66 protein-coding genes (2 of these 66 running past the window's edge) are annotated in these 53,299 nt (G+C 47.9%); 35 read left to right on the forward strand and 31 right to left on the reverse strand.

What is annotated here, in order from left to right; genetic code table 11:
* Both WHS43_04960 and WHS43_04965 read right to left on the reverse strand, forming a co-directional pair.
* On the reverse strand, positions 1–31 hold the 5' portion of the coding sequence (locus WHS43_04960; GenBank protein ID MEJ5338985.1) for a nucleotidyltransferase substrate binding protein. Its footprint begins 338 nt before the window's first position; only the first 31 of its 369 coding nucleotides appear in the window; it begins with the start codon at positions 29–31; its stop codon lies beyond the left edge, outside the window.
* On the reverse strand, positions 15–332 hold the full coding sequence (locus WHS43_04965; GenBank protein ID MEJ5338986.1) for a nucleotidyltransferase domain-containing protein: 318 nt from the start codon (positions 330–332) through the stop codon (positions 15–17). The genes WHS43_04960 and WHS43_04965 overlap by 17 nt, the downstream gene beginning before the upstream one ends.
* 17 nt (positions 333–349) lie before the next feature.
* On the opposite strand from WHS43_04965, the gene WHS43_04970 reads away from it, so the two are divergent.
* From WHS43_04970 to WHS43_05030, 13 genes are all read left to right on the forward strand, one after another.
* Positions 350–1,321 (forward strand): thiamine pyrophosphate-dependent enzyme, encoded by a 972-nt coding sequence (locus WHS43_04970; protein MEJ5338987.1) that lies wholly within the window; start codon positions 350–352, stop codon positions 1,319–1,321.
* Positions 1,308–2,285 (forward strand): alpha-ketoacid dehydrogenase subunit beta, encoded by a 978-nt coding sequence (locus tag WHS43_04975; protein ID MEJ5338988.1) that lies wholly within the window; start codon positions 1,308–1,310, stop codon positions 2,283–2,285. Before WHS43_04970 ends, WHS43_04975 begins: the two co-directional genes overlap by 14 nt.
* Complete coding sequence (locus WHS43_04980) at positions 2,275–3,549, forward strand: dihydrolipoamide acetyltransferase family protein (GenBank protein ID MEJ5338989.1); 1,275 nt, start codon at positions 2,275–2,277, stop codon at positions 3,547–3,549. The genes WHS43_04975 and WHS43_04980 overlap by 11 nt, the downstream gene beginning before the upstream one ends.
* Positions 3,542–4,774 (forward strand): NAD(P)/FAD-dependent oxidoreductase, encoded by a 1,233-nt coding sequence (locus tag WHS43_04985; protein MEJ5338990.1) that lies wholly within the window; start codon positions 3,542–3,544, stop codon positions 4,772–4,774. Before WHS43_04980 ends, WHS43_04985 begins: the two co-directional genes overlap by 8 nt.
* 66 nt (positions 4,775–4,840) lie before the next feature.
* Entirely contained in the window at positions 4,841–4,984 is a 144-nt protein-coding gene (locus WHS43_04990) for a hypothetical protein (protein ID MEJ5338991.1), read from the forward strand.
* Between the two features lie 61 nt (positions 4,985–5,045).
* A complete protein-coding gene (locus tag WHS43_04995) occupies positions 5,046–5,648 on the forward strand; it encodes an FAD-dependent oxidoreductase (GenBank protein MEJ5338992.1) in 603 nt (200 codons plus the stop codon).
* The gene (locus WHS43_05000) at positions 5,645–6,496 is read left to right on the forward strand and encodes a flippase-like domain-containing protein (GenBank protein ID MEJ5338993.1); all 852 of its coding nucleotides are present in this window, start codon (positions 5,645–5,647) and stop codon (positions 6,494–6,496) included. The genes WHS43_04995 and WHS43_05000 overlap by 4 nt, the downstream gene beginning before the upstream one ends.
* A gap of 23 nt (positions 6,497–6,519) precedes the next feature.
* The gene (locus tag WHS43_05005; GenBank protein ID MEJ5338994.1) at positions 6,520–7,077 is read left to right on the forward strand and encodes a Fe-S-containing hydro-lyase; all 558 of its coding nucleotides are present in this window, start codon (positions 6,520–6,522) and stop codon (positions 7,075–7,077) included.
* On the forward strand, positions 7,077–7,508 hold the full coding sequence (locus tag WHS43_05010) for a phosphatidylglycerophosphatase A (GenBank protein MEJ5338995.1): 432 nt from the start codon (positions 7,077–7,079) through the stop codon (positions 7,506–7,508). Before WHS43_05005 ends, WHS43_05010 begins: the two co-directional genes overlap by 1 nt.
* A 13-nt stretch (positions 7,509–7,521) precedes the next feature.
* A complete protein-coding gene (locus WHS43_05015; GenBank protein MEJ5338996.1) occupies positions 7,522–8,382 on the forward strand; it encodes a permease in 861 nt (286 codons plus the stop codon).
* Positions 8,383–8,407: 25 nt separating this feature from the next.
* Entirely contained in the window at positions 8,408–8,761 is a 354-nt protein-coding gene (locus WHS43_05020) for a roadblock/LC7 domain-containing protein (protein ID MEJ5338997.1), read from the forward strand.
* 6 nt (positions 8,762–8,767) lie between these two features.
* The gene (locus WHS43_05025) at positions 8,768–9,460 is read left to right on the forward strand and encodes a DUF4388 domain-containing protein (protein MEJ5338998.1); all 693 of its coding nucleotides are present in this window, start codon (positions 8,768–8,770) and stop codon (positions 9,458–9,460) included.
* Positions 9,460–10,008 (forward strand): ATP/GTP-binding protein, encoded by a 549-nt coding sequence (locus WHS43_05030; protein MEJ5338999.1) that lies wholly within the window; start codon positions 9,460–9,462, stop codon positions 10,006–10,008. The genes WHS43_05025 and WHS43_05030 overlap by 1 nt, the downstream gene beginning before the upstream one ends.
* Here the strand turns inward: WHS43_05030 and argC are convergent.
* Genes argC through WHS43_05050 form a run of 4 tightly spaced genes read right to left on the reverse strand, consistent with a single transcriptional unit; the run spans position 10,005 to position 12,357 of the window.
* Positions 10,005–11,027, reverse strand: coding sequence for an N-acetyl-gamma-glutamyl-phosphate reductase (gene argC / locus WHS43_05035; protein MEJ5339000.1), 1,023 nt, complete (start codon positions 11,025–11,027; stop codon positions 10,005–10,007). The genes WHS43_05030 and argC overlap by 4 nt on opposite strands.
* On the reverse strand, positions 11,012–11,452 hold the full coding sequence (gene rpsI / locus WHS43_05040) for a 30S ribosomal protein S9 (GenBank protein ID MEJ5339001.1): 441 nt from the start codon (positions 11,450–11,452) through the stop codon (positions 11,012–11,014). The genes argC and rpsI overlap by 16 nt, the downstream gene beginning before the upstream one ends.
* Positions 11,449–11,883, reverse strand: a complete 435-nt coding sequence (gene rplM / locus WHS43_05045; GenBank protein MEJ5339002.1) for a 50S ribosomal protein L13 — start codon at positions 11,881–11,883, stop codon at positions 11,449–11,451. The genes rpsI and rplM overlap by 4 nt, the downstream gene beginning before the upstream one ends.
* Positions 11,884–11,931: 48 nt before the next feature.
* The gene (locus tag WHS43_05050) at positions 11,932–12,357 is read right to left on the reverse strand and encodes a DUF1122 family protein (GenBank protein ID MEJ5339003.1); all 426 of its coding nucleotides are present in this window, start codon (positions 12,355–12,357) and stop codon (positions 11,932–11,934) included.
* Between the two features lie 19 nt (positions 12,358–12,376).
* Here WHS43_05050 and WHS43_05055 point away from each other — a divergent pair, with 19 nt between their 5' ends.
* The 5 genes from WHS43_05055 to WHS43_05075 are packed head-to-tail and all read left to right on the forward strand — an operon-like array spanning position 12,377 to position 14,602.
* Entirely contained in the window at positions 12,377–12,742 is a 366-nt protein-coding gene (locus WHS43_05055; GenBank protein MEJ5339004.1) for a TraR/DksA C4-type zinc finger protein, read from the forward strand.
* On the forward strand, positions 12,735–13,946 hold the full coding sequence (locus WHS43_05060; GenBank protein ID MEJ5339005.1) for an aminotransferase class I/II-fold pyridoxal phosphate-dependent enzyme: 1,212 nt from the start codon (positions 12,735–12,737) through the stop codon (positions 13,944–13,946). Before WHS43_05055 ends, WHS43_05060 begins: the two co-directional genes overlap by 8 nt.
* Positions 13,947–13,993: 47 nt before the next feature.
* On the forward strand, positions 13,994–14,278 hold the full coding sequence (locus tag WHS43_05065; GenBank protein MEJ5339006.1) for a nucleotidyltransferase domain-containing protein: 285 nt from the start codon (positions 13,994–13,996) through the stop codon (positions 14,276–14,278).
* Between the two features lie 4 nt (positions 14,279–14,282).
* Positions 14,283–14,420, forward strand: a complete 138-nt coding sequence (locus WHS43_05070) for a nucleotidyltransferase substrate binding protein (GenBank protein ID MEJ5339007.1) — start codon at positions 14,283–14,285, stop codon at positions 14,418–14,420.
* The gene (locus WHS43_05075) at positions 14,408–14,602 is read left to right on the forward strand and encodes a nucleotidyltransferase substrate binding protein (GenBank protein MEJ5339008.1); all 195 of its coding nucleotides are present in this window, start codon (positions 14,408–14,410) and stop codon (positions 14,600–14,602) included. The genes WHS43_05070 and WHS43_05075 overlap by 13 nt, the downstream gene beginning before the upstream one ends.
* On the opposite strand, the gene WHS43_05080 is transcribed toward WHS43_05075, so the two are convergent.
* The 9 genes from WHS43_05080 to mtnA are packed head-to-tail and all read right to left on the reverse strand — an operon-like array spanning position 14,599 to position 21,640.
* On the reverse strand, positions 14,599–15,240 hold the full coding sequence (locus WHS43_05080) for a phosphoribosyltransferase family protein (protein MEJ5339009.1): 642 nt from the start codon (positions 15,238–15,240) through the stop codon (positions 14,599–14,601). The two genes, WHS43_05075 and WHS43_05080, sit on opposite strands and share 4 nt — an antisense overlap.
* Positions 15,237–15,914, reverse strand: coding sequence for a DNA repair protein RadC (radC, locus tag WHS43_05085; protein MEJ5339010.1), 678 nt, complete (start codon positions 15,912–15,914; stop codon positions 15,237–15,239). The genes WHS43_05080 and radC overlap by 4 nt, the downstream gene beginning before the upstream one ends.
* Positions 15,898–17,130: a hemolysin family protein gene (locus WHS43_05090; protein MEJ5339011.1), complete on the reverse strand. Its 1,233-nt coding sequence runs from the start codon at positions 17,128–17,130 to the stop codon at positions 15,898–15,900. The genes radC and WHS43_05090 overlap by 17 nt, the downstream gene beginning before the upstream one ends.
* Positions 17,118–17,933, reverse strand: a complete 816-nt coding sequence (gene prmC / locus WHS43_05095; GenBank protein MEJ5339012.1) for a peptide chain release factor N(5)-glutamine methyltransferase — start codon at positions 17,931–17,933, stop codon at positions 17,118–17,120. Before prmC ends, WHS43_05090 begins: the two co-directional genes overlap by 13 nt.
* Complete coding sequence (secG, locus tag WHS43_05100; GenBank protein ID MEJ5339013.1) at positions 17,842–18,177, reverse strand: preprotein translocase subunit SecG; 336 nt, start codon at positions 18,175–18,177, stop codon at positions 17,842–17,844. The genes prmC and secG overlap by 92 nt, the downstream gene beginning before the upstream one ends.
* A gap of 8 nt (positions 18,178–18,185) precedes the next feature.
* The gene (locus WHS43_05105) at positions 18,186–18,845 is read right to left on the reverse strand and encodes an ABC transporter ATP-binding protein (GenBank protein MEJ5339014.1); all 660 of its coding nucleotides are present in this window, start codon (positions 18,843–18,845) and stop codon (positions 18,186–18,188) included.
* Complete coding sequence (locus WHS43_05110; protein MEJ5339015.1) at positions 18,838–20,004, reverse strand: ABC transporter permease; 1,167 nt, start codon at positions 20,002–20,004, stop codon at positions 18,838–18,840. Before WHS43_05110 ends, WHS43_05105 begins: the two co-directional genes overlap by 8 nt.
* A complete protein-coding gene (locus WHS43_05115) occupies positions 20,001–20,693 on the reverse strand; it encodes a hypothetical protein (GenBank protein ID MEJ5339016.1) in 693 nt (230 codons plus the stop codon). Before WHS43_05115 ends, WHS43_05110 begins: the two co-directional genes overlap by 4 nt.
* The gene (gene mtnA / locus WHS43_05120; GenBank protein MEJ5339017.1) at positions 20,690–21,640 is read right to left on the reverse strand and encodes an S-methyl-5-thioribose-1-phosphate isomerase; all 951 of its coding nucleotides are present in this window, start codon (positions 21,638–21,640) and stop codon (positions 20,690–20,692) included. The genes WHS43_05115 and mtnA overlap by 4 nt, the downstream gene beginning before the upstream one ends.
* A gap of 67 nt (positions 21,641–21,707) precedes the next feature.
* Here mtnA and WHS43_05125 point away from each other — a divergent pair, with 67 nt between their 5' ends.
* Positions 21,708–23,003, forward strand: a complete 1,296-nt coding sequence (locus WHS43_05125; GenBank protein MEJ5339018.1) for a hypothetical protein — start codon at positions 21,708–21,710, stop codon at positions 23,001–23,003.
* Here WHS43_05125 and secD read toward each other — a convergent pair.
* From secD to WHS43_05140, 3 genes are read right to left on the reverse strand one after another with little or no spacing between them, the layout of a single operon-like run.
* Entirely contained in the window at positions 23,000–24,493 is a 1,494-nt protein-coding gene (gene secD / locus WHS43_05130; GenBank protein ID MEJ5339019.1) for a protein translocase subunit SecD, read from the reverse strand. The genes WHS43_05125 and secD overlap by 4 nt on opposite strands.
* 16 nt (positions 24,494–24,509) lie before the next feature.
* Positions 24,510–25,556, reverse strand: a complete 1,047-nt coding sequence (locus WHS43_05135; GenBank protein ID MEJ5339020.1) for a glycosyltransferase N-terminal domain-containing protein — start codon at positions 25,554–25,556, stop codon at positions 24,510–24,512.
* Entirely contained in the window at positions 25,537–26,637 is a 1,101-nt protein-coding gene (locus WHS43_05140) for an inositol-3-phosphate synthase (GenBank protein MEJ5339021.1), read from the reverse strand. Before WHS43_05140 ends, WHS43_05135 begins: the two co-directional genes overlap by 20 nt.
* Before the next feature lie 36 nt (positions 26,638–26,673).
* On the opposite strand from WHS43_05140, the gene WHS43_05145 reads away from it, so the two are divergent.
* Genes WHS43_05145 through gcvPA form a run of 3 tightly spaced genes read left to right on the forward strand, consistent with a single transcriptional unit; the run spans position 26,674 to position 29,012 of the window.
* A complete protein-coding gene (locus WHS43_05145) occupies positions 26,674–27,156 on the forward strand; it encodes a hypothetical protein (protein MEJ5339022.1) in 483 nt (160 codons plus the stop codon).
* Positions 27,157–27,167: 11 nt separating this feature from the next.
* A complete protein-coding gene (gcvH, locus tag WHS43_05150; GenBank protein MEJ5339023.1) occupies positions 27,168–27,695 on the forward strand; it encodes a glycine cleavage system protein GcvH in 528 nt (175 codons plus the stop codon).
* Positions 27,696–29,012: an aminomethyl-transferring glycine dehydrogenase subunit GcvPA gene (gene gcvPA, locus WHS43_05155; GenBank protein ID MEJ5339024.1), complete on the forward strand. Its 1,317-nt coding sequence runs from the start codon at positions 27,696–27,698 to the stop codon at positions 29,010–29,012.
* On the opposite strand, the gene WHS43_05160 is transcribed toward gcvPA, so the two are convergent.
* From WHS43_05160 to WHS43_05195, 8 genes are all read right to left on the reverse strand, one after another.
* Complete coding sequence (locus WHS43_05160; protein MEJ5339025.1) at positions 29,009–30,079, reverse strand: EAL domain-containing protein; 1,071 nt, start codon at positions 30,077–30,079, stop codon at positions 29,009–29,011. The genes gcvPA and WHS43_05160 overlap by 4 nt on opposite strands.
* A 97-nt stretch (positions 30,080–30,176) precedes the next feature.
* Positions 30,177–31,001, reverse strand: coding sequence for a DUF2860 family protein (locus WHS43_05165; protein MEJ5339026.1), 825 nt, complete (start codon positions 30,999–31,001; stop codon positions 30,177–30,179).
* A gap of 3 nt (positions 31,002–31,004) precedes the next feature.
* On the reverse strand, positions 31,005–32,591 hold the full coding sequence (locus tag WHS43_05170; GenBank protein ID MEJ5339027.1) for a DHA2 family efflux MFS transporter permease subunit: 1,587 nt from the start codon (positions 32,589–32,591) through the stop codon (positions 31,005–31,007).
* The gene (locus WHS43_05175) at positions 32,588–33,706 is read right to left on the reverse strand and encodes an HlyD family efflux transporter periplasmic adaptor subunit (protein ID MEJ5339028.1); all 1,119 of its coding nucleotides are present in this window, start codon (positions 33,704–33,706) and stop codon (positions 32,588–32,590) included. Before WHS43_05175 ends, WHS43_05170 begins: the two co-directional genes overlap by 4 nt.
* Positions 33,703–34,962 carry a TolC family protein gene (locus WHS43_05180; GenBank protein ID MEJ5339029.1) on the reverse strand — a complete coding sequence of 420 codons (1,260 nt, stop codon included), beginning with the start codon at positions 34,960–34,962 and terminating at the stop codon, positions 33,703–33,705. The genes WHS43_05175 and WHS43_05180 overlap by 4 nt, the downstream gene beginning before the upstream one ends.
* The gene (locus WHS43_05185; GenBank protein MEJ5339030.1) at positions 34,962–35,537 is read right to left on the reverse strand and encodes a TetR/AcrR family transcriptional regulator; all 576 of its coding nucleotides are present in this window, start codon (positions 35,535–35,537) and stop codon (positions 34,962–34,964) included. Before WHS43_05185 ends, WHS43_05180 begins: the two co-directional genes overlap by 1 nt.
* Complete coding sequence (locus tag WHS43_05190) at positions 35,534–36,751, reverse strand: TolC family protein (protein ID MEJ5339031.1); 1,218 nt, start codon at positions 36,749–36,751, stop codon at positions 35,534–35,536. Before WHS43_05190 ends, WHS43_05185 begins: the two co-directional genes overlap by 4 nt.
* Positions 36,748–37,812 carry an efflux RND transporter periplasmic adaptor subunit gene (locus WHS43_05195; GenBank protein ID MEJ5339032.1) on the reverse strand — a complete coding sequence of 355 codons (1,065 nt, stop codon included), beginning with the start codon at positions 37,810–37,812 and terminating at the stop codon, positions 36,748–36,750. Before WHS43_05195 ends, WHS43_05190 begins: the two co-directional genes overlap by 4 nt.
* A gap of 73 nt (positions 37,813–37,885) precedes the next feature.
* Here WHS43_05195 and WHS43_05200 point away from each other — a divergent pair, with 73 nt between their 5' ends.
* The 7 genes from WHS43_05200 to WHS43_05230 all read left to right on the forward strand — a co-directional run bounded on the left by WHS43_05200 (position 37,886) and on the right by WHS43_05230 (position 43,999).
* Positions 37,886–38,095, forward strand: a complete 210-nt coding sequence (locus WHS43_05200; GenBank protein MEJ5339033.1) for a type II toxin-antitoxin system HicB family antitoxin — start codon at positions 37,886–37,888, stop codon at positions 38,093–38,095.
* Positions 38,096–38,331: 236 nt separating this feature from the next.
* Positions 38,332–41,361: an efflux RND transporter permease subunit gene (locus WHS43_05205; GenBank protein MEJ5339034.1), complete on the forward strand. Its 3,030-nt coding sequence runs from the start codon at positions 38,332–38,334 to the stop codon at positions 41,359–41,361.
* Between the two features lie 18 nt (positions 41,362–41,379).
* Entirely contained in the window at positions 41,380–41,676 is a 297-nt protein-coding gene (locus tag WHS43_05210; GenBank protein ID MEJ5339035.1) for a GYD domain-containing protein, read from the forward strand.
* A gap of 3 nt (positions 41,677–41,679) precedes the next feature.
* Positions 41,680–42,027: a hypothetical protein gene (locus WHS43_05215; protein MEJ5339036.1), complete on the forward strand. Its 348-nt coding sequence runs from the start codon at positions 41,680–41,682 to the stop codon at positions 42,025–42,027.
* On the forward strand, positions 41,990–42,871 hold the full coding sequence (metF, locus tag WHS43_05220) for a methylenetetrahydrofolate reductase [NAD(P)H] (protein MEJ5339037.1): 882 nt from the start codon (positions 41,990–41,992) through the stop codon (positions 42,869–42,871). Before WHS43_05215 ends, metF begins: the two co-directional genes overlap by 38 nt.
* On the forward strand, positions 42,868–43,077 hold the full coding sequence (locus tag WHS43_05225; GenBank protein MEJ5339038.1) for a MoaD/ThiS family protein: 210 nt from the start codon (positions 42,868–42,870) through the stop codon (positions 43,075–43,077). Before metF ends, WHS43_05225 begins: the two co-directional genes overlap by 4 nt.
* Positions 43,078–43,081: 4 nt before the next feature.
* Entirely contained in the window at positions 43,082–43,999 is a 918-nt protein-coding gene (locus WHS43_05230; GenBank protein MEJ5339039.1) for a TIGR00269 family protein, read from the forward strand.
* Here the strand turns inward: WHS43_05230 and WHS43_05235 are convergent.
* From WHS43_05235 to ilvE, 4 genes are read right to left on the reverse strand one after another with little or no spacing between them, the layout of a single operon-like run.
* On the reverse strand, positions 43,962–44,423 hold the full coding sequence (locus tag WHS43_05235; GenBank protein ID MEJ5339040.1) for a GNAT family N-acetyltransferase: 462 nt from the start codon (positions 44,421–44,423) through the stop codon (positions 43,962–43,964). The genes WHS43_05230 and WHS43_05235 overlap by 38 nt on opposite strands.
* A complete protein-coding gene (gene lolA, locus WHS43_05240; protein ID MEJ5339041.1) occupies positions 44,420–45,028 on the reverse strand; it encodes an outer membrane lipoprotein chaperone LolA in 609 nt (202 codons plus the stop codon). The genes WHS43_05235 and lolA overlap by 4 nt, the downstream gene beginning before the upstream one ends.
* Complete coding sequence (locus WHS43_05245; GenBank protein MEJ5339042.1) at positions 45,025–46,110, reverse strand: M28 family peptidase; 1,086 nt, start codon at positions 46,108–46,110, stop codon at positions 45,025–45,027. Before WHS43_05245 ends, lolA begins: the two co-directional genes overlap by 4 nt.
* On the reverse strand, positions 46,100–47,017 hold the full coding sequence (ilvE, locus tag WHS43_05250; protein ID MEJ5339043.1) for a branched-chain-amino-acid transaminase: 918 nt from the start codon (positions 47,015–47,017) through the stop codon (positions 46,100–46,102). Before ilvE ends, WHS43_05245 begins: the two co-directional genes overlap by 11 nt.
* Before the next feature lie 76 nt (positions 47,018–47,093).
* Here ilvE and panD point away from each other — a divergent pair, with 76 nt between their 5' ends.
* From panD to WHS43_05280, 6 genes are read left to right on the forward strand one after another with little or no spacing between them, the layout of a single operon-like run.
* The gene (panD, locus tag WHS43_05255; protein ID MEJ5339044.1) at positions 47,094–47,492 is read left to right on the forward strand and encodes an aspartate 1-decarboxylase; all 399 of its coding nucleotides are present in this window, start codon (positions 47,094–47,096) and stop codon (positions 47,490–47,492) included.
* Entirely contained in the window at positions 47,482–48,084 is a 603-nt protein-coding gene (locus WHS43_05260) for a hypothetical protein (GenBank protein MEJ5339045.1), read from the forward strand. Before panD ends, WHS43_05260 begins: the two co-directional genes overlap by 11 nt.
* Positions 48,081–48,974 carry a tRNA lysidine(34) synthetase TilS gene (gene tilS, locus WHS43_05265; GenBank protein ID MEJ5339046.1) on the forward strand — a complete coding sequence of 298 codons (894 nt, stop codon included), beginning with the start codon at positions 48,081–48,083 and terminating at the stop codon, positions 48,972–48,974. Before WHS43_05260 ends, tilS begins: the two co-directional genes overlap by 4 nt.
* A gap of 34 nt (positions 48,975–49,008) precedes the next feature.
* Positions 49,009–50,889, forward strand: a complete 1,881-nt coding sequence (gene ftsH / locus WHS43_05270) for an ATP-dependent zinc metalloprotease FtsH (GenBank protein MEJ5339047.1) — start codon at positions 49,009–49,011, stop codon at positions 50,887–50,889.
* Between the two features lie 22 nt (positions 50,890–50,911).
* Positions 50,912–52,201, forward strand: a complete 1,290-nt coding sequence (gene leuC / locus WHS43_05275; GenBank protein ID MEJ5339048.1) for a 3-isopropylmalate dehydratase large subunit — start codon at positions 50,912–50,914, stop codon at positions 52,199–52,201.
* Positions 52,182–52,640 (forward strand): Mut7-C RNAse domain-containing protein, encoded by a 459-nt coding sequence (locus tag WHS43_05280; GenBank protein MEJ5339049.1) that lies wholly within the window; start codon positions 52,182–52,184, stop codon positions 52,638–52,640. The genes leuC and WHS43_05280 overlap by 20 nt, the downstream gene beginning before the upstream one ends.
* Here WHS43_05280 and hemG read toward each other — a convergent pair.
* A protein-coding gene (gene hemG / locus WHS43_05285) for a protoporphyrinogen oxidase (protein ID MEJ5339050.1) crosses the window boundary here: on the reverse strand, positions 52,587–53,299 show its 3' portion. It continues 637 nt past the right edge of the window; 713 of the gene's 1,350 nt are visible here — the last part of the coding sequence; the start codon falls outside the window, past its right edge; it ends in the stop codon at positions 52,587–52,589. The two genes, WHS43_05280 and hemG, sit on opposite strands and share 54 nt — an antisense overlap.

Genomic DNA, 53,299 nt, shown 5'->3' on the forward strand with positions numbered 1-53,299 from the left:
CTTTTCTGAACTGCTCAAGTCTCTGGCTCATGAATTACCTCTATGTGTTTCAGAGCTTCTTTTCTGAAATCCTGTGAGACTGTGTTAAAATCCACAAGGTCTATCCTGTATAGCGTTGGCAGGTTTTCTATTTCTTCCTGTATATTTGACCATTTTAATGGGTCAATGGGCGGACCCTCTATGCCCACATCCACATCGGAGCCCCTACCACCTTTTCCCTGTACCCTTGAGCCAAAGAAGAAAACCCTGTATCTGGAAAGGTCAAGATGTTTTGAAAGAGCTCTCAGCAGTTCCTCCCTTAGCTTTTCTACGGAATATTCTTCCAGCTTCATCTCTTATAATTTTACCCATGAGCCAGACTCTGGCAGAGAAGTTCTATTACCTTATGAAGTTGGGGAGGGAATTTGAGATAAGGTGCAAGGAAGAATACCTCAAGGGTAACATCTCAGGTTTTCTGCATCTTGCCATAGGCGAAGAGGCGGTGCATGTGGGGGCTGTGGTGGGCTTTGGAAAGGGAGACCTCTTCTGTCCCTACAGGGAGCATGTGCTGGCTCTGGCAAGGGGCGTAGACCCAAGGCTCATAATGGCGGAGCTCTTTGGAAAGGCAACGGGCGTTTCAAAGGGTAAGGGAGGGTCCATGCACCTTTACGAGCCGAAGCTGGACTTTTATGGTGGAAATGCCATAGTGGCAGCGCACCTTCCCCATGCGGTGGGTGCAGCCTATGCCAGAAAGCTCATGGGAGAAAAGGCAGGAGTTCTATGTATCTTCGGGGACGGTGCCACCAACAACGGCACCTTCTTTGAGTCAATAAACATGGCCTCACTCTGGGAAGTGCCCGTTCTTTTCCTGTGTGAGAACAACTACTACGCTATAGGAACTCATGTAAGCAGGTCTTCGGCTCTGAAGGACCTTTACCTTAAGGCAAGGGACTACATGCCCACGGAGGTGGTGGACGGCATGGATGTGTTTGCGGTCTATGAGGCGGTTGTAAGGGCAAAGGGATACATAGAAGAATACGGAAAGCCTTACTTTATTGAAGCACACACTTACCGCTTTGAAGGGCACTCCATGGCAGACAAGGGGGACTACAGGTCTCCAAGAGAGCTGGAGATGTTCAGGAAGAAAGACCCCATAGACCTTCTTGTTAAAAGGTCTCTCAGAGAGGGCTGGCTCACAGAAGAGCAATTAAGGCTCATAGACCAGAAGGTGGAAGCGGTGGTGGAAGAGTCTGTGGAGTTTGCCCTGAACTCTCCAGAGCCTTCCGAAGAGGAGCTCTACACGGACCTTTACTGCGGGGTGTGTTCCGATGTTATACCGTGATGCCCTGAACCTTGCCCTTGACCATGCCATGGAACACGATGGGAGGGTTGTTGTCCTCGGGGAGGATGTGGGCTTCTATGGTGGAAACTACAAGGTGACTGACGGTCTTTATGTGAAATACGGAGAGAAGAGGGTTATAGATACACCAATAGCAGAAAACTCCATAGTGGGAACAGCCATAGGGATGGCTCTTATGGGACTTCGTCCGGTGGCGGAGATAATGACCGTAAACTTTTCCATGCTCGCTATGGAGCAGTTTGTGAACCAGATGGCAAAACTTCGCTACATGAGCGGGGGCAAGCTCTTTCTTCCACTTGTGGTGCGCATGCCTCAGGGGGTGGCAAAACAGCTCGCTGCACAGCATTCTCAGAGCCTTGAACACTTCTTCGCCAGCGTGCCCGGTCTTTATGTCTTCTGTGCTTCAGACTCCGTAAGTGCCTACCATGGGCTTCTTCATGCCATAAGGCTTGATGACCCTGTTATCTTCCTTGAGCATACCCTCCTTTATGGCATGGACTTTCCTTTTGATTACGTGCAGGGCTTTGACCCCTTCAGGGCAAGGGTTCTGAGAGAGGGAAGTCATATAACGGTCGTGTCTTATCTCAAGATGCTACACGATGTTCTCAAAGCCTGTGAATGGCTTCAGGAAAGGGACGGCATATCCTGTGAAGTTATAGACCTTACCTCTCTCAGACCCATAGATTTTGAGACCATATACCAGTCTGTAAAAAAGACACACAGGCTTGTGGTGGTATACGAGGCACCAAAGACGCTGGGACTTGGGACAGAGGTTTCTGCAAGAGTCTGCGAGGAACTCTTCTACCTTCTTGACGCACCGCCTCTCAGGATTGCAGGAGAGGAAGTTCCCATACCCTACAACAGGAAACTGGAGCTAATGGCAATACCCACACCAGAAAAGATATACTCACAGATACTGAGCTGGAGCAGAAGCCATGGATTATGAAATTCTCATGCCTCAGTTTTCAGACACCATGGAAAAGGGCAAGATAGTCCGATGGTTGAAGAAGGAGGGGGATTATGTGGAAAAGGGTGAGGTGATAGCAGAGATAGAGGCTGAAAAGGCGGTTATGGAACTTCAGAGCTTTAAAAAGGGATTCATAAAGAGGATACTTGCAGGAGAAGGGGAAGAGGTTCATGTGGGAAAGTCCATAGCCATAATGGAGCTTGGGGAAAAGGTTGAAGTGTTAAAGAGACCGACCCCTGTGGAAGAGAAGCCCAGAGTTGAAGAGAGAAGGACAATCCCGGAAAAGAAGGAAGAGAAGGCGCCCCCTCCCCCACCTCCAAAAAAGGAGGAAAGGGTTGAACTACCTCCCGGTTTTGCTTCACCCTACGCAAGACTTCTTGCAAAGGAAAAGGGAGTGGAGCTACATGAGCTTCAGAGGGAGGGCAGACTGCCATCTCCAGCCCATGCAAGAGATGTGGAGGAATTTGAAAGGGAAAGATACTTTACTCCAAAGGCCCTTGAGCTTTTAAAAGAATACGACCTCAGCACCGACGAGCTTCTTAGAGAGTTTCCCGAAAGAAAGATTGACGAAGACCTTCTGCTTGCCTATGTGGAAAGGAAAGGAATTCCAAGAAAGGTTTCTATATCTTCCGTCCAGAAGAGCCTCATATCCAACCTCTCAAAGAGCTTTCTGTTTCCCCACTATCACATATACGAGGTTTTTGACCTGTCTGCCATTCCATGGGATAAGGAGATAACCCTGACCCACTGGCTCATAAAAATCGTGGGCGATGCCATGCAGTTTTTTGACAGGCTCAGGGCTGTATTCAGGGAAGACCACTATCTTGTATACCCTGGCTCTCATGTGGGTGTTGCCATGGCTGTGGGGGATGAACTCTACAACCCTGTGGTAAAGGAGGTGAACAGAAAGAGCCTCAGAGACATAGCTCAGGAGGTAAGAGAGCTCAGAAAAAAGGCAGAAGAGGGAAGGCTGAGTCTTGAAGAAATGAAGGGAGCAACCCTTACCATATCAAACCTTGGCATGTTTGGCGTAAGAGCCTTTGATGCGGTCATTCCCTTCGGTCAGGTATGCATTATGGCTGTGGGCATGCAGGAAAGCGACGGCAAAGCCCACATAACTTTCACTTTTGACCACAGGGTGGTCAACGGCTTTCATGCAGCACTTTTTGTAAAACACCTGAAGGAGAAGGTCCTTGACAGAAATTACGTAAAGATGCTAAAGAAGGGGGTGCAGAGTGTTTGACTATGATGTGGTGGTGCTCGGGGGTGGACTTGCCTATGTGGGGGCGGAGCTTTTGAGGAGCGCAGGTATGAAGGTGGCAGTGGTGGAAAAGGACCCCGCCCATCTTGGTGGCGTTTGTCTTCATGAAGGATGTATACCCACAAAGCTTTACCTCTTTGAAGCAAGAAAACTTTCTGACCTCAAAAACTCACCCCTTATTTCGGCAAAGGAGCTGTGCCTCAATCTGAAAACCCTCAAAGAGAAAAAGCAAAAGCTCACGAAAACACTTAGAGACCAGATTGAAAAGCTCCTGAAGGGCGTGGACTTCATATATGGATACGGAGAGCTTGTAGAGCCAAATGTGATAGAGGTGGAGGGGAGGAGAATCAGCGGGAAAAACATAATCATAAACACGGGCAAATCCTATCCTCAAAAGCCCAGCGGTGATGAGCTTCTGGAGCTTGAAGAGCTTCCACAGAGCATAAGGCTGGCAGGCGATGACCCACTGCTTCTTGAGTTTGCCTGCATGTATGCCCTCATGGGTGTATCCCTTGAGGCCTACTTTGATGAGAAAAGTCTTGATTTCATACACCCTTCCATAAAGAGCAGGCTTCTGAAGATGCTGAAAGACCTCCACATAGCCCTCAAGCCCCTTTCTGAAGCAGCCCATGAGGGCACATACTGGCTTATGAAGAGGGTGCCAAACTCAGAATGTATAAAGGTTGACCTTCCAAGGGATGAGAGAGGGCATGTGCTCGTGGACAGAAACTACGAAACTACACTGAAAGACCACTATGCGGTTGGAGACATAAACGGTATTGCTGAGCTTGCCCATGCCAGCCGGCTCCAGTCAATTTCAGTGGCACTCAGGCTCACAAAAGGTAAGGGCTTTTACACACCTCCTTACAAAATCCCCTATGTTCTCTACACGCAACCCCTGTCATACGCAAAGGTTGGCTTTACAAGAAGAGAGCTTGAGGAGAAAAATTTAGAATTTACAGAAAAGAGCGTAAGCCTCAGAGCCTTTGCAGTGGGTAGCATATACCATACGGAAGAAGGAATGGCATTCCTCTACTTTGACAGAAAGGGTTTTTTCCTCGGAGGGGAGGTTTTTTCAAGGGATGCAGGCGAGCTTGCGTCTGTGCTTACAGTAAGCCTCTTTTCCGAGCTTAACCTTGATATGCTCTCAAGGCTCTGCCTCCCTCATCCCACGCTTGGAGAGACTCCTTTTCTCAGGCTTTTATGATTTAAGGCATAACTGCTTCGTGAAAGGGACATAGAATAAAAGCATCAAGAGTAAGGAGGTGCTACCATGTGCTGTTTCAGCAAGGAAGAGCTTGAGAAAATAAGGGCTATGGCAGAGGAAAAAAAGAAGATAAAAGAGGCTCTCAAAAGCGTAAAACCCTCAGACTTTGAGAAGAAGGAAGAAAAGAGAGAAGCGCTTGCAAGCAAGTGAAGAGAGCTTCAAGGAGTATTCTGGGAGGGAGTAGCCGCTTTTATTGTATAATAGTGTTCTTATGAATTATGATGTTATCATAGTGGGTGGAGGAGCCAGTGGACTTGCCTGTGCTCTGACCCTTGCATCTGCAAGGGGACGGGGCTGGCAGTGGGCAGAGGGCAGAAGATATCTTCTCTTTGACACAGAGGGCTCAGACCTCAGAAAGGCTTTCCTCAAGAATGTGCCCGGTATAGACCACATTGCAGGCACAGAGCTGTTAAAGAAGATAAGAAGGCAGATAGAAGAATGGGGCGGCGTGGATTTTATTCAGGAAGAAGTGATAAGAGTTGAAAGAAGGGGGGAAGCCTTTGAGGTTGAGAGCAGGTCTGGCAGGACCTTTCTTTCAGGCTATGTGGTGCTCGCTGGAGGTTTTCATTCCTTCAGCATAAAAGGTCTGGAAATAGAGCTCCTTGAAAACCCAAAGTCTCCCAAGCCAGGCAGAGTGATGATAAAACATAAGGACTATGAGGTTGATAGAAACCTCTTCGTTGCCGGGACTCTTGCAGGCCTCTCTTCTCACTTCACTTCCTGTGCAGGCTCAGGTGTGGAGGTTGCCGTTGAAATACTTTCAAGGTTTGCGGGCAAGAGGATAGTAATACACGACGTGCCAGAGGTGACTTGAAAAAATTCATCCCTTTTGCCCTTACCCTTCTTTTCCTTTCTCTCCTTTTTTACTTTGTCCCAGCTGGGGAGATTCTCTCAAGCCTGAAAAATGTGGATTTTATGAGCCTTCTGCTTGCCTTTTTTTTATACAGTCTGAGCCAGCTGGTGAGGTCCCTACGGTGGAGACTCCTTTTGAAAAACCTGAACCTTTACCAGAGCTTTCTCATTAACTCTGCCAACATACTTTTTAACAACCTTCTGCCTGCAAGGACGGGTGAACTGAGCTGGTTTTACTATGCAAGAAGGCTCGGTGTAGGTCTGGGTGCTTCCCTCTGGTCTTTCCTTGTGGGAAGGCTCTATGACCTCATAAGTCTTCTCTTTCTCTTTTTTCTCAGTCTGTCCCCAGCCCTCGGCTATGCCATAATTCCCTCTGTCCTTCTCCTTCTGCTCGGACTGACCCTCTACAGGTTCTATTTTTTCCTGCCTTCTACTGGAAAGCTGGGAGAACTGAAGGAATTTATGAAAAAAGAAGCAACTCTTAGACTTTCTCTGCTTTTACTCCTTCTGTCCTCCTTATCTCACAGTCTGAAGTTTGCAAGCCTTCTTGTGCTTCTGCCTGTGGAGAACACAGACCTTTACAGAAGCTTTCTTGCCTTCCTGGGTGGAGAGCTCAGTTCTGTGCTTCCAGTTCATAGCTTTATGGGCTTTGGCACCTATGAGCTCGCCTTTGGTCTTCCCCTCAAGTTTCTGGGAGAGAGCCTCAAAGAATGGCTGAAGCTGGGCTTCATATTCCACAGCTTTCTTCTCCTGTCTTCTTTCATCTGGGGAGTTCCATCTGCCCTGCTACTCAGCAGGCACAGGACTTAGAAAAACTGCCTTATAATCTTCTTATGGAAAAAAAGGTCCAGACGCCACTGACCGATGAAGTCATTGAAGAACTAAGGGCAGGGGATAAGGTTTTAATCACGGGCTACATCTACACTGCAAGGGATGCAGCTCATAAAAGGATGGTGGAAGCCCTTCAGAAGGGTGAACCTCTACCCATTGATGTAAGAGGTCAGGTTATATACTATGTGGGTCCAACGCCTCCCAGGCCCGGGCAAGTTATAGGCTCTGCAGGTCCCACCACCTCCATAAGGATGGACAGGTATGTGGAGGACCTTCTCAAGCTGGGTCTTAAGGGTATGATAGGTAAAGGCTACAGGTCTCCTCAGGTAAGGGAGCTTCTGAAAAAATACAGGGCAGTTTACTTTGCTGCAGTAGGCGGTGTGGCTGTTCTCCTGTCAAAGTGTATAAAGTCCTCTGAGGTGGTCGCTTACGAAGACCTTGGCACAGAAGCGATTAGGAGACTCTACGTGGAAGATTTTCCCGTCATAGTTGCCAATGATATATACGGGGGGGATGTGTTTGAGGAGGGAAGAAAGAGGTTTGCGAGGATAGACCTCTAATGTGGCAGGAACTAATCGCCACGGGCTTTTATATTGGAAGGTTCAGATACGCACCGGGAACAGTTGGGACCTTCTTGGGTATACCTCTTGTTTATTTACTTGTTTACAAATGGTGGCTCACGCTGATTTTTGGTGTCCTGCTTTACTGGGTTGCTGTCTGGTCTGCCAGTTATATGGTGGAGCTAACAAGAGAAAAGGACCCTGAGGAGGTGGTTATTGATGAGGTTGTTGGGTATTTTCTCTCTTTTCTCCTTGTGGAACCAACACTGAAGGCTATCATGGTGGGCTTTATTACTTTCAGAATTCTGGACATAGTAAAACCCTATCCCATAAAGTTCTTTGAAAGACTGCCTGGTGGTCATGGTGTGGTGGCAGACGACGCAGTTGCAGGGCTTATGAACGCAGTCATACTCTATTTTCTTTTCAGCTAAGATATTTTTCAGCATGGAAATTTTCAGAAACTTTTTCCTTTCCTTATGGGACTACACACTGGACATACTCCCCTTCTTTCTCCTTGCAGTTCTTATTACATCTCTGCTTCAGGGTTTTACGAGCCTCAGCTGGCTAAAAACCTTCCTCAGGAAAAGAAGAACTGCGCCCATATACACTGGTATTCTTGCTGGGCTCTTGCCTCTATGTTCCTGTTCCATGCTTCCAGTGGCAAACCTTATAAGCAGCATGTCCAGAGGCTATGCACCAGTGCTCTCCTTTCTTGTGGTAGCACCAGTTGTATCCCCAGTAACCCTGCTCCTTACTTACGGTTACTTTGGTCTTCCCATGACTATGCTGAGACTTTTTGGCACTCTTTTCTTTGCCCTTCTCTTTGCCTACATATCTGACTTCTTTTTCAAAAAACCCAGTGGATTGCCCCTAACTATAGGAAGTGCAAGGGACACAGGCTGGAAATCCTTTGGCACGTACTTTAAGGATAACTTTCTTGGAATAGGCAGGTATCTCTTGCTGGGTATAGTGATTGCCTCCCTGATTAAGACCCTTATCCCCCCTGGTCTTATAAAGCCGATAGCCGGCAGTTTTCTATCTTACCCTCTCCTTTCTTTTGTATCCATACCAATTTATGTATGCTCCGGTGAGGAGGTGCCCATAGCAAAGGCTCTGGGAGATATAGGCTTCAGCTGGGGTGGTGCACTTACCTTTATGCTGGGAGGAACTGGCATATGCGTGCCTACTATACTGGCAACGCTTAAGTTCCTGCCAAAGGGCCTGGTCCTCGCATATGTGTTTTTCTGGCTCTTTTTCTCTGTAACCATGGGGATTCTTTACGATATATTCTTCTGGAAAGTTTAGTATAATTCTTAGAGAGGAGGGAAAAATGGACAGGTATACACAGGTTTTGCAGGAACTCATAAGAAACACAGGTCTTGAGGGTGCATCCCTCGTATCTGCAGATGGATTGCCAATAGCCTCAGTGCTCAAGCCAGGCATGGAGGAGGACCGCATAGCGGCCATGAGCGCAGCCATACTCTCACTGGGTGAACGTGTCTCAGAAGAGCTTGCAAAGGGTAACCTGGAACAGATAACTATCAAGGGGCATGATGGTTATGTCATACTCACTGGAGTGGGAAGGGATGCGGTGATGGTGGTTCTTGCGGATAACAATGCCAAGCTGGGGCTACTGCTTATGGAGATAAGGAAGTCCCAGGATAAGCTAAAGGGGATGATATAAAGGCTTATGGCTCTCACGGGTGACCTGAAAACCTTTAACTTTGTGGACATACTCCAGATAATAGCCAAGGACAGGAAGAGCGGGATTCTCCTTGTGGAGTGGAAGGATATAACGGTTGCCTATTACGTGAAGGATGGGGAGATAATCTTTGCCCGTCCTGTGGACAGGGTCTTCAGAGTTTATGCGGAGAGGGACTTTGACCTTCTGATAGAAAAGCTGCGCATATCAAAGGAGAACCTTTTTAGAACTGTGCAGAGGTTTCTACTTGAGAGACTTGACATGAAAGAGGGTGTGTTTTCCTTTACGCCAGGATTTGTGAAGTATAACTCCAACTATTCGGTTGTCTATCCAGTTGAAAACATAATCATGATGGCATCCCGCTACCTTACACCGGAGGAGGTTGAAAGAAAAATATCTGATGAAATGCTTCTTTTTGAACCCGCTGAGGGTTCCGAGGAAAAGCTAAAGAGGGTAGAGCTCACTCCAGAAGAGCAAAAGGTCCTTCCTCTCGTGAACGGCGAGAGAACTGTGTATGACATAAGGAAAGAGTCAGGTCTTGAAAACCTTACTGTGGACAGGGCTCTGTATGGCTTCCTTGCCCTTGGGGTAATAAAGAGAAAGAAGAAAGAGAGGAAACAGAAGCCTTCAATAGCCCTTGACCTTCTCATGAAGATAATAGAAAGGATAAGGGAGCTGTGATGAAGACCATAAAGAAGATAAAAATAGTGGTGGCTGGTCCCTTTGCGGCGGGCAAAACGCAGTTTATAAACACTGTGAGTGAGATTAAAACGGTTAAAACTGAAAGAAGAACTCAGGCAGTTGGCGAAAGGAGCGTGAAGGAATACACCACCGTAGCCATGGACTTTGGAAAGATACGCATAGATGATGAGCATGAGCTGTATCTCTTTGGCACGCCCGGTCAGTCAAGGTTTGACTTCATGTGGGAGATACTGGGTGAAGGTGCACTTGGAATAATAATACTGGTAGACAGCACAGACCCCTCCACCTTTCATGAGGCAAGGAGGATAATAAATTTCTTCCACTCTCGCTTTCCTGTTCCCATGGTGGTGGGTGCAAACAAGCAGGACCTGCCCAACGCTTGGTCTTCAGAAGACGTATCCACCGCCCTTGACATAGGTGAGGATGAGGGCATACCTGTGTTGCCCCTCTCTGCCATTGATAAGGAAAGCGTTAAAAGTGTGTTGCTTACACTGCTTGAAATAATAAAGGAAGAAATCTCCAGTTAAGGGAACTGCGCAGATCTTTTCAATGCCAGGCTTTCTTCAAAACCCATCATAAGGTTAAAGTTCTGCACCGCCTGTGAAGATGCCCCCTTCCCCAGGTTGTCTATGATACTTATAACTTCAAGTATGGATGTTTCTCTGTGATAGTAAAGGTATAAAAAGCAGAAATTACTTCCAGCAGCGTGCTTCATGTGCGGTGGCTCTTCTGTGAGAAATAGGAATGGCTCCCCTCTGTAAGTTTCCACATAAAGACCCCTGAAGTCCATCTCTCCGCATCTTGTATAGACTTTTGCCAGCATCCCCCGCACTGTGGGGACAACCTGTGGTGTAAACCTTACCTTCAAAACTTTTCCATAAACCCTATGAATAACTTCCTCCATTTCTGGTGTATGCCTGTGCCTGTCCACTGAGTAGGCGAAGGCGTTTCCTTCCATCTCAGGATAATGGAACTTCTGGCTCGTCTTTCTGCCTGCACCGGAAACTCCAGAGAGAGCATCCACGATTAAAAAGTCCATTTCAATACCTTCTTTAAGCAGAGGATAGACAGCCAGCAGTGTAGCAGTAGGATAGCAGCCTGGGTTTGCCACCAGCTGAGCTCCCCTTATATCTTCTCTGAAAATCTCCGGAAGTCCATAAACTGCTCGCTGTAGCAAATCTTTATGTGTGTGCTCAAAACCGTAGTATTCGGGGTATTTAGATGCATCCCTTATTCTGTAAGCGCCAGAGAGGTCTATTACCTTCTTACCCCTTTTCAGGAGCTCTGGCACAAGCTCCAGCGATGCTTCGTGTGGAAGGCAGAGAAAGGCAACGTCAAAGTCCTCATCAGGCTCTTCAGTAAGCTTTAAAGAGCCAACAGGGGCTGGCAGGAAGGAGGGAAAAACTTCAAAAAGCCTCTTGCCGGCATAGGATTGAGAAGTGAGAGAAGCCACCTTTACATAAGGATGCTCTAAAAGTATCCTGAGAAGCTCAGCCCCCGTGTATCCGGTGGCACCGTAGATACATACTCTTATCTCTTGCTCCATCTGTAGGCTTTTCTTGCCTTCATGAGTCCATATTTCTTTCTTTCCTTTTCCCTTGCATCCCTCTTCAGGAGTCCAGCTTTCTTGAGGCTACCTCTCAGGTCTGGGTTGTATTTGAGAAGAGCCTTTGCAACACCATACATTATGGCTTCCGCCTGCCCGCTTATGCCACCGCCGCTTACAGTGGCATATATGCCAAACCTTCCATCCAGACCTGTGAGCTTTATGGGATAGAAAACCTTATGATAGAGGGTTTCCCTCTGAAGATAGTCTTTCAGATTATACTCCTTTCCGCTTTCCTTGACTTTTACTATCTGTCTGTCTGTCCCTCTTATGAGCCATACCCTTGCCACACTTTCCTTTCTTCTTCCAGTGCCATAAAAGGCATTATCAAAGCCTATCTTAAAATCCTTCAGCTTCAGACTCATGCTTCAACCTCCAGAGTTCTGGGTTGCTGAGCAGTGTGCGGATGTTCGTTTCCTGTGTACACTTTTAGCCTCTTGAGCATTCTGTGCCCCAGTCTGTTTTTTGGAAGCATTCTCCTGACGGCAAGCCTTATAACCTCTTCGGGCTTGTGCTGGAGCATCCAGGAAAGACTTCTCTCCTTGAGACCACCGGGGTAGTTGCTGTGAAACTGATACTTTTTCTGCTCAGGTTTTTTGCCGGTGGCAATGATCTTGTCCGCATTCAGAACTATGACAAAGTCACCGCAATCCACGTCCGGCTGGTAGTAGGGCTTGTGCTTTCCCATAAGCACCCTTGCTATCTGAGAGGCAAGCCTGCCCAGAACCTTTCCCTGGGCGTCTACGACCCACCAGTTCCTTACCACATCCTCTTTTCTAACATGGTAGGTTTTCATCCTTCTTCTCCTTTAAGAACTTCTAAGAATTATACATTATAACACAGGTTATCTTTCCGCCTGCAACTTATACCCACCCTCCATCCATCCTTCCGGATAATACCAGTCCCTGAAGTATCTGTAGCCGAGGGCTTTCAGCTTTGAACCAAGCCTTGTATACTGCGGCTCCTTTCCCGCCTTTAGCTCCTGCATGGTCTGATGGTCCTCATAGTATTCCACAAAAACCCTTCTGAAGTATTTAGCCAGTATATGGTAGAGTTCCTCCTCAGAGGAGGAGCCAAAGAACTCCGGGCTAATGTGGAAAAGCTCCACCCACTCTTTCCAGTAGGGCTTTCTGCCATAAAAGGCTTTTATGAAAAGTATTCTCCTGCCATCTTTTCCAAGGGTTATGTTCTCTTCTTCCGCAAACCTTCCCCTTTCAACCCTGATAAGACTGAAGTGTTTCCCAAGTTCCTCTTTGAAAGCCTCCTTCATGACTTATAATTATAGGATTATGCACCATCTAACTCCAAAACAGATAGCGGAGCTAAAGGAAGAACTTCTGAGGATGAGGGAGAGGATAATAAAATATGCGGAGGAGCAGATAAAAGACCCTTCAAACGTTTCCTTTGAGGGTGGTGATGAGATTGACAGGGCAAACATAGAAACAGGCAGATACATAAGCCTGCAGAGGATAAAGACAAGAGAGTTAAAGCTTCTGCGTAAGATAGATTATGCCCTTATGAAGCTGGAGCAGGGCACATACGGCATATGTGAAAGCTGTGGAGCCCTGATACCCTTTGAAAGGCTGAGGGCAAGACCTGTCACCACCATGTGCATAAACTGTAAGGAACTTGAAGAGGAAGGAGAGCATGAGTGAGAGCTGGATGTTTCCGAGAGTGAGCAGGCTTCCAAAGTATGTCTTTGCTATGGTAAACGAGCTAAAATACAGGCTCAGGCGTGAGGGGGAAGACATAGTGGACCTGGGTATGGGAAACCCTGACCTTCCACCGTCGGAGCATATAGTGGAAAAGCTCTGTGAAGTGGCACGCAGAGATAACGTTCATGGCTACTCTGCTTCAAAGGGTATTCCCAGGCTCAGAAAAGCCATATGCGACTTTTACAGAAGAAGATACGGGGTGGAGCTTGACCCTGAGAGGGAAGCCATACTCACCATAGGTGCCAAGGAAGGATATTCTCACCTTATGCTTGCCATGCTTGAGCCCGGTGACACAGTGCTTGTATCCAACCCCACCTATCCCATACACTACTATGCTCCCATAATAGCCGGCGGTGATGCCATATCCGTCCCAATAATTCCCGATTATGGAGAGGTTTTTGAGGAGAGCTTTCTCAGAAGGGTTCATGATACCCTCAAGGCATCTTTTAGAAAGCCCAGAGCAGTGGTGCTGAGCTTTCCACATAACCCCACAACCCTCTGCGTGAGCCTTGACTTTTTCAGAGAGATGGTAAGGCTGGCAAAGAGGGAAGAGGTATGGCTTGTTCATGACTTTGCCTATGCGGACCTTGGCTTTGACGGTTATGAGCCTCCAAGTATACTGCAGGTGGAAGGGGCAAAGGATGTGGCGGTGGAGCTTTACTCCATGTCAAAGGGTTTTTCAATGGCAGGATGGCGCGTTGCCTTCATAGTGGGGAATGAGACGCTCATAAAGAACCTTGCCCATCTGAAGAGCTATCTTGATTATGGTGTCTTTACCCCCATTCAGGTTGCCTCCATAATAGCCCTTGATAGCCCCTACGAGATTGTGGAGAAAAACAGGGAGGTTTACAGGAAAAGAAGGGATGTGCTGGTGGAAGGACTTAACCGTATAGGATGGCATGTGGAAAAGCCGAAGGGAAGCATGTTTCTGTGGGCTAAGATACCCCAGTGGGTGGGTATGAACTCTCTTGACTTTTCCCTCTATCTGCTAAAAGAGGCCAAGGTGGCGGTATCTCCGGGCATAGGTTTTGGAGAATATGGTGAGGGCTATGTGAGGTTTGCCCTTGTGGAGAACGAACACAGGATAAGACAGGCAATAAGGGGTATAAAGAGGGCTTTTGAAAGATTTACACAGAGGGTATGAAAGTTGATGACCTTATCTAGAAGCTTGTTGACCTCCTAACGCAGGAGCTGGACCCCGACAGGATAATCCTTTTCGGTTCAAGGGCAAAGGGCAGCGCAAAGCCATATTCGGATATAGACATAGCGGTGGAGGGGGGCAAAGAGCTTGATCACAGGGAGCGGAGAAAGTTAAAGGAAAAGATAGAGAAGCTCAGTGGTATATACAGTGTGGATGTGGTCTTTCTCCATAAAGTGGAAAAAGACTTTGCAGAGCTTGTAAGAAGAACCGGCAGGGTTCTCTATGAAAAGGGAAGAGGTGCAAAAAGCCTACGAGAAACTCAGCAGAGCCTTTAAGACCATGAAGGAGGGGCTGTCAGAGGCAAAAACTCCTCTTGAGATTGACGGAGTTCTGCAGAGGTTTGAGTATACCTTTGAGTCCTTCTGGAAGTTTCTGAAGATACTTCTTGAATATCACGGCTTTGAATGCAAAATATAAAGACAGCCTTCAGGGCAGGGTTTCTGGAGGATGATGAGCTTTTCCTTGACATGCTTGAAGATAGAAATCTCGCCTCACGCATATACAGTGAGGCAGAAAGCAGAGAGGTGTTTGAAAGGATAAAGGGAAGATACATGGACAAACTTGAACGGTTTTTAGAGGGGATTACAGAAGTCTTTTAGCCCTTTGCGATAAAGTAGGCATGCACCTCCTCCGCACCCACAGAGAGGAGCAGGTATGCAAGCCTTTTTATGGTGGAGCCTGTAGTCAGAAGGTCGTCCACCAGAAGAACTCTTTTACCCTCAATAAAGTCTATAAACTCATCCCTGAGCATGTGTCCGAGAACTGCCTTCTGTCTTTTTTCTGCGTTAAGGCGTGCAAGGGGTGGACTTATGTCCCTTCTTCTGAAGACTTTCATGTATGGCACCTCTGCCCCTCTGAGTATATACTCCACATGGTTAAATCCCCTTCCCCAGAACCTTCTTATGTTAAGAGAAGGAAAGGTTATCATGTCTGGCTTTATCTCTTCAAGATAATCCGGCAGGTGCTCTTTTATCCTTCTGCCCAGAAGCAGTGCAAGGCTTTTTGAATTTCCAAACTTTATGCCGTGAAGGACCTCTCTCAGAACGCTCTCATACATACCAAAAACCCTGTAAGAAGCCACATATTCAATCTTTTCTGAGTAGTCCATGGGATGGTGAGGTTTTATGGCTTCAAGGCATCTATCGCATAAAAAGCCCTGAGAGGAACCACTGAAAAAACCCCCACAGGAAAGGCATTTCTCAGAAGAAAGTCCAAGTCTCTGAAGCAGACCTATCACATATAGCCCTCCCTTTTGAGGGAAACATAACCCTTTCGGTTTATTATGAGATGGTCAAGGAGCTCAAAGCCCATGAGCTTGCAGGCATCCCTGAGCCTTTTTGTGAACTCTATGTCCTCCCTTGAAGGTCTCAGCTCGCCCTTTGGATGGTTATGGGCTACTAGGATGGAATGACAGGCGGTGTTTATGGCGTGGTAGAGTATTTCCCTTGGCTCTGCGTGCAGGGCGTTCATCCTGCCTATGGCTATCACCTCGTGTGCTATAAGTCTGTTGGTTGGTGCGAGATAGAGGGCTATGAGATGTTCCCTTCTTTCGTCCACCATGTTCTTTAAAAATCTGTAGGCTTCTTCTGGATTGTTTATGAAGACCCCCTCGTAAGGGTCGCTTATCCTCTTTGCAAGCTCTATTATGGCCTTAATCTGACATGCCTTTGCCTCACCTATACCCTTAAAGCTCTTTATGACTTCCTCTGGGGACATTTTGCCCAGTCTCTGCCATCCCAGCCTCACTATTTCCCTTGAAAGGCTGAGCACATCCATCTCTCTGGTGCCAGAGCCAAGAATCAGTGCCAGCAGTTCTTCCTCTGTGAGGCTCTCCGCCCCGAGCCTGAGCATTTTCTCCCTCGGCTTCAGTTCCTCCGGAAGCTCCCTTATGCTTTTATTCCTCCGATACATGTCTTTCTATCCTCACCTTTATTATCCTCCTTTCATCCCTCTGAACCACTTTAAAACGGTATCCCTGATAGTCTACCACCTGCCCCTTTTCTGGAAGACCTTTAAGATTGAAGGAGAGAAATCCACCGAGGGTTGTGTAGGGACCCTCTGGAAGCTCAATGTTCAGGAGCCTTTCAATCCTCTCCCTCTCCACGCTGCCCTCTGCTATCCATATATCCTTTTCTATCTCCAATATGTCCTCATCTTCCTCTGCCCTTCCTTCAGAAAGACCTCCTATAAGATAGCTCTGGAGGTCATCCCATGTAATTATGCCCAGTATGTTTCCGCGCTCATCCACCACAAGACCCATATGTTCCTTGCTTCTCTTGAAAAAGTCAAAAACCTTGTCAAGGGTTGTAAACTCTGAAAAGTAATGGACAGGCCTTATTAGCTCCCTTATAAATCTTGCATGCCTGCTCTGCACCAGGTCAAAAAGGTCCACATAGCCCACTATCTGGTCAACTCTTCTTCTGTAGACGGGGAGTCTTCTATACTGGCTTTCCTTCATAAGTTCCATGACCTGCTCAATACCGGCATTTTCCTCCACCATGACCACCTCTTTTATGGGTCTAATCTCTTCTGTCACAAAAAGGTCCCTCATGGTTATGCTCTGAAGAGCTATTCGGAGGCTTTCTTCTCTTGCTGCAGTCTCTTCCATAAGCTTTATGATTTCCTCTTTCTGAAGCCTTTCCTGATACCTGTCTCTGAGGATATCGGTGATAAACCTGCTTACACCTCTTGAGATGGTGAGAATTGGCTTTGTAAAGGTCTTGAGCCTGCTTAAAATCCACAGGGAAGGCAGGATTAGCCTTTCTGCATGCTTCTGGAAGAGGCTTTTGGGGAGCAGTTCTCCAAGAAGGAGGGTGAAGACTACAAGGCTTGCGGAAAAGAGCACCTCAAGTCCTCTTATAAAGGGGAGGTAATCGGAGAGCTTAATAACCGCAAGGGTGTAAAAGGTAGAGGCAAAGACTATACTAACCGTGTAGCCGAGCATGGTAAGGGTTATGTAGTCCTCTGGGTTTTCGTGAAAGTCCCTGAGAAACTCCTGTTTTGTCCTTCTATACAGGTTCATCACTCTTCCCCTGTCCACGCTCACAAGGGCTATCTCAGACCCAGCAAAGAAGGCTTCAAGCAGTATGAAGAAAAAGGCACCAAGAAGAAATCCTAATATCTCCATCCCAGCACTACTCTCTCCTGTCCTGAGTAATCTCTGATGGTTTCAACTTTAAACCCCTTTTCTTCAAAAAGCCTCCTTACCACCTCCCCCTGGTCATGACCTATCTCAAGTGCTATGAGACCACCTGGCTTGAGGTAATCCGCCACTCCCGCTGCCAGTCTTTCGTAAAACTCCCATCCCCTCACTCCACCTATGAGAGAGGAATAGCCTTCTATTCTTATGCTCTTGGGGAGTTTTTCCCAGTGAGCCTCCGGAATGTATGGGGGGTTTGAAACAAGAAGGTCAAAGGGGTAGGGCTTTAGAGGCGTAAATAGGTCTCCTGCAAAGAGCAAAAGCCTGTCTGAAACTCCATGTCTGAGGGCATTCTTCCTTGTAAGCCTGAGAGCTCTCAGACTTATATCACTTCCAAGCATGCGCAGGTTTGTCCTGTAATATAGAAGACTCACGCTTATGCACCCTGTGCCCACGCCCAGCTCAAGGCCCAGAAGAGGTTTATCCTCTGGCAGTCTCTTGAGAACCTCCTCCACAAGAATTTCCGTCTCCGGCCTCGGTATGAGAACACCTTCCTCCACAAAGAAGGTCATACCATAAAAGTCCCACTCACCCAGGATATACTGAAGAGGATACCCCTCCTCAAGTCTGCTGAGTTCTCTGAAAAATCTTTCCTCCACCTCCGGGGGAACCTCAAGGCCTTCCATAAAATAAAGCTCCTTATGGTCTGTTCCCAGAAGGTGTGCCAGAAGGAGTGCTCTGTCCCTGAGGGATGCTCTGCTGGGTTTTTGAAGGAGCTGTCTGACCTTCATCTTTTATGAGAGAGCCTCTTTTTGAGGGATGGGTGAGGGCAAGAAGGATGGCTATTGCCATGAGAGAAAAGCCAAGCCAGTAGGTGACCTTTGTAAGAATCGTGTCCACACCGCCCGGTCCAAACACACCCTGCCCCATTCCACCAAAGGCGGTGCCCACATCCCCCCTGCTCCTCTGCATCAGCACCACAACAATGAGCAGAAGGGCAACTATTACAAAAAGCGTAAGAAGAAGGTAATACATGTCTACTATTATACGATAAGCTCTCCATCCTTTAACCTGTATATCCGGTCAAAGTATGCTTTCAGTTCTTCGTTATGTGTTGCCACAAGAAGGGTCAGCCCCTTTTCCTCCCTGAGTTTGAGGAAAAGTTCAAAAATCCTCCTGCCCTCAGCAAGGTCAAGATTTCCTGTGGGCTCGTCTGCAAGCAGTATTCTGGGTTCCAGCATGAGAGCCCTCCCTATGGCAACCCTCTGTTGTTCTCCTCCAGAGAGCTGACTGGGTCTGTGTCTGAGCCTGTGGGTGAGCCTGAGGTATTCAAGTATCTGCAGGGCTTTTTCCTTGGGTCTTTCAACACCAGCCAGCTGACCTATAAGAGTCAGATTTTCCAGCACATCAAAGTCCTCAAGAAGGTAGTAAAACTGAAAAACAAAGCCCAGATACTTCTGTCTGAAAGATGCGAGCCGGTCCTCATCCATCTCAACTATGTCCTGGTCCATAAGGTAAACCTCCCCCTCTGTTGGCCTTTCAAGGCCGGCAGTTATGTGGAGAAGAGTGCTCTTGCCAGACCCGGAGGGTCCCATCAGACCTACCACCTCACCCTCAAAGATCTCAAGACTTATGTCTTTAAGGGCCTCAACGCCACCCGGGTAGACTTTCCGCAGGTTCTTTATGTGTATAACCCTATTCATTTCTAAGGACCCTTACTATACTTTCCCTTCCCGCCCTGTAGGCGGGGAGGAGGCTTGCCAGAAGGGAAAGAACTACGGCACCCAGAATTGTAAAAATAATGTCGGAAAGTTCAAAGTGCACGGGCACGTGGTCCATGAGGTAGACATCCGCTGGAACCCTTACAAGCCTGTATTCGTTGATAAAATATCCTCCTACCAGAGACAGAAGGAGGCCGAGGAAGGCTCCAGAAATACCCAGCATAAGACCTTGAAGAAGGAATACATACGCCACCTGCCATCTCCTCAAGCCAAAGGTTCTCAGAACAGCTATATCTCTTACCTTTTCCCTTACCTTCATGAAAAGAAGGCTTGTTATGTTGAAGGAGGCTATTACAATCATGAGCATGAGCACAAAAAATATTCCCACCTTCTCAAGCTGTAGTGCATTGAAAAGAGGTTTGTTCAGGTCTATCCATGAACGCACTATGGCCATATCCCCAAGGCTTTTTTCCAGCTCTCTTTTTACCTCCTGGGCTCTGTAAGGGTCCTTGAGGTATACCTCATATCCAGAGAGCTGGTATCCCTCTCCAAAAAAGTCTGAGGCAGTTCTGATGTCCATAACCACTGTGGCGTAGTCCTGGTCAAAGACCCCCTTCTGGAAGATACCCTCAACCTTAAAAACTCTAACCCTCGGAAGAATACCAAAAGGGGTTCGTTTTCCCATGGGAGATAGCACCATCACCTCATCTCCTTCATGGAGCCCCAGTATATCTGCAAGCCCTCTGCCCACGAGAAGACCATCCTTTACCCTCTGCCCGTATATTTCTTGAGCCTCTTCCGGCTCAAGTGCCTTTACACTGACGCTTGTTAGCCTTCCATCCTTTGATATCAGTCCGTTGTAGAGCATGAGATAGTAGACCTTTTCTACGCCGGCTTTCTGACTTATGATGTTGCGATACTCTTCTCTGTTTTCCTGGCTTACGAGGCTGACCACTATGTGGGGCGATGCAGAAAGTATTTTTTCTCTGAGGGCTTGCTGAAAGCCTGCAAAGACGCCCATTGTAAGGAGAAGGGCGGTAACGCTAAGAACAATCCCAAGGAAGGCTATGAGAGAAACCAGCAGGGTGGACCCTCTGCTGGAAAGGAGATATCTCAGAGAGAGCTTCAGAAGGGGCATCATAATGCCTTTAGCTGTTCCAGTATCTCTCTCTGTCTGCGCATTATGTACTGTCTTATTTTCCTGGTCTGTTCTTCCCTGAGGTTTATCTTAAAGCCAAGCCTGACATATACATCCCCTTCTCTGCTTATTATGTTCTTGAGTTCTCCCTGTGCCCTTATCACCCCTTCCCTTGGAAGCTCTATTTCAAGCTCAAAGGGAGTATGTATCCTGGATGCATCCGTTGCTATCTGTGATAGAATTTCTACGAGCCTTTTTGTATCCTCGTTACTCAGCAAAACACCAACCCCAGATTCGCTTATGTCTGCAGCCCTTGTCTTCACAAGGCAGTTGTCTTCCACGCAGAAGGATACATAGACAGGCTCCTTTTCTGTGGGCTCAACCCTTATGAACTCTCTGAGCACCACAGGTGGAGCAGGCACCGGCGAGTCAACTTCGAGAACCAGCTCATCCCTTATGTTGCTGAATACCTTACATATAAGGAACAACTCTCTGACCTTTATGTAAACAGGAACATTGTCTGAGAACACATGTCTGAACTTACAACCCTTAAAGTCAAAGCTGATGAACCTTTCCTGAGGAGATACCCACCTCACAGAAAGTTTTACCCTTATGGGTATTTGCCTCCAGGATGTGACCACCTCGCAGGACCTTTCCCTCTCCAGCTCCTTAAGCACGTCTGCCACCATCATAGTTTTATTATACTTTCCTCTGTTATTATGGCAGTTATGTTTTCTGGTGGAGTTATATCAAAGGCTAGGTGAAGGGCGGGCGAGCCCTCTGGGGCTACAGGAATATCTCTTATAAACTTCACCTCTCTCTCGTCCCTTTCTTCTATGGCTATGCTGTCTCCCGTGATGGATCTGGTGTCAAAGGTTGACCTCGGGGCCGCCACATAGAAGGGTATTCCGTGAGCCTTTGCAAGCACTGAGAGTGAATATGTTCCAATTTTGTTTGCCACATGGTAATCCTTTGTTATCCTGTCTGCACCCACTATAACACAGTCCACCAGTCCTTTTCTCATAAGAAAGCCAGCGGTTGAATCTGTGATTATACTGTGGGGTATGCCCTCTTTAAGAAGTTCCCAGGCTGTAAGTCTTGAGCCCTGAAGGTAAGGTCTTGTCTCGTCTACCCATACGGAAACATTCTTCCCTGCATAATGTGCAGACCTTATGACACCGAGGGCTGTGCCCCAGCCGGCAGTTGCCAGAGCTCCAGTATTGCAATGGGTCAGTATCCTTGCTCCTGCGGGGATGAGCTTCTGGCCAAGCTCCCCCATTTTTCTGTTTGCCATATAGTCCTCCTCTTCTATAACCCTTGCCTCTGCTTCTATGTCCCTGCCTTCCTGAAGGCATCTTTTCATTCTGTCCAGCGCCCAAAAGAGGTTGTATGCAGTAGGCCTTGTGTTTTTGAGGGTTTCATAGACTTTCTCCGGATTTTCTCCAGACCTCACGCCAAGGACAAAGCCATAGGCGGCAACGCATCCAATGGCTGGTGCTCCCCTCACAACCATATCCTTTATTGCCCGGGCCACTTCTCTGTAGTCTTTTAGATTGTGCCATATTTCTCTATCGGGAAGCTCTCTCTGGTCCAGAAGCTCAAGGGTATCACCCTTCCAGTAAAAGGCCTTCACTTCCATAACTTATATATAATAGACTTGCCAGGTCTGAAAAAAAGATTATAATTATGCCCGTGGAGGGGAAAACTTGAGAGGGGAGCAGATTGAAAGCTTTCCGGTGCCTGCTGGGTTGAACTACAGGGTTTCTTCATATTACACTGCTATATCTTTTGAGGATGTTATTTTTGAGGTTTTTGGGGAGACGACCTTCACTCCAAATGAACATGAGCCTCTGAAGAAGGTGGACCAGGAAAATCCTTTAACTGCTTTAGGTGAAAACCTCTATATAACTGCTTTTCCTGATGTAATACTTCTGATGTCTGCTTCCCCAGCAGAAGTGAAAGACATACAGGCAAACAAGCGTGCTTCAAAAACGGAAGCAATTCATACGATTGAGCCACAGCCCATAAATATCCCACATACGCCCCTTAATAAGGAAGAGCCCGTTGCTGAACTGAAAATTTCGCAGGATGAGGCTTCGTGGTCATTCTGGGAAAAAAGTGCAGAAATTCTAAACAGGACAAATCCTGACTATGAGCCAATTTTTGCTGAAAAAGAAGAAAGGTCAGAGACCGGGAAGTATCTGCCTTATATGAACTCAGAACAGATTGAACAAGGCTATGATTTCGGGAATAAGCCGGCCCATCGGGAGGCTTTTCGGGTAGAAATAGAAACATCTGAGAAAACTTATGGTTTAACCCATAGACAGACCAGTGCCAACAGCAAAGGGATAGAGCCAGAGCGCTTCGCAGTGTCCTACCCTGAGCAAGGTAAGTTCTTAGAGGTCACATTTTCTACGCCTTCCCAGAATGAAGCCTCTGGTGTTAGAGAGGATATAAACTCAGACAGTGAAAAGTTTGCCGAGTTTTCTCAGGAAAAATACGACTCTCATGCCAGGACATTGGTTCATCCCGATAAAGCAATAGAGAATGGAGAAGACCATAGAAAAGAAAAGGGGGGTAAAAGTTCTGACCTGCTGTCCTTTGAAGGGCATGCAAACACTGTCAAGTTTCAGGATGATAGGGTTCAGCAGATAGAGAGGGTTGAAAAGCCACAACCTCAACCTTCCTATGAACCAAAGCATATAAACATACGCCTTGAGGAAGGCAGCGTAAGATTCATGCTTTCTGGGGATAGACTGAGGCTCTTCATGAACTTGAGCGAAGACCTATACAGACAACCAACCACTTTCGAGGTTCACAGGCTTGTTCAGTCCCTTCAGAGCCTTGGGCTTAACCTTGAGGTTCTTAAACTTAACGGAAACAGTCTTTACAGCTCAGACCATAGGCAGGGTGCTAAGAGGGAGAGCAGGGAAAAAAGTCATATGTTTTTTGTATCCGAACCCTCAGAAAATACCGCAAAGAGCTTCAGCCTTTATCTTTAGACCCTGAAAAGCCTGAGCCTGCTTAGAAGTTCTAAAAGAACCTTGGCAAAGTAAACGTTTGAAACAAAGGAGGCTATTGTTCCTATGGTAAGGGTTGTGGCAAAGCCCTTTACGGGACCACTGCCGAACTGGAAGAGTATGAGGGCCGCCACAAGAAGCGTTATGTGTGTGTCCCATACTGCGCTGAGGGTTCTTCTGTAGCCCAGCTCAATGGATTTTCTCACGCTGTTGCCAAGCCTGAGTTCTTCCTTTACCCTCTCAAATATGAGGACGTTTGAGTCCACCGCTATGCCCATGTTCAGTATTATGCCCGCAATGCCCGGAAGGGTAAGGGTCCCACCAAGAGCAACTAGACCAGCCCAGAGCATGAGGGCATTAAGGATTATGGAGAGTGTAGCGGTGACGCCCGCAGTTCTGTATCTGGCTACGAGGACAAGAACAAGGAGCAAAAAGCCTGCTATTCCAGCCTTCATACCCTGCTCTATGGCATCCCTTCCAAGGGAGGGACCAACCACGCTTTCCTGCAGGAAATTAACCTTTGTGGGAAGAGCACCCGCTCTCAGCACTATGGCGAGCTCTTTTGCCTCTTCGGGTGTAAAGTTCCCACTTATCTGCCCTCTGTCGCTTATCCTGCTTCTTATAACGGGTGCAGAGATTACTCTCTTGTCAAGCACTATAGCAAGCCTTCTGCCTATGTTCTGCTCTGTTGCCTGTGCAAATACCTCTGAACCCCTTCCTGCAAGCTCAAAACCCACTGCGGGCATACCAAACTCGTCGGTTGTGGTGTAGGCGGTCTTCAGGTCTGCCCCGGTTATTACCGGTAGTTTTTCCACAAGAAACCATTCTGTCCCGCTCTGGTCCGGGAGGAGCTCGTAGTCCCTTGTGAGTTTTTCCTGAAGCGCCTCCTTCGGTCCTGCTTCCACAACCAGCTTTAGCTCCAGAAGTGCGGTTCTTCCCACTATGGACTTTGCCCTCTGTATGTCCAAAACTCCAGGAAGCTCCACCAGTATTCTATCTGCACCTATACGAGTTATGACGGGCTGGACTACGCCCAGCTCATCAATCCTCCTGCGGAGAACCTCCATTGTCTGCGTGAGCACTCCACTTCTGAGCTGTTCTATCTCTGCATCCTTTAGCCTGATGAATACCTCACCTCTTTCCCTTCTTGCTACCGTAAACCTGGGAAATTCTCTTTCAAGGAGGGAGGAAAGCTTAATGTATTCGCCTTCTTCAAGCAACTCAACCTTTATTCCATCAACACCCGCCGTAACATCAAGAACCCTGACCCCTCCCTCTCTCAGCTTCTGCTCCACATCTTTGAGGAGCCTCTCATATTCCTGCTCAAGGCTGTAGTTCATATCGGGCTGTATAACCATTGATATACCGCCCCTGAGGTCAAGTCCGAGGTTTACAGGCTTGAGGACAACCACCGCCACCGAGACAGCTATTATCAAGAGCAGGATAAGGAGGTTAATTTTCAGGTCCTTCATGTTTTCTTACAACATTTTACAAAACTTTTTTCAGAAAGGTGTTAAGACTGGAAAGATAACATTCAAGAACCTTCTCGCTGTGTTCTCTCAACCCAGTCTTATCCGTGTTCTCTTCTCTGCTCAGAAGCTCAAGCAGTCGCCTGTATAACTCCTCCTCATCCTTTACGCAAAAGCCAAGCCCTCTCTCTTCCAGAAAAGCTCTCAGGTCTTCCACCTTTTTAGTGTTAGGTCCGTAGAGCACTGGCTTTCCAAAGTAAGCGGGTTCAAGAAGGTTATGCCCGCCCACGGGAACAAATGTCCCCCCCACAAAGGCCACGTTTGCGTATCTATACAGGGAAAAGAGCTCTCCAAGGGTGTCAACCACCAGCACTTTCCATCCCTTTTCTTCTCTGCTTCTCAAGCACACACCCATTCCATCAAAGAGTTTCATCACTTCTCCAGCCCTGCTCACATGTCTGGGTGCTATGAGGAGCTTGAGGCTTTCAAAGTCCCTCAAAAGCCTTTCATAGGCTCTCTTTATAATAAGCTCCTCCCCGGAATGGGTGCTGCCTGCTACGAGAAGTTTTGAGCCTTTCACCTCCAGCTCTGAGGGTGGAGGTTCTTCAAGCACAAACTTCAGATTGCCACAGGAGTGGACATGTGCAGACCCGTAAGACCTGAACTTCTCAGAAGACCTCTCCTCCCTTGCCAGTATCAAGGAGAATCTTTTTGAAAACCATCTTTCAAGCACTCCACCCTTTGAATAGGCGTTCAACCATACCTTCGGGGCTCTGGTGGATAATATGAGGAAGGGCCACAGCTCCCTCTCCATTATGAGGATCGCCTCCGGGTCTATTTTTCTCTCAAACTTGCTTATGAGAAAGGGTATGTCTGGAGGAAGCCTGTAAAGCTCGTGGAAATAGCCTTTTCCTTTTTGAGACTCAAGATATTTTCTTGCCCTGAAGGAAAAGTATGTAAGGGTTATGTGATAATCCCTATATAGCCTTTTGAGAAGAGGCTTGGCAGTGTTGAACTCACCTACGCTTGCAACATGAAACCAGAGCCTACCTTTCCCTCTTTCCACTTATGAACTCTTCCACCATCTTCCTCGCCTGCCAGTCGGGATACTGCACTGGGGGGTGCTTCATGGTGTAGGCGCTTATTGAATAGAGGGGTCCACCTGTGCCTCTGTCCCTTGCCAGCTTACAGCACCTTATGGCGTCTATCATGGAGCCTGCGCTGTTTGGAGAATCCTCCACATCCAGCTTTAGTTCCACATACATGGGAACGTCCCCAAAGAGCCTCCCCTCAATGCGTATGTAGGCTATTTTTCTGTCCTTTAGCCATGGCACCCAGTCAGAGGGTCCTATGTGTATGCTGAAGGGGTCCATCTCGTAAGGTATGAGAGAGGAAACCGCATGTGTCTTCGAAACCTTTTTTGTCTTCAGCCTTTCCCTTTCAAGCATATTCAGAAAGTCCGTATTTCCTCCAAAGTTAAGCTGGTATGTTCTGTCAATCTTTACTCCCCTGTCAAGAAAGAGCTGGACAAGAGTCCTGTGAACTATAGTGGCGCCAACCTGAGACTTTATATCATCCCCAACCACCGGTATGCCCTCCGCCTCAAACCTCTCTGCCCACGAGGGGTCTGAAACTATGAAGGTGGGCATACCGTTTATAAAGGACACTCCTGCCCTCAGGCATGCTTCTGCATAGAACCTCGCTGCCTGTTCGGACCCCACCGGCACATAGTTTATGAGCATGTCCGCACCCGTTTCTTTGAGAACCCTTACCACATCTTCAAGCTCGTCTTCCCTTTCTTCAGATAGCACAAAGCTCCTTTCCGGAGGGTAGTTTGCCATATGGCCTGCATATCCGTCCAGCACCTTACCCTTTCTAACAATAACGCCAGTTCTGGGCACATCCTTTTCAAAGACCGCAGTGCAGTTTGGCTGAGAAAATATGGCTTCAGATAAATCCTTTCCAACCTTTCTGGCATCAATGTCCCATGCGGCAACCACTTCAATGTCCCAGGGCTTGTAGCCACCCACATCTTCAAACATGAGACCACTCACATCTTCTCTGTGCTTCGCATAGTAATAGATACCCTGAACAAGGCTACTGGCACAGTTTCCTACGCCGGCTATTGCCACTCTTATTTTTGACATTTTAACCTCCGCAAAGGCTTATAATATTATAGCAGGATGAAGGTTCTTATGGTCTTTTACTCAAGGCTACTCCAAGAAAGCGATCTGCTGCAGAAGGTAGCGGACAGGGTTAACACCCTCAAAAGGCTCATAGGTCCAGATAGCCTATATGCAGTGATAACTACGGAGATGAAGGACTTTATAGACAGGTTCCCCGACCTCGTATTCATAAGAAACGATAGGGGAACCTTCCTTTACGGACTTTACAAAGGTCTCAGGAAGCTAAGGGGAAACGATGTGCTTGTCCTTGACCCTTCTCACGTTATAAGCCTTGATAAACTAAGAGAGTTTATCAGCAAGAGGAGAAAGAATGTCCTCTACTCAACAGATGGGGAATGGAAAGGTCTGGCACTTCTCAGGCTCATAGACCTTGATTACTTTATAAGAACTCTGGAAGGCTTACTTGGAGAAGAGAAGGACCTCACCACTGTGATGGAAAAACTCAAGCAGGAATATGGTATAGAATATGAAACTCTTTAAGGAGGAAAGCGATGGATGAGATAATTGTTGGCAAGTATGTGGTGAAAACAGACAGGTATTACACCAAGGACCATGAGTGGGCACTTGTGAAGGGAAACAGGGCGTGGATAGGTATAACAGATTATGCTCAAAAGGAGCTTGGCGACGTGGTCTATGTGGACCTGCCTCAGGTAGGCGAATCCTACGAGAGTGGTGATACTATAGCCAATGTGGAATCGGTAAAGAGCGTATCACCCATATATGCACCTCTCTCTGGCACTGTGGTGGAAATAAATGAAGTATTAAACGATGAGCCTCATCTCATGAACGAATCACCCTACGAGGATGGATGGCTGGCTGTCATAGAGCTTTCTGACCCAATGGAGGTGGAGGACCTTATGCCCGCAGAGGATTACGCACAACTTCTCGTGGAGATAATAAAGGATGAAAAGGGAGAAACCGTAAAGCTAGGTCTGCCGGAGGAAGAAGAAGAAAGGTTTGAAGAATCCCTTGAAGCTCTGCCTGAGGAGGAGCTCGGCTACGAAGAAAGGGAAAGGTAGATGTATATTCCCCATTCAGAGGATGAGACGCAGAGAATACTCAGGCAACTTGGGCTTGAAAGACTTGAAGACCTCTTTTCACACATAGACGCATCCCTTCTCTCAAGGCCTGAGCTTCCGGAGCCGAGGAGTGAGGAGGATCTCAGGAGATATTTCAGAGACCTGAGCGGAAGGAATACATCCCTCATATCCTTTGCAGGCTTTGGAGCCTATGACAGGATAATACCCTCTGCCATATGGCAGATTCTGAGCAGGGGGGAGTTTCTCACCGCCTACACACCCTACCAGCCTGAGGCATCTCAGGGAACATTACAGGCTCTTTTTGAATACCAGACCCTTATATGTGAACTCACCGGCATGGAAGTTGCCAACGCCAGCATGTATGATGGAGCTTCCGCCCTTGCAGAGGCGGTTCTTATGGCAAGGGCTATAAGGGGCAGGGGGAAGAGGGTTGTGCTTTCTGAGGGTATAAACCCCCTCTACAGGGAAGTTGTAAAAACCTACCTGATAGGATACGAGGACGAGATAAGCCTGTGCCCCCTTACGGAGGAAGGCTATACGGATTCTGAGAGGCTGGAAAGTTTTCTCAGGGATGGCGAGGCTCATGCCCTTGTGGTGCAGTATCCAAATTTCATGGGCTATGTGGAGCCTCTTACGGTTCTTTCTGAAATGGCAAGGAGGTATGAAGTGCCACTTGTGGTGGTGGCGGACTCTGTTGCCCTCTCGATTCTCAGGTCTCCGGGAGAGTTGGGTGCGGACATAGTGGTGGGAGAGGGTCAGCAGATGGGAGTCCCCCTCAACTTTGGAGGACCCTACGCAGGCTTTTTTGCCACGAGGATGGAGTATTTGAGAAAAATGCCTGGAAGAATCGTGGGTATGGCCGAGGATGTGGAGGATAAAAAGGCTTTTACCCTCGTCCTCCAGACAAGGGAACAGCACATAAGGAGGGAAAGGGCAACCTCGAACATCTGCACAAACCAGAACCTGATAGCCCTCGCAAACCTCCTCTACATGGTTCTTCTGGGAAAGGAGGGGATGAGAGAGGTTGCAAAGCAGAGCCTTTCCAAGGCCCTATACCTGAAAAGAAGGCTTCTGGACCTGGGCTTTGAGGAGGTATACACTGGCAGGCATCTCTGGGAATTCCCCCTCAGACACAACAGAGCAAAAGAGCTTCACAGAAAATCCCTGAGAAATGGCTTTCTGGCAGGCGTGCCCCTTGAAAGGTTTGGCTATTCTAAGAGCCTTCTCTTTGCGGTTACAGAGAAGAGAACAAGAGAAGAAATGGACGGGCTTGTAGAGTCTATGAGAAACATCTAAGATTTCCTTAAATTTATCTGCATCTGTGGCTCTGGAGACGGTTTTGCAAAGAGAAAACCTTGCATGTAATCAACTCTTTCTACCAGAAAGTTAAATTCTCCTATGCTCTCCACACCCTCTGCCAGAACCTTTATGTGGTTTTGCCTGCACATGTTTACAAGGGCATCTACAACTCCCTTTCTCAAGCTGTCTCCGTTTACATTGTGAACTATATCTCTGTCAATCTTGATTATATCCGGTCGCAGATTTATAAGGTTGTTAAGACCAGAAAAGCCTGAACCAACATCATCAACTGCCACCTTGAAACCCATCTCTCTGTAGTAGTCCATTATATTTCTGAGATGTTTTATATCCCTGACTTGATGGCTTTCAACTACTTCAAAAACTATGTTTTCATGCCTGAGATTGTAAGTGTTAACAAGCCTTATGGTAGTTTGCAGACAGGTTTCTGGATTGTATATGCTGGTGGGCACGAAGTTTATAAATATGAGGGTTTCCCTCAATCCTCTTTCTGCAGATTTCTGTATGGCAATTTCCCTACAGGCCCTGTCAAGGTAAAAGAGGCTGTCTGTCTTTTCTGCACATTCAAAGAGATAAGCAGGTGATACCTGCGAACCCTTCTGGTTTATACCCCTTATAAGGCATTCAAAGCCAACCACAGATAGGTTGCTGTCCACTATGGGATGAAAATACACCATAAGCCTTTTTTCCCTTAGAATTTCCATGTATTCGTCGCAGGCTACCTGCGAAAGCCAGAAATTCAGATTTCTTGCATTTTTTACATGATAACTTCTGAACCTCTCCCCTGGAGAAAGAACCACAAGCCATATATCTTGGCTCTCAATCTCTGACAGCCCCTTTGCCTCATAAAACCTGTAAAAGAAGCTCTTTAGTCCTGAAACCTGTAAAGTTATTGAATCCTCTTCATCATAAAACTCATATGAGAGGTCCTCAAGCTGTTTCTTTAGTTTTTGCCTTAATAATTCACTCTCGGCTATGAAAACAAGTGTGGCAGGCTCTTCCCTCAGTCCCCCTATTGCATTGCACTTCCCGCATTCCTCGTGCATATCAGTTTCCTATTATCCATCACCAGCGGTATCCTGTCAATACACCAAAAAAGAGGCCAGTTCTGTCGTAGAAGTCTAGATTGGAGTTAACCTGTCTTTAAGCTACAAGAGATGTTATGTAAATCCTCTGGTGGAAAATATTGTTTCTTGTCAACGCTACAAGGGCGTAGTATCCTGTTTCCTTTCTCTTTTTGAGAAGAACTGGGTCCTGTTTCATGTATCTGTCCACTTCTACTCCCATGCCTGCATTGAAAAGATAGAAACCTGTCCTGTAAGAACCTGACAGACCCAGAGCATAGCCTGCGTAAGAGTTTGCCCTGCCCTTTGCCTCTGAATATCTGAGATTTACAGAGGGAGTCAGTCTCAGGCTTTTGCCAAAGCTGTAGGTGTATGAATAGCCTGTATCTATGAGAATTCTGTCTCTTCTCAGGTCTCTTTCTCTTTTACCTAACTGGTCATCCTCCACGTCAGAATATGTAGACTTCAGCGTGAGGCTTGAATTACCCTGAGAGAATCTTATGCCAGCCTCGTAATCACGCTGGTATGTCTTTTCTCGCGGGATGTTTACCAGATAGGGGTCTTTCCATACTCTTCTGAAGGGGTTGTAGCCAAAATAGAATTCTGTTGACTGGAATACAAAACCCTCTCTTTTCAGGCCCGCCTGAAGGGTGGGCGTTGCTCCTTCCGTGGTTGTCCTCAAGAAGTAGGTGTTTGCTCCGCTCCTGTAGGAGAGGTTAAGGTCAATCAGGGGGATGGCTCTGAGAAAGCTATCCTCCGGCTTTCCAAGATTTTTTATGATGCCTGTGGACCTAGTGGAGTTGTTGTCCTCTCCCCATATAAGAGCTCCACCTGCACCTATACGATTCTCCGCCATGGAAGCCGCAGGCAAGAGTAGCGTCAGCAAAGTCCTGTATGCACGCATGGCTCACACCTCCTGACTTTTTTCTGCAACTTCTTTTGTAAGACCATGTGACAGCAAATCCCTGATGTCCTCCCAGAAAAGATAGAGGACCGGCAGACTGCCAAGAAGAGCCCAGAAGGCTGCCAGAAGAAGGGTTGAACCAAAGGCATCCGACATGGCATAGAGGCTCTGGAGCTGGTAGAGCATTGCTTTTGCCCTTTCTTCAGCCTGATGGGAAAACTGGTATATAAAATCAGCTGCCTCCTTTATCTTCATCTGAAGCCAGTATGGGTTCTGAAGCTCTGTGCTCCTCTGAAGGTTTTCTGCGGCAAACCTCTGAAGGTCGTTGGTAGCAAGGGCTGTGCCAAAAGACCCACCCACAAATCTTATATAGTGCATAAGGCTCACTCCGAGGGTAGTCTTTTCCCCCAGTCTCTTCAGCGCCATCTGAGTCACAGGAGCAAAGAAAAAGCCCATACCTGCACCCATCGCCACAAGATAGAGCACCGCAGTGCTCCCCGGAGTAAAGTAGTTGAGCCTTGGCAGCAAAAGAAAGGCGACTGACAGATAAAGAACTGTTGCCACATACAGGGCAAACCTTGGTGATTTTTTATCGGAGATTATGCCCGCAACTGGAGAGAGAAAGCCTATGGTAAGGGCCATGGGAAGTATGGCAAGCCCCGCCTGAAGGGTTGTGTAGCCCTTGAGCTTTTCAAAATAAAGAGGTATAAGATAGAAGACCTGATACATGGAAAAGCCCAGCACAAAGCAGTAGACCCAGAAGGCGACCACAAACTCCTTTATCCTGAAGATGGAAGGGTCTATAAGCTTATTTCTGGATGTGAGTTCTGATAGCAGAAAGAGAAGGAAAGAAAAGAGAGAAAGAAGAGAAAGATGGAGTATAAAGTCGCTGGCAAACCAGCCCTCCTTCTGTCCCCTTGAGAGCACCACAAGCAGGCTCACAGTGGCAAGGGAGATGAGAAGGTAGGAGAGAAAATTGAGCCTTAGCCTGTGGATAGGTCTGTAGTCTTTGAGAAAGAAAAGGGCAAGGGTAAAGTTGAGTATGCCTATGGGAAGGTTTATGTAGAAAATCCATCTCCAGTCTATATGTTCTGTTATCCAGCCTCCAAGGGTAGGACCAAGAGCGGGAGCAAAGCTCACCCCGAGCCCATATATGCCCATGGCAAGACCCCTCTTCTCTGGGGCATAGGCGGAAAAAAGAAGGGCCTCCGCACTGACCACTATGAGGGATTCACCAAAACCCTGAACGGTCCTTGAAGCTATCATCCACTCAAGGGACTGAGCCTGACCGCAGAAAAAGGAGGCGGTGGTGAAGAGAAAAAGGCCCGCCAGAAACACCCTTTTGAGTCCCACCCTGCTTTCAAGCCACTCTACCAGCAAGATGGCGGTAGCTGCGGAGGTCATGTAGGAGGTTATCACCCACTGGACGCCATAGAGGTCTGTGCTCAGAGGTGCCATCATCTTTGGAACCACTATGTCCACTATGGTGGTATCCAGGATTGCCATAAAGACCCCTATCATCAGAGAGAGGGTCAGGACTGCACGCTCTGGGGGCGTTAGGGCTTCGTGAAAGGGCTTTTCTTCTCTCATTCTCTCCTTATCTCCACCCTTCCTCCCATGCCAACTCTGAGAAGGCTCATGTCTCCCTTTGTTATCTTAATCTTTACGGGTATCCTTTGCACCACCTTTGTGAACTCCCCGGCGGATATATCTCTTGGCACGAGGGCGAAGGTGGCGGCGGAGGCAGGGCTTATCTCTTCCACTACCCCTTCAAACACAACACCCTTATAGGCATCAAGCCTGATGTATGCCTTTGAGCCCTGCTTTATACCTCTGAGCTTTGTTTCCTCAAGGAGAGCCTCCGCAAAGAGTGAGCTGTCATCCACAAGGCTGAAAGCTGGCTGACCTGGTCTTACCATGTCCCCCACGCTTATGAACCTCTTTGCCACAACTCCATCCACAGGGGAGCGAAGCTCAGTCCTCTGCAGGTCAAGCTGAGCCTTCTGTATCTGTGCCCTTAAAGCCTTTATTTCCTCTTCAAGGGAGCTGACCTGTTTTTTGAGTTCCTGCACCCTAAGCCTGTCTAACTGAGCCCTTTCGAATTCTCCCTGAGCTTTTGAGTAGACCGCTCTGAGTTCTTTCAGATGGTCCTCAAGGGCTTTCTTTCTCATAAGAAGGCTTCTGTAAGAAGTGTCAGCCTGTTCAAACTTCTGCTTTGGTATCAGACCCTCTTTCAGTAGATTTTCCAGTCTGTCTCTGTCTCGCTTTGCCTGCTCAAGCTGAACATCCATCTCCTGTATCTGCTTCCTGAGGGCTTCCTCTCTGGCTTTTACTTCGCTGAGCGTGTCTTTTGAGATATCTACACCTATATTAATCTGACCCTGAGACCTATTTAGCTGAAGCTCAAGGGCTTCCTTCTGGGCAATCATGGAGGAGAGCCTGCCCTGAAGCACCTCAAGCTGCAGCCTGTAGTCTTCAGGTTCAAGCCTTGCAATAACTTCCCCCCTCTTCACTCTGTCTCCCATGTCCCTGTAGACCTCCACCACTCTTCCTCCCACTTCAAAGGCTACGTTGCTCATGTTTTCTGCCCTTATAAAAACCGCATCGGTTATGGCATATTCTATCCTGTGCTTTATCCACCTGTAGGAAAGAAAGCCAAAGACAAGGATTAACAGGATTACTATGACTGCACCCAGCTTCTTCATAACTCACCTACCTCTCTGAGCAGTTCAAAGTAGGCTTCAAGAAGCCTGTAGTAGGCTATGACTTTAGACCTTAGAGCCTGTGTCCTGCTTGCCTCCGCCTGAAGAAGGTCAGTGCCGCTTATTATCTGATTTCTGTATTGCTCCAGAGATAACCTGTAGTATTCCTCTGCAAAAGTGAGGGCCTCTTCTGCTACTTTCAGATTATCCTGTGCTGTCAGGAAGTTTTCATAGGCAGACCTTACCTTAAGGGCTATAGATTGCTGTAAGTCCCTGAGCTCTTCTCTTATGCCCTTTTCTTCCTCTACAAGGGCAAGGGCTCTGTAATAGGAGCTGAGAGACTGAAAGCTGATGCTCATGCCCGCACTGAGCACAAAGAACCCCTTTGGAGACAGGGTCGGGTTCTGGTCTGAGTAGTTGTAAACTCCCTCAAAGAAGACCCTAGGATGGAACTGAGATAACTCAATCCTTCTCTGACTTTTTGTCGCTTCGAGCCTCTGTGCGGTCAGTTTTGTGATGGGCCGTCTCTGCAATGCCCTCTGTATGAGCGATTCAGGGCTTTCCATCTCAGGCTTAATGTTTACTGGCTTTATGTCCTTCAGTCTGTCTTCTTCAATGCCTGTAAGCCTTGAGAGGTTTGCAATGGCCACACGGTAACTTCCCTCTGCCTGCCTGAGGTCCCTTTCCACCTCCGCAAGCCTGACCCTTGCCTGTAGCACGTCTGTTATGGCAACCAGGCCTTCTCTGAAAAATGCTTCCCTCTGCGTAAGGTCAGCATGCACCGCTTCCCTCTGCTTTTTGAGAACTTCCAGGAGCTCTGCAGAGGAGAGCACAGATAGATAGGCCCTTATCACCTCCAGCTTTACATCCAGCAGAGTTTCTGCGTAATCCTCCTCTGAGATTTTCAGCCTGCTCCTTGCTATGTCTACCCTTGAGGCTCTCAGCCCTCCATCATAGAGGAACTGCCTTACGCCCGCCTGCAGGTTCTGATAGCTTCTCTTTGAACTGCTGAATTCAAAGGGCTGGAAGCCCCAAAAAGCCGGCACGCTTATAGACTGCTTTTCAGACTGAAAAGAAAACCTGTATCCAGCAAAGAATTCGGGATAATAAAGCTGTGTCTCACCCTTCAGGTTCAGGCGTGCAGACTCCACCGCATACCTTTTTACAGATAGCCTGGGATTTTTTTCTACTGCAGAGCTGAGGAGTTCTTCAAGGCTCAGGGAAAAGGAAAATCCGCAGAAAGTGAGAAGAAGTAGCATTAGCCACATTTCAGCCCCCTGAATATGATTTCAAGGCCCTCCTCCGCCTCCTTCAAAACATCTTCCAGAGGAGTGTGGTCAAGGAGGAGCCCCTCCATGTATATAAGCCTTATGTAGCCTGCTATGAGATTAACAAGGGTTTTTACACTTCCGCACAGAAACTCACCTCTTTCGTAGCCCTTTTTTACCATCTGAGAGAGCAATTCTCTTATCTCCTGCAGGTGCATGCTGTGCAGCTTTCTGAATTCCTCCTTACTGCACATGAGCTCAAAGAAGAACACATAGGCTATATGCCTGTCCTCGTAGCATTCAAGGAGAAAGTCCCTTATGTGCCCCTTTATAGCCTCCTCTGCTGAAACATCCTTCTCCAGCCACCTTTTCATTATCTCCTTTGTCCTGTTAGCCATACTGTTTATGAGCTCCTCCATGAGCTGGTCCTTGCTCTTGAAGTAGAAGTAAAAGGCACCCTTTGAAAGGCCAGCATGTTTTACTATATCTTCCACTGTGGTGTGGTTATAACCCTTCTGGGAGAAAAGCTCTTTGGCAGACTGAATTATTCTCTCTCTTGCACTCATTTTGTAAGCCTTTCAAGCCTGGCTACTGCAGTGTTGTATAAATAGAGCAGAAAATAGTAGTTCTGTAGAGTGTTGTTGTAATTACTTATGACATCAAGCACTTCAAGCTGTGTGGCAACGCCAAAGCGGTATCTCTCCGTGGAAAGCCTCAAGCTTTCCCTCGCAGATTCAAGAGATAGCTCTACTGCCCCTATCTGAGCCATGAGAGAGTTTAAGTCCAGAAGAGTTTTGCTGAGCTCGGCTCTGAGCCTCTGTTCTGTATCCTTGAGATTTTCTGCCTGCTTGAGAAGGTCTATCCTTGCCTGAGCTATGCTTGACTCACGGGCAAAGCCGTCAAATATCCTGTAATTTAGCCTTGCACCCACAGTGTAACCATCCACCAGGCTATCCTTTCCCCCAATCCTTGCAGTGCTGCCCTGGTAGGTGGCAAAGAGGTCAAGGCTGGGGTAATACTGAGACCTCTGTAGATCAAGGGCTCTCTGGGCAACTTCAAGGCTTTTTCTGGCAACCTTTAGCGTGCTGTTGTTTTCAAGAAGTTTTTTGTGGTCTTCCCCATTCAGGGGCTGCATCTGTAGTTTTCCTTCCGGCTCTGGCTCTCCTTCAAACCTGAGAAAGGCTTTAAAGTCTTCAAGACTCTTTCTGTAATCTGCAGTTGCATTCTCCAGCTGTGCCCTCGCATTCTCCAGCTGAGCCTTTGCCCTCATGAGCTCCACCTTGGGAACCACCCCTGCCTGAAACTTGCCTTCTGTCTGCCTGTAGTTCTCTTCCCAGTATCTGAGATTTTCCTCAAGGAGCTTTACAACTTCCTTTTTGTAAAGAAGAGCATAAAAGAGCTGCTTTGTCTGAAACTCCACTTCCCTTTTGGTGTCTTCGTATATCAGGCTCTGGAGCTCTTTCTGTTCTTTTGCAAGGCTCAGACCCTCAAGGACTGCACGGTTAAATACTGTCTGGTCTACTTCAAGTATGTAGCTGTGTCTGTTTTTGGGGGTGAAGCCAAAGGCAAGGTCTCCGCCCAGCCTTGTATAGCTGTATGAGAAGCTTACCTGTGGAAGTATGCCAGCCCTGGCCTTTCTTATGTTTTCCTCCGCCTTCTGGAGGTCAAGAAGAGAGAGCCTCACTGAGGTGTTGTTCCTGACCGCAAAATCTATTGCCTGCTCAAGAGTAAGGGCGAGCGTCAACTTTATGCTTAGCAGAAAAATAAGAATAAACCTCATCTTACTTCCACCTTTACACCCTGCTGGAGCACGTAGGCATTTTCAAGAGCGATTCCCTCACCATCTCTGAGGTCACCCTTTACGTAAACTACACCCTGCCCCTGTTTTATCACCTCCACCTGCACGGGCTGTGCTATGCCATCCTGAATCCTCCAGACCACCTTTCTATTTCCCTGAACAACCACAGCCTGTTCTGGCACCGCAAAGCCCCTTTCAACGCCAAGCAGTAGCTTAGCCTCCCCATACATGCCTGGCTTGAGCTCACCTCTGGGGTTTTTGAGCCTTGCCTTTATGGTAAGAAGTCTGTTGGAATCTGCCGCTGGCGAGACAAAAAACACAATCCCCTCAAACTCTCCAAAAGGCTCCACTCTTATCCTTACCCTTGAGCCCTCACTTGCGTGAATCACATACTCCTGAGGAGTCTGAAACACAAACCTTATGGGGTCAAGGGTCACCAGCCTGAAAGTCTGGCTCTGGGGAGTTATGTAATCACCCACGTTTACAAACTTCTGGGCTATGTATCCAGAGAAAGGTGCGGTGAGTGTGGTTCTCTGAAGGCTGAGCCTTGCGTTGGATATCTGTGCCTGAAGGCTTCTTATGAATTCTTCCTGAGCCCTGAGTTGCGTCTGCACATTTTCATACTCTTCTCTGGCTATCAGCTCCCTCTCAAAGAGAAACCTTCTTCTCTCTGCAATGGCTCTCTGGTTTTCGTAGCTTGCCCTCGCCTGAGCCAGCTGCGCCTCAAACTGTCTTAGGGTATTTTCGTAGTCTGCAGGGTCTATTTTCAAGAGTGCCTGCCCGCTCCTTACGAAATCCCCCTCTTCCACAAAAAGGTTCAGAACCCTCCCGCTGACAAGGGGTCTGAGAATCACATCCTTTTCCCCTTCAAAGTAACCCTTTGTGCTGTATTCAATGGGGACATCTTCAGACTTTACCCTGTAAAGGCTGACCACAACCTTTCTTTCCTGAGTTTGCTGGTCTTGTGGCTTCTGAGCCTGCTTCTGGCATGAGAGGACAAAAGTTAGAGAAAAAGCTGTCAACACAGAGAGGAATTTCCTCATAGCACCTTACATTATAACATACTGACCGGTCGGTCGGTTGACAAACGTACGGGAAGGCATTTAATAGTAAATCATGGCGTATCTTGTGGTTATTGAAAAGGATAAACATGGTTTCTACGCCTACTGTCCAGATTTGCCCGGTTGTCAGACGCAGGGAGATACCTTTGAAGAGGTTATGAAAAACATAAGAGAAGCCATTGAGCTGTATATTGAAACTCTTACAGAGGAAGACTTAATGGACCTCAAGAGTAAGGAAGTCATTACCGCCTTTGTAGAACTATAATGCCAAGATTGCCGAGGCTTACGCCACAGGAAGCGTAAAGGCTGTTGCTGGAAAAGGGCTTTGAGTTGCTGAGAACAAAAGGAAGCCATCGCATCTATGGCAAGGGTAATTTGAGAATTGTAATTCCCTTTCATGCTGGCAAAACTCTGCATCCCAAGATAGTGAAAGAAATATTTAGAGTTATTGGGGAAAGTCCCTAACATACTGACCAGTCGGTCGGTTATAATATACCTGCCATGTATCGCTTTTTTATACACAGACCAGTCACTTCCTGGATGTTCATGATAGCCTTCATAATCCTGGGCCTATACTCTCTGAGGATAATCCCTCTTGACAGGCTTCCTGATGTGGACTTTCCCACAGTGAGTATAGTAACCACCTATCCCGGCGCCAACGCCTACGTGGTGGATGTGAATGTCACCAGAGAGATAGAAGACCAGATAGCCACCATAAGCGGTATTGAGACCATATCCTCCGCCAGCTTTGCAGGCACTTCAAGGATAACAATTACCTTCTCCCTCGAAAAGGACATAGATGTGGCGGCGCAGGAAGTCAGGGATGCGGTGCAGAGAGCCCTCAGAAGGCTTCCTGAGGGAGTTGACCCTCCTGTAGTTAGGAAGGTGGACACATCTCTTGCTCCTGTCTTTGTGACCTTACTTTACTCGAAAACCGCGGATTACCAAACCCTTGCCTACTGGGCGGATAAGGTGATAAAGAGGGAGTTTGAGAGGATAAACGGCGTGGGTCAGGTGGACCTGGGAGGTTTCAGAGACAATGTGCTCTGGGTAAGGGTTGAGCCGGAAAAGCTCTACTCAAGGGGGCTTGCGGTTCAGGATGTTATTGACGCGGTGAGCAAAAATCACCTTGAAGCTCCGGCGGGAGCCATATACGGCAAAAATAGAGAATACATAATAAGGCTCTACGGAAAGGCTCAGGACCCGAAGGAGCTTGAGGGGGTCTACATAAGAAACGGTGTAAGGCTCAGGGACGTGGGCTTTGTGGAGTTTACAGAAGACGAAAGACGAGGAATGTCAAGGTTTATGGGAGAGCAAGCCGTTGCTCTTGTGGTCTACAAGCAATCCAAAACCAACACAGTTCAGGTAGTGGATGCGGTAAAGGCAAAGATGGAAGAGCTCAACCGTCAACTACCCCCTGGAATGAGGATGGATTACACCTTTGACTCTTCCATATTTGTAAAAGACAGCGTCAAAGCAGCCATAGAGGAAATCATAATAGGTAGCCTTCTGACTGCCCTTGTGGTCTACTTCTTCCTCGGAAGCGTCAGGCTCACCCTGGTGCCTGTTTTTGCCATACCCATAACCCTTCTGGGAACTGTCTTTTTCATATACCAGCTTGGCAACTCCCTCAACACCTTTACCCTTCTTGCCCTTGCGGTGGCGGTAGGTATTGTTATAGACGATGCCATAGTGGTGCTTGAAAGCATATACAGAAGGAGGCATGAGGAGGGGCTGGAGCCTATTGAAGCGGGAGAGAAAGGCACAAGGATTGTTGTATTTGCACTCCTCGCCTCCACCGCCTCTCTTGTGATAGTTTTCCTTCCCATAATATTCCTGAAAGGTGTTGTGGGCAAGCTTTTTGGCAGCTTTGCCCTGACCCTCGTGATAGCCATTGCCCTTTCATACCTTGTAGCGGTTAGCTTTACACCCATGGCAGTCTCAAGGCTTGTAGCTGGACCACCCTCCACAAACCCCTTTGTGAAGGCTTACGAGAGGTTTGAGGCCTTCTTTGACAGACTTCTGAGATGGGCTCTTGACCACAAGGCGATTGTTATAGCACTATCCCTTGTCAGTGTTTTTATTGGTTTTCAGCTCTTCAGGGCGACAAAGAAGGAGTTTTTCCCCATAGTGGACGAGGGCAGATTTCTCGTGAGGTTTGAAACGCCTGTGGGCTCTTCCTTTGAATACACAGAGAAGAAAACTCAGGAGATAGAAGCCATACTTCTGAAGAACCCATATGTAGACCGCTTTGGACTTGCCATGGGTCAGGGGGTGGCAGGAAGGCCCGATGTAAATGGAGGACTTGGCTTTGTTTACCTCAAAGAGGGTAAAAGACCCCATCAGGCAAAGATAATGGAAATGGTAAGAGAAGAACTCAGGAGGGTAAAGGATGTGAGGGTAAGCATAGAGCCTCCGGGTATAGTGGGACCTGGAGGTGGAAGGCAGGTGGACCTGCAGTATGCCATAAGAGGACCTTCCCTTGAGGAGCTTCAGACCATAGCCAGCAGGCTCACCTCAGAGTTCAGAAACAGGCCCGGCTACAGGGACGTGGACACAGACCTCAGGCTCAACGAGTCTCAAGTTCAGATAAGGGTAAACAGGGAAAAGTTGGGAGACCTGGGGGTGAATGTGGAGGACGTGGCAACAACTCTGAATGTGCTTTTTGGCAAGTTTCAGCTGGGCACCTATGAGCTCGGTGCGGAGAGCTACGACCTGTATGTGAAGGCTGTGCCCGAATTTGTGCAGAACGTGGAAAACCTCAGAAAGGTCTTTGTTAGAAACTTTAAGGGGGAACTTATCCCCCTCACAGAGCTTGTAGACATTCAGATTGCCACAGGCTACAAGGCAATAAACCGCTACAACAGACAGTATTCCCTTACCTTTTTCTCCAATCTCTCTCCAGAAAAGCCCCTTGCCAGTGCAGTGGTAGAGGTAGAAGAGTGGCTCAGAAACAACCTCCCACCGGGCTACACCTTTGAACCGGTGGGTCAGGCAAGGGAGTTTCAGAGAGCCTTTCAGGGGCTCGGCTTTGCCCTAATATTTGCCCTCGTGGGTGTATACATGGTGCTTGCCTCCCTCTTTGAGAGCTACAGGCATCCCTTTACAGTTCTTCTCATGGTTCCCCTTGCTGTGGCAGGAGCTTTTGGACTTCTTCTCTTAACGAACACATCTCTCAGCGTCCCTTCCTACTTTGGAATAATCCTGCTGGTAGGAATAATCGTGCGCGACGCGGTTCTCTTTATAGAGAGGATCATTCAGCTCAGGAAGGAAGGTATAGAGACCCGTCAGGCAATACTTCAGGCAAGAAGAGAAAGGCTCAGACCCATACTAATGACCACCTTTACCATCGTCTCAGCCCTCACACCAGTGGCTCTGGGACTGACTGCAGGTGCAGAACTGAGAAAGCCCCTTGCCTTAGCAGTCATAGGTGGCATATTTACAGGACTGCCCCTGAGCCTTTTCCTGCTTCCGGTGCTCTATGAACTCTTTGACAGAATTGGGCTGAGGAAGTATCATATTAGAAAATAAACTAAGGAGGTGTAAGCCATGCCAGTGTATGTGATGCTCACAACCCTTACAGATGAGGGTATGAAGACCCTCAAGCACAAGCCTGAGAGGATAAAGGAAGTGGATAAGGAGGTGCTGGAACGCTTTGGTGTGAAGGTGCTGGCTCAGTATGTGGTGATGGGTCCCTATGACTTTGTAAACATCCTTGAGGCTCCGGACAACGACACTATAGTGAAGATGGCTGTGGAGCTGGGTTCAAGGGGCACCATAAGGACGCTGACCATGCCCGCCCTTGATGTGGACCAGTTTATAAAGGACCTGAAAGAGCTTGGCTGATATATGCTGCCCTCCCTCAGAGCCTTTTTTGAAATAACCACAAGATACACAGACTTTAAGTGGGCAAAGACCAGAGATGACCTTATAAGCAGGGCTATGAAGGCTCTGAGGGCTTTCAGAGAGGGGAAAAATCCAGAGGAAATAAGGCACATACGGGAGCTAAGCTTTGAGATAGAGGACATCCTCCCCCTTCTTCATTCTTTTGTGAAGGAGCATCCAGAAGAGACAGAAAGGCTCATAAGCCTGCTAAGCATGTTCATAAAGTCGCCTGCACCCTGTAAAATAAGGCTCATAAACTTTGCGGAGGCACTGCTTGAAGATAGGAGAGTATCTGAAACAGAAAGGGTTTAGCGTTTCTTTTGAGTTCTTCCCTCCCAAAACTTCTGAGGGAGAGGAAGAGCTCTTTCAGACCATAAAGAGCCTTCAGCCTCTTAACCCTACCTTTGTTTCCGTCACTTACGGTGCGGGTGGAAGCACAAGAGACAGAACGCGCAGGGTGGTGGAAAGGATTCACAGGGAAACAGACCTGACTGTGATGGCACATCTTACCTGCATAGCACATACAAAAGAGGAGCTTTTGCAAATACTGGAAGAATACAGGCACATGGGCATAGAGAACATACTTGCCCTTAGAGGGGATGTGCCTGCAAACATGCCCGACTTCAGGCCCCCCGAGGGTGCCTGCAGGCATTCTGATGAACTTGTGAGGCTGATAAGGGAAAGTTTTGGCGCATGGTTTTCCATAGGCGTGGCCTCTTACCCTGAGGGACACCCCGAGTCTCCCAACATGGAGTGGGAGATAAGATACTTCAGGAAGAAGGTGGAGGCGGGTGCAGACTTTTCCATAACACAGATGTTTTTTGATAATTCCTTCTTCTATGAGTTTGTGGAGTTGTGCAGTAAAGAGGGCATAGATATTCCCATCATACCCGGTATAATGCCCATCACCAATTTCAGGCAGATTCAGAGGTTTGCCAGCATGTGCGGTGCCACCATACCCCAGAGCCTGGTGGAGAAGCTTGAACCCTATGCGGACAACCCGGAGGAAACCTTCAAGATAGGCGTGGAGTTTGCCACAGAGCAGTGTCTTGACCTCTTAGAGAACGGCGTTCAGGGACTGCACTTTTATACTCTGAACAAGTCAAGGGCTACACTGCTTGTATACGAAGGCATCAAGGGTGCTCTGAGGGCATGAGGGTCAGGGTTAGCTACAGGGGGCAGAGCCTTGAACTGGAGTTTGAAGGGGATAGGGTAAGGGTAAAGGACCTGCTGAGGTCTCTTGGGCTTTCAAGGGAATACGCCTTTGTGGTGAAGGGGGATGAGATTCTGGACGAAAGGGACTTCATAAAAGACGGGGAGAGCCTCAGGGTAATAAACGCTATATCGGGTGGATATATTTAAGAGAATGCGTAAATGTCAGAAGTGCGGTCAGAAGGCTGTTGTGTCCCTGCCACAGCACAGGCTCTCTCTTTGCAAAGAGCACTACATAGAGTGGTATCTCAGGAGGGTAGAGTCCACCGTAAGAGAGTTCAGCATGTTCCAGAGGGAGGACAGAGTTCTTGTGGCGGTCTCTGGTGGAAAGGACAGCCTGTCTCTGTGGGATGCACTGCACAGGCTTGGCTACAGAGCGGACGGGCTTTACATAGACCTTGGCATAGGCGAGTATTCTCAAAGGTCAAGGCAGGCGTGTGAGAAGTTTGCCCTTGAAAGAGGGCTTGAGCTTTCTGTGGTGGAACTGCGTCAGGAAATTGCTACAATACCTCAGATAAGTGAGGTGGAGTCCCGCCCTGCCTGCTCCTTCTGCGGACAGCTCAAAAGATACTACATGAACCGCTTTGCCAGGGAAAGGGGCTACAGGGTCATAGCCACCGGACATAACCTTGATGATGAAAGTGCTACGCTCTTTTCCAATGTGCTCAGCTGGAACATGGACTATCTTTCAAGGCAGTTTCCAGTTCTTCCAGAGGGCGATGGCTTTGTGAGAAAAGTAAAACCACTCTTTAAGTTTACTGAGAAGGAAAACGCCCTTTATGCCTTCCTCTCAGGGATTGAGTATGTGGAGGAGGAATGTCCCTTTGCAGAGGGGGCGAGCTCCATAGAACACAAGAAGATACTCTCGCAAGTAGAGGAGAATAGCCCCGGCACAAAGCTGAGGTTTTACATGGACTTTATAAGAAGGCTCCATCCTTTGCTTGAGTCTAAGGAAGTGAAGCTAAGACCATGCACTGTCTGTGGCGAGCCTACCACCGCAGAGGTGTGTTCTGTATGCAAGCTAAAAGAAAGGCTCACTTCAGAGCTTTTGTCATCCTCACCCAGTAGTTAAACCTGTCTTTTTCCTCAAACCCAAGATTCCTGTAAAAGTCCATTGCCCCTGTGTTTTCATCACCCACCCAGAGCTCTGCAATCTCAAGTCCTCTACTTTTGAAGTATTCCAGGGCCCTCTCCACAAGAGCCTTCCCTATGCCCTTTTTTCTGTATTCTGGAAGAATCACAAGCTCATGAATAGCACCCACCACCTTTCCTTCCCTCTTACTGAACCAGTTTCCGTCGCTTGCAATAAAACCAACAATCTTTCCATTTTCTTCCGCAAGCCATATGCCTGCCACATCTCTTCTGAAAAGCCAGTGAAGATATGCCTGCACATCATCGGGATGAGTATAGGAATATTCCTCAAGACCTCTGTAGCCCTGCAGATAGACATCCACCAGCTCTTTTATGTCTCCCTCCTCTGCCCTGCGAATCTTCATGGTCTTATTACCCTTGCACCCTCTGGAACTCGGACCCTAAAAAGGTTCTCCGAGGGCGTAAAGTTGGAAGACATACTCAGGAACTCTATTGTGGTAGTGGTTCCCTCCTTTTCTTCAACCCTTATGCTCCTTATATCACCCCTTGAGGAAACCTCTACCAGAACCCTGGAAAAATATTCATCCCTGACCTTTGGCTTGAGTATGAAAACTCTGCCCCTTGAACTTTCCATCTCACCAACCAGCTCAAACACCTCAGAGAGAGGTCTTGACACCAGAAAAAGGGCCTCCACAACTGGTGAGCTGTTTCTCTCAAGACGGTCAAGGAAGGCTGTTCTATCCCTCGGTGAATAGACCATTACCTGAAATCCATCGGACACTATGAGCGTGTTCTCCGGCTGTTCGTATTCTATCCTGAACCTTCCACCCCTCTGGGCATAAAAGGTTCCCTTTGATACGTCAGGCTTTGACTGCCATGGATACTGAACTCGCTGGACAAATACAACCTTCAGGCTCCTTATGTCTTCAAGCCTTTTCTGAAAGTCCTCAAAGGACTGGGCAAGGGCAGAGTATGCAAGCAGAAGAGTAAAAAGAATTAAGAGCCTCATAGTTTGTGAAACCTCCTTAAAAAGGATAGTATAACTTCATACCACATTATTACATGGTCCCAGCTTATGGCGTCGTAGACATCATAATGGGTGTGCCTTATGGTAAAGGGATAAGAGCTGAGATAGAGGGTTTGAATGCCAAGCTCCTTAAAGGGAATGTGGTCGCCATCCCTATCCTTTGCCTCACAGAAGTCTATGCTTACCCTCATATCCTGCAGGTGCTTGTAAAACATATGGTTTATTTTTTCTCCGTTATACCCTCCCCAGTCTCTGTAGAGGACGCAGGGGTTGTGCCATCCAACACCCTCAAGGTTTATACAGTAAAAAACGTGCTTGAGACCACCCCTTAAATGAAACTTCGCACCTTCCATACCAAGCTCTCTGGCATCTGTGATAAGAAACCTGAGCCTGTAGGGAACAGTGTAATTTTCCTTTAGCTCCTCGTAAAGGAAGAGCAGAAGAAGAAAGCCAACACCGTTGCCCACAGCCCCGTATATATCTACGGTGGTGTCCATGTGGGAGATGATGTAGATTATGGGTCCTCTTCCTATTTCCATGAGAAAATTTGTGCCCTCTACCACTCTTTCGCTTGACTTTACTCTGAGTAATACTTCAGAGTCCTCTATCTCTGGAACATCCTCACGCCTTATGCTCACCACGGGTATGTCCAGACCCACATAGCTTCCATAGGTGTATGCGTCTGCCTTATCCTCTGACCTGTAAGTTATCACCGCAACAGCCCCCTTTTCCTGAGCCTGAAGAGCCTTTTCCCGGGTTAAGTCCGGTATGAGGGCTATGTCACCTTCTATGTATTCCCTCTTTGCGTAGGATTCCCTATCAATAGACCTGCTGCCAATGTAAGCAACACCCCTTATCTTTCTGTCACCTATGCTGAGCCATGCCTCTTCGGGTATGAGCTTTTTTGTATGGAAAATCTCCTTCCTGTAGTTGCTGGAGGTGTAATCAAGGAAGGACTCTATCAGCCTGCGAACTCTTACGTTGCCATCTGTTCCTGTAAGTCTGTTGTGGTTTAGGGTCCTGTATGCAAACTCCTTGAAAAACTCCAGCCTTTCACTTTTCATAAACGGGTGTAAGCCAGCCAGAGTATCTTTCTATCATTCCCCTCACGGCACGAAAGTATATTTCCTGAAGTTCTTTTGTGATACTTCCCGTCTCTCCATTCCCCACCTTCCTGTTGTCCACCTCCACCACAGGAGTTATCTCAGCTGCAGTTCCTGTAAGGAAAATCTCATCAGCCACATACAGCTCGCTCCTTGATACAGGACGCTCTTCCACTTCAACCACAAGCTCATTTCTCAGAAGTCTTTTTACAGCAGACCTTGTTATGCCCTCAAGTATATGTTCTGAATAGGAGGGCGTTATAGCCCTTCCCTCTCTTATGAGGAATATGTTTTCTCCAGACCCCTCCGCCACAAAACCGTGCTGGTTCAGCATGAGAGCCTCATCGTAACCTGCCATGAGAGCCTCTGTTTTCGCCAGTGCGCTGTTTACATAGGCTCCCGCCACCTTCCATCTTGAAGGTATGGAGTTATCGTCGTTACGCCTCCAGGAGGAAACCTTTACTCTTATGCCCTTGGAAGTATCCAGATACCTTCCAAAATTGTAGGTGTATATGGCCACTTCAGGAGTGTAGTCTATGAGCTTTGGTGTGAGTTTCAGGTCTTTGAAGTATGCTATGGGTCTTATGTAAACATCCTCTCTTATCTGGTTCTTTCTGAGGAGCTCTACCGTTATGCTAACAAGGTCCTCCACGCTGTAGGGAAGCTCCATGAACATGGCCCTGCAGTTTTTTATGAGCCTCTGGTAATGTTCTCTGGCAAAGAGGATATACAGCTGCTCATGCTCTTCGTTCCAGTAGGCTCTAATACCCTCAAAGACGGCAGTGCCGTAGTGGAAGGAGTTGGTCTTTATGTTTATGTTTGCTTCTTCTATGGGGACGAAGTTCCCTTCAAAAAAGGCGTATTCCATGCCTATAGATTATATCAGAAAAGGCATTGAAGTTTATAAGGTTCAGGTTATATTTTTATTTCCTCTGGAGGAAGGTATGCAGAGGTTTATGCTGAAATCAAAGGTGCACAGAGCAAGAATAACGGGCGCAGAACTTCATTACGAAGGGAGTCTCTCCCTTGACCTTGCCCTGATGGAGGCGGCAGACCTTTTGCCCTTTGAAAAGATAGAGGTATACAACGTGAGCAACGGCGCACGCTTTTCCACCTATGTGATACCTGCCCCGAGGTATTCCGGTGAAGTCAGGCTCAACGGTGCAGCTGCAAGGCTGGGCGCTGTGGGCGACATAATCATCATAGCTTCATACGCAATTTTCAATGAACAGGAGCTAGAAAACTACAGCCCCTATCTGGTTTATGTAAACGAAAACAATCAGATAAAGGAAGTAAGGAGGGATATGGTTATTGAGGGTGTAGGAAGCACCTATGATTGGTAAGGTCTTCAGAATTTTCAGGGAAAAGGGAGGGGTGCTGAAAGCCCTTGACCTCTGGAACTGGTATGAAGCCCTTGAGCCGGGGGACCAGAAGAGGGTCAAGTATTATTTTTCCCTTAAAAGCATAAAGGATATGCGCTTCCCCTTCCGGGCAAAGCATTTTGACTCAGGAGAAGTGAGCAACCCTGGCTATACCAGGACAACGCTTCTTGGCACTCTTGCACAGACCGCCCTGCTTGAGGGGAAATACGAGGACGCAGAATGGCTTTATCTGAGAGCTCTTGAGCTCAGTCAGAATGCTTTTGAGAGGCATCTCATACTCAATGACCTGCTTATGCTCTCCCAGAAGCTAAAAGATTTTGAAAGGATGGAAAAATACGCCAGAATGGACCTTGAGCTCTTTGAAGACTACAAGGAGGAACTCAAAGAAAGGAACGGGGGAACACTCCCTCAGATAAACTCCTACGAGCTAATGGTCTACCTCCTGGAAAGAAAGGGAGACAGAACATCCGCCCTTGAACTTCTTGAGAGGCTTCACCAGGAGGGCGTTCCACACCCCTTCTATGAGGAGGTAAAGAAACGGCTTACAGCATGAAATATCACAGGCTGCTCAGAAAGGTGGTTCAGTTTCAGAGGAAGAAAAGGCTTATACCTGAAAACTCTTCCCTTCTTATTGCCTTCTCAGGAGGTGTGGACTCTGTTGCCCTCGCCCTGTGCATGCTCCGGCTATGGGACTTTTTCAGGCTGAAGAGGCTCGCCCTTGCCCACGTAAACCATCAGATAAGGGGGGAGGAAGCCTTCAGGGATGAGTCCTTCTGTCTGAACTTTGCCAGGAGTAAGGGAGTTGAAATCTTCGTAAGAAGGCTCAGGGTTGTGTCCCATGGAGAAAACCTTGAGGCAAGGGCAAGGGAGCTAAGATACAGAGCCCTTGAAGAGATAAGGCAGGAGGCTGGCTTTGACCTCATAGCCACCGCCCACCACCTTAACGACCTCCTAGAGACCATGCTCCTGTGGCTTGTGCGTGGTGCAGGAAGGGAGGGGCTCCTTGGCTTTGAAGAAAAAGAGGGAAGAGTAATAAGACCCCTCTACCTTGCCACAAGGGAGGAAATAGAGGATTTTGTAAAATCAGAGGGAGAGACATGGGTAGAGGACTCCACCAACTACGACCTGAGCTACGCGAGAAATCTAATAAGGCACAGAGTTGTCCCAGAGCTGAAAAAGATAAACCCCAGGCTTGAGGAGAGCTTTCTCAGGCTCAGAGAAATACTGAAGGAAGAGGAGGATGTTCTTCAGAAACTTACACAGGAAGCCATAGAGAGTGTTATAAAAGATGGCGATATGGACAGAAGGGCATTTTTAAAGCTACCCCATGCTATAAGGAGAAGACTCATATACAGGCTCTACGGTATAAAAAGCATGAAAGGTGTGGAAAGCTTTATAAACAGTGTAAAAAGGGGCATGCCCTTGAAAAGCCCAGAGGCATGATTAATATTAAATCTTTAAGCGTGGAGGTAAGCGGATGCAGTGGATGAAAAGCATTTTTATATGGGTTGTTCTTCTGGGTTTTATGGTTCTCGCCTTTAACCTCTTTGAGAGCAATAGAAGCCAGTCTGCAGTCAGGACACCGGTGAACACGGTGCTTGAGCTTGCAGAGGAAGGCAAGCTTAAAGAGGTAAAGGTAAAGGATAACCTGCTTACAGGTGTGACCACAGAAGGTCAGAAGATAGAGACGGGCATACCGCCGGGTTCTGATATAGTGAACAAACTTATAGACAAGGGAGTAAAGGTTGAGGTGGCTGTGCAGGAAAGCAGCTGGCTTGTGCCTTTTCTTGTCTCATGGCTTCCTATTCTTCTTTTTATAGGCATATGGATATACATGATGAGGCAGGTGAGCGGTGGGGGGAACCCCACCTCAAGGGCTTTCAGCTTTGGCAAAAGCAGAGCAAAGGTATACATAGACGAGAAGCCCAAGGTCACCCTTGAGAATGTGGCGGGTATGGAAGAGGTAAAAGAAGAAGTCAAGGAGATAATAGAATACCTGAAAGACCCTGTGAAGTTCCAGAAGCTGGGCGGTAGACCTCCAAAGGGCGTGATGTTTTATGGTGAGCCCGGTGTGGGTAAAACCCTTCTGGCAAAAGCCATTGCTGGTGAAGCCCATGTGCCCTTTATTTCAGTTTCGGGTTCTGACTTTGTGGAGATGTTCGTTGGTGTAGGTGCTGCGAGGGTGAGAGACCTCTTTGATACAGCAAAAAAGCACGCTCCGTGCATCATATTCATTGATGAAATAGACGCAGTGGGTCGCTCGAGGGGTGCCCTCAACCTCGGAGGAGGGCATGACGAGAGGGAGCAGACCCTCAACCAGCTCCTTGTGGAGATGGACGGCTTTGACACCTCCGAAGGAATAATAGTCATTGCCGCCACCAACAGACCGGACATACTTGACCCTGCTCTGCTCAGACCTGGCAGGTTTGACAGACAGATATACATACCAAGACCCGATGTGAGGGGCAGGTATGAAATACTCAAGGTGCATGCAAGGGACAAGAAGCTGGCTCCCAATGTGGACCTTGAGATAGTAGCAAGAGCGACCCCAGGCTTTACGGGCGCAGACCTTGAGAACGTTCTGAATGAGGCGGCCCTTCTTGCGGCAAGGAAGGGAAAGGAAGCCATAGAGATGCAGGACATAGAAGAAGCCATAGACAGGATTACCATGGGTCTTGAGAGGAAGGGCATGGTAATCTCACCGAAAGAAAAAGAAAAAATCGCATACCACGAGATGGGACACGCCATAATGAGCCTGATGGTCCCGGGCTCTGATGCCTTGCACAAGGTCTCCATAATACCAAGGGGTATGGCTCTTGGGGTGACGCAACAGCTACCCATAGATGACAAGCACATGTATGACAGGCAGGACCTCTACGGAAAGATACTCACCCTCATGGGCGGGCGTGCTGCAGAAGAGGTGTTCTACGGCAAAGAAGGCATCACCACAGGTGCGGAGAACGACCTTCAAAGAGCAACGGAGCTTGCCTACAGGATGGTTTCCATGTGGGGCATGAGTGAGCGCGTTGGTCCGTTGGCGGTGAGAAGAACAGTAAACCCATTCCTTGGTGGCATGACAACCTCCGTGGATATAAGCGAGGACCTGAGAAGGGAGATAGACGAGGAGGTAAAGAAGATACTTACAAAAGCATACGAGGATACGAAGAAAGTCGTTCTTGAATACAGGGAAGCCATTCAGGCTGTAGTAAAAAGGCTTTTGGAAAAGGAAACCATGTCCTGTGAGGAGGTGGTTGAAATACTCAAACTCCATGGAGTTGAGGTAAAAAGCGAGTGCAAGAAGGAAGAGTTTAAGGTTGAGATGGAAGAGAAGAAAAGCCTTGAGCAGGAGGTAGCATGATGAAAAAGAAGGAGGTGAAATTATGGGAATGACCATCACAGAAAAAATACTTGCAGACCACGCGGGGAAAAGGGAAGTCCACCCCGGTGAGCTCATTACGGTGAAGATAGACCTTGCCATGGCAAACGATGTGACTGCACCCCTTGCCATAAAGATACTGGAAAAGTATGGCATACAGAAGGTATTTGACCCTGAGAAAATAGCTCTGGTTCTCTCTCACTTTGTGCCTGCAAAGGACATAAAGTCTGCAGAGCAGGCAAAGATAGTGAGGGATTTTGCAAGGAAACACAACATAAAGTGGTTTTTCCCAGAAGGTGAGGGCATAGAACACACTATATTGCCCGAGCAGGGTATTGTGGTGCCCGGAGACCTTGTGGTGGGTGCAGACTCTCATACATGCACTTACGGGGGCATAGGCGCCTTTGCCACAGGCATGGGTTCCACGGACATAGCCTACGCCATGGCAACGGGAGAAACATGGCTCAAGGTCCCGCCTACGATGAAGTTTGTCTTTTACGGCAAGCTCCAGCCCTGGGTCTCAGGCAAAGACCTCATACTGCATACCATAGGTCACATAGGAGTGGATGGAGCCCTCTACAAGGCTATGGAGTTTGACGGCGAAGCCGTAAGGAGTCTCTCAATAGAGCAGAGGCTCACCATAGCCAACATGGCGATAGAGGCCGGTGGCAAGAGCGGAATAATAGCACCCGACGAGAAGACCATAGAGTATGTATCCCAGAGGGCAAAAAAGCCCTGGAAGGTCTATCAGAGCGACCCTGATGCCAGCTACGAGGTATTATACGAGTGGGACGCAGGCAAGATAGAGCCTCTGGTTGCCTGGCCCTACCTGCCATCAAACGTGCACCCTGTTTCTGAATCAACCCACATAACTGTAGACCAGGCCTTTATAGGCTCCTGCACCAACGGAAGGATTGAAGACCTCAGAGTAGCGGCAAAGATACTCAAAGGTAAGAAGGTCCACCCATATGTTAGATGCATAGTAATTCCAGCTTCCAAGCAGGTATACATGCAGGCTCTGAAGGAAGGTCTTATTGACATCTTCCTTTCTGCAGGCTGTTCTGTTTCCGTTTCCACATGCGGTCCATGCCTTGGTGGTCATATGGGCATTCTGGCGGAGGGTGAGCGTTGCATATCCACCTCCAACAGGAACTTCCCCGGAAGGATGGGACATCCAAAGAGCGAGGCATACCTTGCCAACCCTGCAGTGGTGGCTGCAAGTGCAGTCCTTGGCAGGATAGCCCATCCTGAGGAGGTGGTCAGAAAGGAGGAGCTTGAAGAGGTTCTTGCTTGAAGCAGACCTTCACAGGCTTGCCCACTGGCTCAGGCTCCTGGGCCAGGATGCCCTTCTTATAAAGGGACCTATAAACAAATCAGAAGTTGTAAGGTATCCGGGCAGGATATTTATCACCACCTCAAGGAAGCTGGAAGAACACTTCAAGGCATGGGGCATAGAATACCTGATACTTCCAAAGGATGACTGGAAGGTCCAGCTCTGCCTTCTCATAAGATACTTCCACATTGAGCCAGAGCTGAAGCTAAACAGATGCTATCACTGCAACGCTGAACTTGTAGCAGTTGACAGGGAGGAGGTAAAGGACAGGATACCACCCATGGTCTACCTATACGGAAGGGACTTTACTTTGTGTCCTCATTGTGGAAAGATATACTGGAAGGGCTCACACCATCCCAGACTTAGGAGAATTCTCAGGAAAGTGCTTAACTCCTGCTAAGTAGTCCTCCACCCTCTTGGCAACTTCATAGCTCCCTTTTATGCAGTCCGCTACAGAAACGCCATTGAGGTAGTTTCCCGTCAGGAAAAGACCGGGGTTTTCTCTTTCCAAGGTCTTTGCAAGCTCAATATACTTGCCGTAACCCAGTGTATACTGGGGAATGCCCTTCTTCCAGCGAGTTATGTTGAGAAAGTCAACTGCGTCCACTCTGAGCGTTTCTTTCAGTTCCCTCTCCGCTATTTCATACAGAGCTTCCTCTTCGTAATCTACCACATCGGGGTCTGTAGCTCCCCCCATGTATACGGTCAGGAGCTCCCTGCCCTCCGGTGCCCTTTTAGTGAATATCTGAGAGGAGAAGAGAACGCCAAGAGTCCTTTTTCCCTCAACCCTTGGCACGAGGAAGCCGAAGCCCGGAGGGACAGAACCCCTCTTTACGCTTGCGTGAATGACCACCACGGGGGCGTAGTATATCCTGTCAAATTCTTCTGATGCGCTCCAGGATATGTCCCTCAGAAGATAGCCCGCAGAAGTGGCGGGAGCAGAGACCACCACGCACTTTGCCTCGTATTTGCCCTTCTTTGCGTCCAGCACAAACCTATCATCTTTTTTCCTTATCTTGAGGACCACGTTCTCTGTATCCACCTTTAGCTCAGAAGATA

The sequence above is a fragment of the Aquificaceae bacterium genome (genome assembly GCA_037481935.1).
Lineage (GTDB): Bacteria > Aquificota > Aquificia > Aquificales > Aquificaceae > Pampinifervens.

Excerpts from the sequence above, each read along its gene's own strand:
- WHS43_04965 (MEJ5338986.1), bottom strand. The coding sequence starts at position 332 with ATGAAGCTGGAAGAATATTCCGTAGAAAAGCTAAGGGAGGAACTGCTG.
- WHS43_04970 (MEJ5338987.1), top strand. The coding sequence starts at position 350 with ATGAGCCAGACTCTGGCAGAGAAGTTCTATTACCTTATGAAGTTGGGG.
- WHS43_04975 (MEJ5338988.1), top strand. The coding sequence starts at position 1,308 with ATGTTATACCGTGATGCCCTGAACCTTGCCCTTGACCATGCCATGGAA.
- WHS43_04980 (MEJ5338989.1), top strand. The coding sequence starts at position 2,275 with ATGGATTATGAAATTCTCATGCCTCAGTTTTCAGACACCATGGAAAAG.
- WHS43_04990 (MEJ5338991.1), top strand. The coding sequence starts at position 4,841 with ATGTGCTGTTTCAGCAAGGAAGAGCTTGAGAAAATAAGGGCTATGGCA.
- WHS43_04995 (MEJ5338992.1), top strand. The coding sequence starts at position 5,046 with ATGAATTATGATGTTATCATAGTGGGTGGAGGAGCCAGTGGACTTGCC.
- WHS43_05005 (MEJ5338994.1), top strand. The coding sequence starts at position 6,520 with ATGGAAAAAAAGGTCCAGACGCCACTGACCGATGAAGTCATTGAAGAA.
- WHS43_05010 (MEJ5338995.1), top strand. The coding sequence starts at position 7,077 with ATGTGGCAGGAACTAATCGCCACGGGCTTTTATATTGGAAGGTTCAGA.
- WHS43_05015 (MEJ5338996.1), top strand. The coding sequence starts at position 7,522 with ATGGAAATTTTCAGAAACTTTTTCCTTTCCTTATGGGACTACACACTG.
- WHS43_05020 (MEJ5338997.1), top strand. The coding sequence starts at position 8,408 with ATGGACAGGTATACACAGGTTTTGCAGGAACTCATAAGAAACACAGGT.
- WHS43_05025 (MEJ5338998.1), top strand. The coding sequence starts at position 8,768 with ATGGCTCTCACGGGTGACCTGAAAACCTTTAACTTTGTGGACATACTC.
- WHS43_05030 (MEJ5338999.1), top strand. The coding sequence starts at position 9,460 with ATGAAGACCATAAAGAAGATAAAAATAGTGGTGGCTGGTCCCTTTGCG.
- argC (MEJ5339000.1), bottom strand. The coding sequence starts at position 11,027 with ATGGAGCAAGAGATAAGAGTATGTATCTACGGTGCCACCGGATACACG.
- rpsI (MEJ5339001.1), bottom strand. The coding sequence starts at position 11,452 with ATGAGTCTGAAGCTGAAGGATTTTAAGATAGGCTTTGATAATGCCTTT.
- rplM (MEJ5339002.1), bottom strand. The coding sequence starts at position 11,883 with ATGAAAACCTACCATGTTAGAAAAGAGGATGTGGTAAGGAACTGGTGG.
- WHS43_05050 (MEJ5339003.1), bottom strand. The coding sequence starts at position 12,357 with ATGAAGGAGGCTTTCAAAGAGGAACTTGGGAAACACTTCAGTCTTATC.
- WHS43_05055 (MEJ5339004.1), top strand. The coding sequence starts at position 12,377 with ATGCACCATCTAACTCCAAAACAGATAGCGGAGCTAAAGGAAGAACTT.
- WHS43_05060 (MEJ5339005.1), top strand. The coding sequence starts at position 12,735 with ATGAGTGAGAGCTGGATGTTTCCGAGAGTGAGCAGGCTTCCAAAGTAT.
- WHS43_05070 (MEJ5339007.1), top strand. The coding sequence starts at position 14,283 with ATGAAGGAGGGGCTGTCAGAGGCAAAAACTCCTCTTGAGATTGACGGA.
- WHS43_05075 (MEJ5339008.1), top strand. The coding sequence starts at position 14,408 with ATGCAAAATATAAAGACAGCCTTCAGGGCAGGGTTTCTGGAGGATGAT.
- radC (MEJ5339010.1), bottom strand. The coding sequence starts at position 15,914 with ATGTATCGGAGGAATAAAAGCATAAGGGAGCTTCCGGAGGAACTGAAG.
- WHS43_05090 (MEJ5339011.1), bottom strand. The coding sequence starts at position 17,130 with ATGGAGATATTAGGATTTCTTCTTGGTGCCTTTTTCTTCATACTGCTT.
- prmC (MEJ5339012.1), bottom strand. The coding sequence starts at position 17,933 with ATGAAGGTCAGACAGCTCCTTCAAAAACCCAGCAGAGCATCCCTCAGG.
- secG (MEJ5339013.1), bottom strand. The coding sequence starts at position 18,177 with ATGTATTACCTTCTTCTTACGCTTTTTGTAATAGTTGCCCTTCTGCTC.
- WHS43_05105 (MEJ5339014.1), bottom strand. The coding sequence starts at position 18,845 with ATGAATAGGGTTATACACATAAAGAACCTGCGGAAAGTCTACCCGGGT.
- WHS43_05110 (MEJ5339015.1), bottom strand. The coding sequence starts at position 20,004 with ATGATGCCCCTTCTGAAGCTCTCTCTGAGATATCTCCTTTCCAGCAGA.
- WHS43_05115 (MEJ5339016.1), bottom strand. The coding sequence starts at position 20,693 with ATGATGGTGGCAGACGTGCTTAAGGAGCTGGAGAGGGAAAGGTCCTGC.
- mtnA (MEJ5339017.1), bottom strand. The coding sequence starts at position 21,640 with ATGGAAGTGAAGGCCTTTTACTGGAAGGGTGATACCCTTGAGCTTCTG.
- secD (MEJ5339019.1), bottom strand. The coding sequence starts at position 24,493 with ATGAAGGACCTGAAAATTAACCTCCTTATCCTGCTCTTGATAATAGCT.
- WHS43_05140 (MEJ5339021.1), bottom strand. The coding sequence starts at position 26,637 with ATGTCAAAAATAAGAGTGGCAATAGCCGGCGTAGGAAACTGTGCCAGT.
- WHS43_05145 (MEJ5339022.1), top strand. The coding sequence starts at position 26,674 with ATGAAGGTTCTTATGGTCTTTTACTCAAGGCTACTCCAAGAAAGCGAT.
- gcvH (MEJ5339023.1), top strand. The coding sequence starts at position 27,168 with ATGGATGAGATAATTGTTGGCAAGTATGTGGTGAAAACAGACAGGTAT.
- gcvPA (MEJ5339024.1), top strand. The coding sequence starts at position 27,696 with ATGTATATTCCCCATTCAGAGGATGAGACGCAGAGAATACTCAGGCAA.
- WHS43_05160 (MEJ5339025.1), bottom strand. The coding sequence starts at position 30,079 with ATGCACGAGGAATGCGGGAAGTGCAATGCAATAGGGGGACTGAGGGAA.
- WHS43_05165 (MEJ5339026.1), bottom strand. The coding sequence starts at position 31,001 with ATGCGTGCATACAGGACTTTGCTGACGCTACTCTTGCCTGCGGCTTCC.
- WHS43_05170 (MEJ5339027.1), bottom strand. The coding sequence starts at position 32,591 with ATGAGAGAAGAAAAGCCCTTTCACGAAGCCCTAACGCCCCCAGAGCGT.
- WHS43_05175 (MEJ5339028.1), bottom strand. The coding sequence starts at position 33,706 with ATGAAGAAGCTGGGTGCAGTCATAGTAATCCTGTTAATCCTTGTCTTT.
- WHS43_05180 (MEJ5339029.1), bottom strand. The coding sequence starts at position 34,962 with ATGCTACTTCTTCTCACTTTCTGCGGATTTTCCTTTTCCCTGAGCCTT.
- WHS43_05185 (MEJ5339030.1), bottom strand. The coding sequence starts at position 35,537 with ATGAGTGCAAGAGAGAGAATAATTCAGTCTGCCAAAGAGCTTTTCTCC.
- WHS43_05190 (MEJ5339031.1), bottom strand. The coding sequence starts at position 36,751 with ATGAGGTTTATTCTTATTTTTCTGCTAAGCATAAAGTTGACGCTCGCC.
- WHS43_05195 (MEJ5339032.1), bottom strand. The coding sequence starts at position 37,812 with ATGAGGAAATTCCTCTCTGTGTTGACAGCTTTTTCTCTAACTTTTGTC.
- WHS43_05200 (MEJ5339033.1), top strand. The coding sequence starts at position 37,886 with ATGGCGTATCTTGTGGTTATTGAAAAGGATAAACATGGTTTCTACGCC.
- WHS43_05205 (MEJ5339034.1), top strand. The coding sequence starts at position 38,332 with ATGTATCGCTTTTTTATACACAGACCAGTCACTTCCTGGATGTTCATG.
- WHS43_05210 (MEJ5339035.1), top strand. The coding sequence starts at position 41,380 with ATGCCAGTGTATGTGATGCTCACAACCCTTACAGATGAGGGTATGAAG.
- WHS43_05215 (MEJ5339036.1), top strand. The coding sequence starts at position 41,680 with ATGCTGCCCTCCCTCAGAGCCTTTTTTGAAATAACCACAAGATACACA.
- WHS43_05225 (MEJ5339038.1), top strand. The coding sequence starts at position 42,868 with ATGAGGGTCAGGGTTAGCTACAGGGGGCAGAGCCTTGAACTGGAGTTT.
- WHS43_05230 (MEJ5339039.1), top strand. The coding sequence starts at position 43,082 with ATGCGTAAATGTCAGAAGTGCGGTCAGAAGGCTGTTGTGTCCCTGCCA.
- WHS43_05235 (MEJ5339040.1), bottom strand. The coding sequence starts at position 44,423 with ATGAAGATTCGCAGGGCAGAGGAGGGAGACATAAAAGAGCTGGTGGAT.
- lolA (MEJ5339041.1), bottom strand. The coding sequence starts at position 45,028 with ATGAGGCTCTTAATTCTTTTTACTCTTCTGCTTGCATACTCTGCCCTT.
- WHS43_05245 (MEJ5339042.1), bottom strand. The coding sequence starts at position 46,110 with ATGAAAAGTGAAAGGCTGGAGTTTTTCAAGGAGTTTGCATACAGGACC.
- ilvE (MEJ5339043.1), bottom strand. The coding sequence starts at position 47,017 with ATGGAATACGCCTTTTTTGAAGGGAACTTCGTCCCCATAGAAGAAGCA.
- panD (MEJ5339044.1), top strand. The coding sequence starts at position 47,094 with ATGCAGAGGTTTATGCTGAAATCAAAGGTGCACAGAGCAAGAATAACG.
- WHS43_05260 (MEJ5339045.1), top strand. The coding sequence starts at position 47,482 with ATGATTGGTAAGGTCTTCAGAATTTTCAGGGAAAAGGGAGGGGTGCTG.
- tilS (MEJ5339046.1), top strand. The coding sequence starts at position 48,081 with ATGAAATATCACAGGCTGCTCAGAAAGGTGGTTCAGTTTCAGAGGAAG.
- ftsH (MEJ5339047.1), top strand. The coding sequence starts at position 49,009 with ATGCAGTGGATGAAAAGCATTTTTATATGGGTTGTTCTTCTGGGTTTT.
- leuC (MEJ5339048.1), top strand. The coding sequence starts at position 50,912 with ATGGGAATGACCATCACAGAAAAAATACTTGCAGACCACGCGGGGAAA.